35 protein-coding genes (1 of these 35 only partly in view) are annotated in these 57,671 nt (G+C 70.2%); 16 read left to right on the top strand and 19 right to left on the bottom strand.

The window, feature by feature from the left end; all coding sequences use genetic code 11:
- Positions 1-31 precede the first annotated feature (31 nt).
- The 4 genes from ACFV9H_RS00850 to ACFV9H_RS00835 all read left to right on the top strand — a co-directional run bounded on the left by ACFV9H_RS00850 (position 32) and on the right by ACFV9H_RS00835 (position 6,327).
- Positions 32-835, top strand: a complete 804-nt coding sequence (locus ACFV9H_RS00850) for a hypothetical protein (RefSeq protein WP_385391494.1) — start codon at positions 32-34, stop codon at positions 833-835.
- Between the two features lie 270 nt (positions 836-1,105).
- Positions 1,106-3,103, top strand: coding sequence for a hypothetical protein (locus ACFV9H_RS00845; RefSeq protein WP_385391493.1), 1,998 nt, complete (start codon positions 1,106-1,108; stop codon positions 3,101-3,103).
- A complete protein-coding gene (locus ACFV9H_RS00840) occupies positions 3,100-3,792 on the top strand; it encodes a hypothetical protein (RefSeq protein WP_385391492.1) in 693 nt (230 codons plus the stop codon). Before ACFV9H_RS00845 ends, ACFV9H_RS00840 begins: the two co-directional genes overlap by 4 nt.
- Before the next feature lie 1,089 nt (positions 3,793-4,881).
- Positions 4,882-6,327 carry a hypothetical protein gene (locus ACFV9H_RS00835; protein WP_385391491.1) on the top strand — a complete coding sequence of 482 codons (1,446 nt, stop codon included), beginning with the start codon at positions 4,882-4,884 and terminating at the stop codon, positions 6,325-6,327.
- 276 nt (positions 6,328-6,603) lie between these two features.
- Here the strand turns inward: ACFV9H_RS00835 and ACFV9H_RS00830 are convergent, their stop codons facing one another.
- From ACFV9H_RS00830 to ACFV9H_RS00815, 4 genes are all read right to left on the bottom strand, one after another.
- Entirely contained in the window at positions 6,604-12,612 is a 6,009-nt protein-coding gene (locus tag ACFV9H_RS00830) for a hypothetical protein (RefSeq protein WP_385391490.1), read from the bottom strand.
- A gap of 86 nt (positions 12,613-12,698) precedes the next feature.
- Positions 12,699-15,050, bottom strand: coding sequence for a hypothetical protein (locus ACFV9H_RS00825; protein WP_385391488.1), 2,352 nt, complete (start codon positions 15,048-15,050; stop codon positions 12,699-12,701).
- Positions 15,047-20,740 carry a DEAD/DEAH box helicase gene (locus ACFV9H_RS00820; RefSeq protein WP_385391487.1) on the bottom strand — a complete coding sequence of 1,898 codons (5,694 nt, stop codon included), beginning with the start codon at positions 20,738-20,740 and terminating at the stop codon, positions 15,047-15,049. The genes ACFV9H_RS00825 and ACFV9H_RS00820 overlap by 4 nt, the downstream gene beginning before the upstream one ends.
- Before the next feature lie 1,234 nt (positions 20,741-21,974).
- Positions 21,975-22,709 carry an erythromycin esterase family protein gene (locus ACFV9H_RS00815; protein WP_385391588.1) on the bottom strand — a complete coding sequence of 245 codons (735 nt, stop codon included), beginning with the start codon at positions 22,707-22,709 and terminating at the stop codon, positions 21,975-21,977.
- A gap of 136 nt (positions 22,710-22,845) precedes the next feature.
- Between ACFV9H_RS00815 and ACFV9H_RS00810 the strand changes: the two genes are divergently transcribed.
- Positions 22,846-23,637: a DUF6445 family protein gene (locus ACFV9H_RS00810; RefSeq protein WP_385391486.1), complete on the top strand. Its 792-nt coding sequence runs from the start codon at positions 22,846-22,848 to the stop codon at positions 23,635-23,637.
- Positions 23,638-23,694: 57 nt separating this feature from the next.
- On the opposite strand, the gene ACFV9H_RS00805 is transcribed toward ACFV9H_RS00810, so the two are convergent.
- The 3 genes from ACFV9H_RS00805 to ACFV9H_RS00795 form a co-directional block, all read right to left on the bottom strand.
- Positions 23,695-24,969, bottom strand: a complete 1,275-nt coding sequence (locus ACFV9H_RS00805; protein WP_385391485.1) for a glycosyltransferase — start codon at positions 24,967-24,969, stop codon at positions 23,695-23,697.
- Complete coding sequence (locus ACFV9H_RS00800; RefSeq protein WP_385391483.1) at positions 24,966-25,559, bottom strand: tetratricopeptide repeat protein; 594 nt, start codon at positions 25,557-25,559, stop codon at positions 24,966-24,968. The genes ACFV9H_RS00805 and ACFV9H_RS00800 overlap by 4 nt, the downstream gene beginning before the upstream one ends.
- Before the next feature lie 182 nt (positions 25,560-25,741).
- Positions 25,742-27,175, bottom strand: coding sequence for a hypothetical protein (locus ACFV9H_RS00795; protein WP_385391481.1), 1,434 nt, complete (start codon positions 27,173-27,175; stop codon positions 25,742-25,744).
- 567 nt (positions 27,176-27,742) lie between these two features.
- Here ACFV9H_RS00795 and ACFV9H_RS00790 point away from each other — a divergent pair.
- Positions 27,743-27,955 (top strand): hypothetical protein, encoded by a 213-nt coding sequence (locus ACFV9H_RS00790; RefSeq protein ID WP_385391480.1) that lies wholly within the window; start codon positions 27,743-27,745, stop codon positions 27,953-27,955.
- 217 nt (positions 27,956-28,172) lie between these two features.
- On the opposite strand, the gene ACFV9H_RS00785 is transcribed toward ACFV9H_RS00790, so the two are convergent.
- Positions 28,173-28,994 (bottom strand): lipase family protein, encoded by an 822-nt coding sequence (locus ACFV9H_RS00785; RefSeq protein WP_385391478.1) that lies wholly within the window; start codon positions 28,992-28,994, stop codon positions 28,173-28,175.
- A 383-nt stretch (positions 28,995-29,377) separates the two neighbouring features.
- On the opposite strand from ACFV9H_RS00785, the gene ACFV9H_RS00780 reads away from it, so the two are divergent.
- Together ACFV9H_RS00780 and ACFV9H_RS00775 are read left to right on the top strand one after the other, a co-directional pair.
- Complete coding sequence (locus ACFV9H_RS00780) at positions 29,378-29,635, top strand: hypothetical protein (protein WP_385391476.1); 258 nt, start codon at positions 29,378-29,380, stop codon at positions 29,633-29,635.
- A gap of 114 nt (positions 29,636-29,749) precedes the next feature.
- Positions 29,750-30,085 carry a hypothetical protein gene (locus tag ACFV9H_RS00775; protein WP_385391475.1) on the top strand — a complete coding sequence of 112 codons (336 nt, stop codon included), beginning with the start codon at positions 29,750-29,752 and terminating at the stop codon, positions 30,083-30,085.
- On the opposite strand, the gene ACFV9H_RS00770 is transcribed toward ACFV9H_RS00775, so the two are convergent.
- Positions 30,070-30,798, bottom strand: coding sequence for a hypothetical protein (locus tag ACFV9H_RS00770; RefSeq protein ID WP_385391473.1), 729 nt, complete (start codon positions 30,796-30,798; stop codon positions 30,070-30,072). The genes ACFV9H_RS00775 and ACFV9H_RS00770 overlap by 16 nt on opposite strands.
- A gap of 184 nt (positions 30,799-30,982) precedes the next feature.
- On the opposite strand from ACFV9H_RS00770, the gene ACFV9H_RS00765 reads away from it, so the two are divergent.
- Complete coding sequence (locus tag ACFV9H_RS00765) at positions 30,983-32,698, top strand: SWIM zinc finger domain-containing protein (RefSeq protein ID WP_385391471.1); 1,716 nt, start codon at positions 30,983-30,985, stop codon at positions 32,696-32,698.
- Here the strand turns inward: ACFV9H_RS00765 and ACFV9H_RS00760 are convergent.
- From ACFV9H_RS00760 to ACFV9H_RS00750, 3 genes are all read right to left on the bottom strand, one after another.
- Positions 32,679-32,975 carry an antibiotic biosynthesis monooxygenase gene (locus tag ACFV9H_RS00760; RefSeq protein WP_385391469.1) on the bottom strand — a complete coding sequence of 99 codons (297 nt, stop codon included), beginning with the start codon at positions 32,973-32,975 and terminating at the stop codon, positions 32,679-32,681. The two genes, ACFV9H_RS00765 and ACFV9H_RS00760, sit on opposite strands and share 20 nt — an antisense overlap.
- Before the next feature lie 56 nt (positions 32,976-33,031).
- Entirely contained in the window at positions 33,032-34,117 is a 1,086-nt protein-coding gene (locus tag ACFV9H_RS00755; RefSeq protein ID WP_385391586.1) for a serine hydrolase domain-containing protein, read from the bottom strand.
- 61 nt (positions 34,118-34,178) lie between these two features.
- Positions 34,179-35,726 carry an alpha/beta fold hydrolase gene (locus ACFV9H_RS00750; protein WP_385391467.1) on the bottom strand — a complete coding sequence of 516 codons (1,548 nt, stop codon included), beginning with the start codon at positions 35,724-35,726 and terminating at the stop codon, positions 34,179-34,181.
- 635 nt (positions 35,727-36,361) lie between these two features.
- Between ACFV9H_RS00750 and ACFV9H_RS00745 the strand changes: the two genes are divergently transcribed.
- Positions 36,362-39,028, top strand: coding sequence for a SpoIIE family protein phosphatase (locus ACFV9H_RS00745; protein WP_385391465.1), 2,667 nt, complete (start codon positions 36,362-36,364; stop codon positions 39,026-39,028).
- Positions 39,029-39,150: 122 nt separating this feature from the next.
- A complete protein-coding gene (locus tag ACFV9H_RS00740; protein WP_385391463.1) occupies positions 39,151-40,296 on the top strand; it encodes an ABC transporter substrate-binding protein in 1,146 nt (381 codons plus the stop codon).
- Positions 40,297-40,649: 353 nt separating this feature from the next.
- Here ACFV9H_RS00740 and ACFV9H_RS00735 read toward each other — a convergent pair whose 3' ends face one another.
- From ACFV9H_RS00735 to ACFV9H_RS00715, 5 genes are all read right to left on the bottom strand, one after another.
- Complete coding sequence (locus tag ACFV9H_RS00735) at positions 40,650-41,987, bottom strand: M1 family metallopeptidase (protein WP_385391461.1); 1,338 nt, start codon at positions 41,985-41,987, stop codon at positions 40,650-40,652.
- Between the two features lie 56 nt (positions 41,988-42,043).
- A complete protein-coding gene (locus tag ACFV9H_RS00730; protein ID WP_385391459.1) occupies positions 42,044-45,949 on the bottom strand; it encodes a Pls/PosA family non-ribosomal peptide synthetase in 3,906 nt (1,301 codons plus the stop codon).
- 190 nt (positions 45,950-46,139) lie between these two features.
- Positions 46,140-47,186 (bottom strand): ABC transporter ATP-binding protein, encoded by a 1,047-nt coding sequence (locus ACFV9H_RS00725; protein WP_385391458.1) that lies wholly within the window; start codon positions 47,184-47,186, stop codon positions 46,140-46,142.
- A complete protein-coding gene (locus ACFV9H_RS00720) occupies positions 47,183-48,769 on the bottom strand; it encodes an ABC transporter permease (protein WP_385391456.1) in 1,587 nt (528 codons plus the stop codon). Before ACFV9H_RS00720 ends, ACFV9H_RS00725 begins: the two co-directional genes overlap by 4 nt.
- Positions 48,770-48,774: 5 nt before the next feature.
- Positions 48,775-49,794 carry an iron ABC transporter substrate-binding protein gene (locus tag ACFV9H_RS00715; RefSeq protein ID WP_385391454.1) on the bottom strand — a complete coding sequence of 340 codons (1,020 nt, stop codon included), beginning with the start codon at positions 49,792-49,794 and terminating at the stop codon, positions 48,775-48,777.
- Between the two features lie 214 nt (positions 49,795-50,008).
- Here ACFV9H_RS00715 and ACFV9H_RS00710 point away from each other — a divergent pair, with 214 nt between their 5' ends.
- The 3 genes from ACFV9H_RS00710 to ACFV9H_RS00700 all read left to right on the top strand — a co-directional run bounded on the left by ACFV9H_RS00710 (position 50,009) and on the right by ACFV9H_RS00700 (position 54,046).
- Positions 50,009-52,675: an AMP-binding protein gene (locus tag ACFV9H_RS00710; protein WP_385391453.1), complete on the top strand. Its 2,667-nt coding sequence runs from the start codon at positions 50,009-50,011 to the stop codon at positions 52,673-52,675.
- A gap of 95 nt (positions 52,676-52,770) precedes the next feature.
- Positions 52,771-53,208, top strand: coding sequence for a hypothetical protein (locus ACFV9H_RS00705; RefSeq protein WP_385391451.1), 438 nt, complete (start codon positions 52,771-52,773; stop codon positions 53,206-53,208).
- Positions 53,209-53,281: 73 nt separating this feature from the next.
- On the top strand, positions 53,282-54,046 hold the full coding sequence (locus tag ACFV9H_RS00700) for a hypothetical protein (RefSeq protein ID WP_385391449.1): 765 nt from the start codon (positions 53,282-53,284) through the stop codon (positions 54,044-54,046).
- 4 nt (positions 54,047-54,050) lie between these two features.
- Here ACFV9H_RS00700 and ACFV9H_RS00695 read toward each other — a convergent pair whose 3' ends face one another.
- Together ACFV9H_RS00695 and ACFV9H_RS00690 are read right to left on the bottom strand one after the other, a co-directional pair.
- Complete coding sequence (locus ACFV9H_RS00695) at positions 54,051-54,989, bottom strand: 2'-5' RNA ligase family protein (RefSeq protein ID WP_385391447.1); 939 nt, start codon at positions 54,987-54,989, stop codon at positions 54,051-54,053.
- 11 nt (positions 54,990-55,000) lie between these two features.
- A complete protein-coding gene (locus ACFV9H_RS00690; protein WP_385391446.1) occupies positions 55,001-55,573 on the bottom strand; it encodes a hypothetical protein in 573 nt (190 codons plus the stop codon).
- Between the two features lie 254 nt (positions 55,574-55,827).
- On the opposite strand from ACFV9H_RS00690, the gene ACFV9H_RS00685 reads away from it, so the two are divergent.
- Positions 55,828-57,129 carry a cytochrome P450 gene (locus ACFV9H_RS00685; RefSeq protein ID WP_385391444.1) on the top strand — a complete coding sequence of 434 codons (1,302 nt, stop codon included), beginning with the start codon at positions 55,828-55,830 and terminating at the stop codon, positions 57,127-57,129.
- Positions 57,130-57,173: 44 nt separating this feature from the next.
- A protein-coding gene (locus ACFV9H_RS00680) for an amidohydrolase family protein (RefSeq protein WP_385391442.1) crosses the window boundary here: on the top strand, positions 57,174-57,671 show its beginning. It continues 519 nt past the right edge of the window; the window shows 498 of its 1,017 coding nt (coding positions 1-498); the start codon lies at positions 57,174-57,176; the stop codon falls past the right edge of the window.

Here is a 57,671-nt window from a genome sequence, read left to right as displayed (position 1 = left end):
CCTCCGTCGTGACCGAAAGGTCGGTGACAGCATGCCCCTTGCCCCGCCCACGTCCCTAGACGTCCCTCCGGAGCAGGCGCTCCTGGCCGTGGACATGCAGGGCTACACCCAGATCCCGGAAGCGAGGATGGCACCGGTCCGTTCGGACCTGGATGACGTCCTCACCAACGTGCTGGCCCACATCGGGTTGCAGGACGCACGAGACCTGCCCGGCGCATTCAAGGACACCGGTGACGGGGCCATCTTCGTCATGCCGGCCAAGGACATCGCACGGCTGGTCGACCCGCTGCTGGAACACCTGCACGCGGCGCTCGTCCGGTACGACCGCGAACGGCTCGCCAGCGCTCCAGCGATCCGGTTGCGTGCAGCCGTGCACGTCGGACCGCTGTCCCTGCCGGACCACCGTGGCGACGCCATCAACGAGGTGTGCCGACTGCTCGACAGCCAGGTCGTGCGCACGGGCTTGACCGTGGCCCGGGAACACCGGAGCGGCTTTCTGGCCGCCGTCGTCTCGGAGGCGGCCTTCCGCCGCACCGTCCGTGCGGGACGCACGCCGGACCTCGGCGAAGAACACTTCCTCCAGGCCACGGCAAGGGTGGAGGGGAAGGGGTTCGAGGAGCCGTGCTGGCTGTTCGTACCCCAGATGACACCGCGAGCCCTTGCCCCGCTCATCAATCCGGAGCCGCCCGGAGGTGAGGGCGGAACAGATGCGCCGACGCCGTCGGCCGGCCCGAGTAACCCGCCCGGCGCCGTCTTCCAGTTCAACGGCGAAATGACCGACACCACCGTGATCAACGAGGTCGGGACGATGCGCATCGACCGGCGCCGGATCTGACCCTGCCCGTGCCCTCGTACCCGTGCCGCGTGGAAAGGAACCAGAAGGCGCATGTCCGATGATCACCCCCTTCTGCCGCCCCGGTCTCCTGACGAGTCCGAATCTCTGTTGAGGGGAGCTGACAGCATGGCTCCATGGTCGCCGGGCCCAAGCGGTATCGCTGCGGAAGGTACGGAGGTCGCCGACGGCGGCCGGTCGGACCCGGCAGCGTTCGCCGTGCCCCCCGTACCGGACGCCTGGCCAGCACCGATCACGGTGAATCGTCCGGAGTTGTTCGTCCATCACGCCGACAAGATCATTAACGAAACCCGCAAACAAGGGATCCTCGACGGCCCCACTCTTGCTCGTCACCGGATCAAGCAGGAGCCGATCGTCCGCGAAGGCCAGTGGGCCGAGACGTGGCGCCAGGCGCTGGATCCGGCGGGAGTACACCCGCGGAAGCACGTACTGATCATTGTCGCCCCGCGGTCGTACGGATCGACCACCCTGGCCCTACACCTCCTCGCCCGGCACACGGACGAGGACACCGACATCGTGAAACTGGACGCGGACTGGAAGGCGCCCAAAGTGGGCTGGCTTCCCGCCGAGGAGCGCCACGCCTATCAGGTCGACCTCAAGGACCCGGACCACGACCGGGTCTCGGCCGATTTCCTCACCATGCTCGAAGAGCATGCCGGGCTCCTGGAAAACCTGGGCTCCTACCTCGTCTTGAACCTGGCTGAGGACCTCTGGGCTGATCACTACGTCCCGGTCCACTCAGGCATTCACGTCGTCCACCTCAACGAGCCGCCGCCGGCCCAGAGTGTCGTAGAGGCCCGGCTGAGGGCTCGCAAGGCCCCCGGCCTGATTGCCTACCTTCACTCCGTCGACAAGACCAAGGCCTCGCTGAGCCGTCTCGACGCCGTGGAAGCGGTCCGGACGGCGGACTCGATCGTGCTCGCGTGGCGGGAACACGAACGGCTGACCGGTTCCTCGTTCCCCATGGACGTCGCGTCATCGCAGTCCACGCTCGATGTCGGACTTGCCGAACGGATCACGTCGGCCCTGTCCGACTGGCGGGACAAGCTCGACATCCTGTTCGGAGAGACGGTCTCTGTGCATGGAGGCAAGGACACATCGCTGCCGCTGGAGGACCGCTGCCTTCTCCTGGCTCTTGCTGCGCGCCAATCCGCTCCGATGCCCGAGGTCGCCAGGGCCGCTCGGGACTTGCAGCACATCATCAGTGGCGACGCCACCAGCGGGAGCGGCTTCGCCTCGACGACAACGGCAGCATTCGCCGGCCGCGGTCTACGCCGCCGAGTCGTTGATGCCGGCGCCGAAGTTGGCAGCCACGACGAGGTCGTCTTCGACCAGCCCGGCTACAGCAGGGCAGTACTGACCTATGTCTGGGACAACTACGCGGTCATGCGCGAGCCCTTGCTGAAGTGGCTCGTGTCCGGAAACGGCAGCGAGGCGAACGCGCACGTCGTGGATGCCATGGCCGCTCTGACCTTGCGGCACGGTAACGTCGACCACCTCGTCCAACTCGGGTCCCAGAGCTACCCGGTGAAGAAGGAACTCCTCAGCGCCCTCTTGGTCCAAGCCGTCCAGGATGAGCACATCGGCCGCCAAGTGTGGAGCATTCTTTACAGTTGGGCATCGGTCAAGGAACGCGCGACCACCGTGGTGGCAGCTTGCCGACAGATCCTGGGCACCCCAGATGTCACTTCTTCTCAGGCCCGGATGGCCATGGTCCGGCTGCGACGAGCCGCCAACAGCGGGCACGAGCCGGCCTGGTCTGAGGCTCTCAAAGCTTTCGTGGAGCAGGCGCAGCACCCCGCAGGAGTGGCCCGGCTCACCACCGAGGTACGCGCGTGGCAGCAGACGGGCAAATCCCGCGGGGCCGGCACCGCGGCATTCCTGGCCCTGATGTCCGTACCAAGCACCACGACCCCGTGGCTCCTGTCCGATGAAGTCCCCACTGGGGTGGACGTAAAGCGGGCCCTGCAGGCACTTTTGGGAGAAGGTGCCACGGCGCCGGACGCCATCAACCGCCTCACCACATGGATCAGGCAGTCGGCAACCGACCCCGACACCTACGCCCGCGTCCGCGACGGGTTGCTCCCCGTCCTGCGCGGCCAGAAGATCTTCAAGGCTTCCGTGAACCTGATGCACGCGCTGGAGCACGTCGCTGTTGACGGAGAAACGAACGCGGCCAGCGACTTCTGGGAGCGCCTCGTAGACCCGCGCGTCCGCACGGTGATCCAGCTCAACAGGGATCTCTCATGAAGTGGTTCTGGCAGCGCCGGGCCCGCACGATCCACTGCACCCAACCACGGATGCTCCGCTGCTCGACCCCTGGTGTCTATTTCGAAGCCACGTTCACGATCGAGTGGCGCCCCGCGCTACGGGCCCGTCCCAATCTCGAAGACCTCGTTCTCAGCCGGACCCTAGCGCGGGCAGGCGAGGTCGCGCAGCTCTTCCCAGCCGTCGAGGTGCGCACCGCGCAGGACACGATCAACGCCGAACTCGGCGCCCCGGAACACACCCGCGTCACCGGGTACCAGTGTCTGGCTGCCCGTGTGGAACTGGCACTCACGGAGAGCGCGCGGGAGGACCTTGCTCAGCAGCAGGCGGACGAGGCACGGGTACGACGGCTGCGGTTCCTGCGCACGAACCTGTACGAGCAGCCCGACCTCTTCGTGCTCGACCGGATCGAGCGGCAGGGCGATTGGCCCGGCGCTGAACAGGTTGCCGAATGGCAGCGGCTGGCACGGTGGATGGTCGCGGCTGACGAATGGTGGCAGCCCATGCTCGACCAGTGGGAAAAGGTCGGCCAGGGCTTCAACGACATCGAGCTGCAGAACCGGGCCATGCTCGCGCTCTGCGATGCGCTCCAGAAGCTGAAGGGCGATGACGCGTCGGACGACCCATCGATCCCTTCCCTTGGAGCCGCGGAAGGGCGGCGCAAGGAATGAGCCTAACCCTGTGGCGGATCGTCCTGGACCCCGTCTCTTCCTGGCGTGCGCTTCGCCTGCGATGCGCAGCGAGCACCCACCTGTCATTCGATGCGACCTGGCGGCAGGCGCGGATGCTGGCTGCACCAGACGAAATGGTTTACCGACTGCACGGCCACCAGTTCCCCATCGAGGAAGAAGGAGGCCCTGCGCAACCGGACGGGAAGACCTGTCGCCTTCCGTGAGCGCTCGCTCCCGATAGCCACACGCGTGAGTTGAAGCGGACGGCCCCAATCCGGCCACATTGCTGCCGACGCCAGGACCCTTGAGATCAGGCTGCGGCGGAAGTGGCCCTCGCTTCCCTGAACGAAGGAGGGGAAGTTGCCTCCTCGCCGTGTGCACCCGGCGAGGCCCTCGCAGTGTGCCAACGGGCCTCTGCCGGCAGAGCTGCGGTGACCGCCAGCGGGCGTGCGCCGCGAGCAACCCAAGCGGCTGATGCTGACCGTTTGCTGACCAAAGCCCCGTCGCCACACCGCTGACCTGCGGAAACACCCAGATTTCAGATGTAGGACTTGAACATGGTACGAAGCATGTTGGACTCCTGTAAGACAGCTCCCTGCCAGCTTTCTGCAGGTCAAGGGCGTCCTGCACTCTACACCGGGAGGCGTCGGATCGGAGATCCTAAGGAAAATCGACTGCTCCTGACGAGAAGGCTCCTGGCCTGCGCTTCCGTGGGCACCAGGCTGTTGCGACGCTGCCGACCAGGCATCGCACCGGACAGCCGCTTCGGAACGGCGGGGGGCTGATGCTGAGTTTTCTGACGGTGGATCATTCAGATCAAAGGCTTCAGGCCGACCGCTTCCCCAGAGAGCACCTCAGACTTGCCCGTCGCGATCAAGCAACCGGTCACCGCAAGCCAGGCCGCACCTTCTGGATCCGGGCCGGTTGCCGTACTGCCATGCCGCAGTTCCACGAGAACTTCACTCGCCGCAGACGGTACTGACTCAGTCGCCCGGTCCCCGAACTGAACCCAGCTCAGCCCCGCGCGCGCCCGGCACCTGCCGGGACGGCGGGCGCTTGCAGCCACAGTGACATCGATAGAGTCCGCTCGTGACGTACATAGTGACCCTCACCTCGGCCCAGATGGCCAAGAACGAATCCGACTGGCTCATCACAGAGCGCTTTACGAAGGGGCTACCCACAGGGCTCGACACATCCGACAGCGGTACACGATTAGCGTTTCTGGTGTGCGACAACCGAACTTCTCCCACGAACAACAGCCGCAAGGAGTTCTCCGAACACGGCCGCTTCATCACCTGGGTCGGATCGGTTCAGCGCTTCAACACCGTGGGACCGGTAGACAGCAGCATCACCATCGAGCCCATGCGCAGGTGTCCTCGGCCGGTGCCTCTGGACGGTCCCGACGGGATCTTGGCCTCCCTTTCATTGACGCATCGATCCCACCTGGAGCAGGCTCTCGCGGGAAGTGCGGGACACTGGTGCAAGACAACCTGGCAGGCTCTTCAGGAAGCACTGCTGAGGCGTCACCCCGAGTTGGCCCCGTACATCGAGTGGCTGCTCGCGAATCTCAACCCGATCCGCTTCGATGTCGAGGACGCAGCGGACCGTGCGTGGCAGGAACAGAGAGACGCGGCTCAGTCCCTCACTCGGGTAACCGATTTCCCTCATTCTGCACTGTCGGCCTGGGGACGCCCCGCCTCACGGGACGCGCCGTACCTCGCTGGGCTCATCCCAGACCCTGTGGAGAACAGCCTCATCGACCACGACGTAAGAGCCGGCCTGGGCAGCGAGGGCCCGCTTTTCGATGACTGGCGAGGCGTCGGTGACCTGCGATGCGACATTCACGTGCTGGAAGACTCCACCGGACGTCGCCTCGAGGTCGTCAATGTCAATGCCACTCCGGTCGAGAGCCGACTGGGCACGGACATGATCTACTACCACCACCCCAGCCACAGCTTCGTCCTTGTCCAGTACAAACGGCTGAGCCCCCGAACCAAGAAATACCGGGTGAACAAGCAACTCCTCGACCAGATGGACCGCTTGGACCAGGTTGCAAAGCTCAGCTCCAAACCTGCACGCTCCCACGAGTGGCGCCTATCCCAGGACTCATGCTTTCTGAAGTTCACACACTGGCGGGAGTCAGCAGCACCTACCTCCGAGCTGGCCCACGGCATGTACATTCCCGTCTCGTACGCCCGCGTTCTCCTCAACGACGACTGCACGCTCGGAAGTAGGGGTGGGCGCATTTTCAGCTACGAAAGGGTGGGCCGCTACCTCGTGGGCTCGGAGTTCGCAGATTTGGTGAAGCTCGGCTTGGTCGGAACTGTGGGAACCAGCGTCGAGCAGCTGCGGAACTTCGGGCTGCAGCGTGCCCGCGAGGGGTACAGCGTCGTGTTGGGGTTCGAAACGAGCGAGGAGACGCCCCGTGCACGGGCGACACGCGCCCGCAGCCGCAGCACCAAGAAGAGACCGAAGGTGAACTCATACTCCCCACCTACCTCACAGCCGCCTTTGTTCGACGTTCCGGGTTCCTGATCCGCGGCGGATCAACAGCGGCCGCTCACGCTTCCGTTCCCCGAAGCGGCCGCACGGCACTCTCCTCCTGGCTATAGCGGCGGCCACGAACAACGCGGCAAGGCCCGCAACGTCACATTGCGCGGGCGGCGAGCTGCTGGCACTGAGCACCTCACGCCCGCCACCCCGCATCATGCACGATCCAAACTCTGGACATCAGCCCGACCAAAACAGAACAGCAGCACGCGTCCGCACAACCTAGGTGGGGCCAGGCACAGCCCCAGCCCCACCGGCTGATCAGACCTTGGTGTCGAGTACGCCCAGCGCTGCATGGAAGACCGGCTCGACACGCAGGCGTGATCCGTCCCGGTCCAACACCTGGAGCGCCTCCAGGCAGGTGACTGCCCAGCGCGCATCCTCGGAGGAGAGGCCTGCCATCTCGGCCGCGGTAACGAGGTAGGCGTCGTCGTGCCAGTCCGTGCCGAGCTGTTCGACGACCCCGTCGTAGACGGCCTTCAGGCGATCGCTCTCCAGCAGACCCACGGCCTCGACGAACTGTTCGGCGCCACGGATCTGCTGCAGCCACGACGTCAGGTCGCCCAGCACCCGGTCCTGGTCCGGCTCCCCCTTGCGCAACTGCAGGGACAAGTCCAGCAGGTAGGGCCAGCCACCGGTCGCCGCCGCGAGACGGGTCAGTCGCTCCTCCGTCTCGCACAGGCTGTAGCGCTGCGTCCAGTCCTTCATGCTGCGCATGTCGTGCCGCCGCAACACCACGACGCTGTCCTGGTCGGCGTCGGGGCCGGTGAGGAGGGCGGACCAGAACTCGAGTTGTGCCGCACCCGACACCAGGACCACGGACCTGGCGGCTTCGGCGGCCTCGGGCAAGACCGCCCTGGCCAGGTCGAGTGACTCCCGGCAGGACTTCTCACTGCCCAGCGACAGATCGCTGATGAGCAGTCGCCGCTCACCCACGCTGCCCGCGGCGAGTTCCCTGCGGAACGCCTTGGCGCTGCCGATCGGAGGCACCGCCCAGCCCGCCACCCTGCCGGTCACCTCTCGCAAGGTCCGCTCCACATCAGCGACACCGGTCGCCTGCGTACCGAGCACGACACGCACCTGGTTGTGGTCCTCCCGCAGCAAGTAGTCGATCTGGTTCACGGTCAGGGGGGCTGACCCACCGTCGTAGAGGTCCGGACGGCTCTCCAGGACAACCGTCTCCTCCAGCCGGGACTCCTTCTCCGCCCGTAGCAGCCGCGCCTCGATCTCCTGGGCCGTGCCGATCATGCGGAGCGCGTTGGGCCCTCGCAGATGCCAGCCCTGCCCGTCGTGGTTCGGCGCCAGGACGCCGAGCCCCACCATCTCCTGCAGGTAGGCGCGGAATCCCTCACTGTCCAGTTGCTCGAAGCCCCGGGGCCACCAGCCGGCGCATTCCTCCCGCAACTCCCGGTCGCTGAGCCGGGTTTCCAGGCCGTTGTCTCGGGCGTGCTGTGCGAGGACGTTCGCGATGACGTGGTATCGGTCGTCCAGGGCAAGGGTGTCCTTGAACGCCGCGGTGATGTCAGACCGCAACGATGCGTCCTGCTCCACCGCGTCCACATCGGTTTCGTCGATGGTGTAGGGCGGCGGACCCAGCGACGTGCGCGCCCGCCTGTCCTGCATGACCTGCACCATCCTGCTACCGAAGATCTGCAGCAGGAACGGCTGGTACGAACAGAAGCCGAGCACGCGGTTGACCAGGTCCACATCGGCGAACTCGAAGCCGAGCGCACGCATGGGATGCACGATGAGGTCGGCCGCGAATTGCGGGGCGAGCGGCCCCACGACCGTCGGGGTCTGCGCCAAGTGGCTAAACGGGCCGTTCCTGGCGAGCCGGGTGAAGCGCTGAACCGAGTGCAGGCCGGCGAAGACGACCTTGGCCCGGCCGCGCGAGTCCTCGCCCAGCCCGCGCAGTCGGCGGGTCTCCGTGCATTCGGGCACGTCCGCCTCGAAGAAGCGGTCGCACTCGTCGAGGAGGATGAGCAGCCGCCGGTCGGGGTCCTGGGTAAGCCAACGGTCGATGCCGTCGGTGACCCGCTGCCAGGACTCCTGCTGCGGGCCGCGGCGCCGCGGCTCCTCCAGGACGCCCTCCCTGATCAGCTCCTGGTCCAGCGTGGGCCAGATGGCCTCCGCGCCAAGGGCGGCACCCCGGCCGATCCCGATCTTGTCCAGGTTGAGGTAGAGCTTGCGGTACGCCCCGGGGCGCTGTTCCTCGAACCGGTCACCCGCGTCGGCGAGCAGGGCCGACTTGCCGAGGCCCCGGCCGCCGTAGAGGATCTGCGTCCCAGCCGGGTCGTGGATGCTCTTGCGCTCACGGTCCCGGCCGTAGAACATCTCCCGGCCGATCTGGCCGCGCTTCTCCTTGATGTACGGGTTCACCGCGGAGAACGGCAACAGCGTCTCGGTCGTGGCGTCCACCCGCCGGTTGCCGTGCGCGACGAGGTAGGCCAGCGCAGCGTCGTCGACGACCATGATCGGCTTGGTGTCCTGGGAGGCGGCGGCCAGTTCGATACGGGTCCTGCTGTCCAGCGTCCCGAAGTGGACGACGAGCAGACTGCTCTCGTCGGGGTCCTGGAGTGCGCGGCTGATGAGCAACTTCGCCGCGGGGCGACCCCAGATCAGCAGAGCACGCAGTTTACCGCCCCGGTCCTTGATCTGGGATCCGAAGGCCGGTGCCCAGGCGCGGCCGGTGACGTGTACGTCGGCCAGTTCGAAGAACCGGTAGTCCTTGCCGCGCGGCAGATCGTCCAGAGGCCGGGCCCGCCGCGCCTCGTATCCGAGCAGGGACAGAGCCGGCGTGAGGCTCTCTCGCGGGTTGATCTTGATGCGGTCCTTGGTCGTGGCGAGCGCGCTCCACAACTCCATTGCTGCGGCGGCACGTTCAGCCTCCTCTTCCGAAAGTCCCGTGTAGTCCAGCACCGCGTGGTCACCGTACCGGCCACGGGTCCGCACGGCAGTCATCAGCCCGGCGTCCACACCGCCGGGCAGGGCGTCCGGCACCGCAGGGAAAAATGCCTCCAGATGCGAGTCCTCGGACCTGATCTCCGGTACCGGATCGCCCAGTTCCAGGAAGTAGACGAGCTCGGCCGCGGTGGCCAGGCTGTCGGTGTCCAGATTGCGCCGGACTCGTTCGCGGTCCTCCGCGCTCACGTCCGTCAGTGCGTCCAGCCGGGCACGCAGCCGGTCGGCGGCCTCCTTGCGGTAGCGAGGAAGGAGCTCCTCGACCCGATCGAGGTTCCGACGGACAGAGGCCAGCTCATCCGGCCCGTCGTGCTCCAGGTGCTTGCTGGCGTCCGCCAGCAACTCCTGCAGGCTGACGTCCTGTTCGACCGTGAGTGCCTCATCCGCCTGGGAGCGGCGGAGCCGGGCGGCCAGTTCCCCCTGCTTTTCCGCGAGCGCCGATCGGCGCTCCCTCTCGGTCCCTGTGAGGTCTGCTCGGCGTTCCTCGGTGAGGGTCAGGGTGTGGGCCACCGGGAGCACGCCGAGGTCAGCGAGATCGGTGATCGTTCGGACCACGCCGAACTCGTCGCGAGCGAGCTGGTACGCGATGGCGTCGTCCCAGGTACGGTCCACGGCTCCCAGTAGCCGGTCCACGGTCGGCTTCTCACCGGGTTCGCCCGGCCGCGCCTTGTGGAGCTCGGCGTCCATGAACTGCTCGACGTCCGGCTCCGATCCCGTCTCGACCGGCCTGCTGTCGGCGTCGAGCCCGGCGAAGACCTCTGCGAACAGGCCCCGGGCCACGTAAGCGGTGGCTTTGGCCAGCACCGCGGAACTGCGTTCGGCCGAGGCGAGGTCGTCAGCGACCCGTTCGCGCAGGCCAAGGAGGGAGAGGCGCAGCGAGGCCACGGACTCGAACGCCCACACGTTCTCCTCCGCACGGCCGGCTTCGAGGTCGCGCTTGACCGCACGCCACTGCCGCACAGCCTCGCGCACACGTTCCAGGAAGTGGCGGACGTTGTTACGGCCCGATCCCTGGAGGCCACGGCCGCCCGGGCCGCGCAGGACGGAGTCCATCTCATCGATCGCCGCCTCGACCTGCATACGCCGGGCGAGGTTCTCCAGCAGCTCGTCCGCGCGCGTCGCGGCGTCCGGGGTCCCGGAGACGATCGCGGTCAGCACGCTGCCGAGCAGGCCCGTCGGAGTCAGCCAGCGCTGCACCATGGCACTGGCCCGTTGGAAGCGCAAGCGTGGCACTGTGAGCAGGGCCTGGCAGGCCTCCACAGCTGTGCGCAGCTCGCTCTCGGTGTGGGAGACATCGGCGACGACGGCGTGGGGCGGCGCGATGAGCAGTGCGCCCTGCAGGGCCCGCTCCGCCACCTTGGTGGCCACCTCATGCAAGGCGTCGGGCAGTTGGGGGGCGAGTGCCCGCAGCTGCGCGCCGACCACGGGCGCGCCCGTCACGAGCGCCGCGCGGACCAGGGTGGGCAGCAAGAGCAGGGACAACGCGTCGGTGTCGCTCTCCTTGCGGGCCTCCCACTCGTGCAGCGACTCCTCGATGACCTGAGCCGCGCCGCCGGTCCTGGTGCGCAGCAGTGTCGCAGCGGCGGCCAGGCGCAGGACCGCGGACTCCGCGTCCGGGCGGTCGGCGGCCTGCGACAGGTGGGCGGCGAGCCCGAAGCGCCTTTCGGCGATGAGCCGGGCGAGGACCGACTCGACGTCCTGCGTCCGGGTCCTGTCCGCGCTCCCCGTTTCGGTGTCGGGTGCCGCCGTGGTCGGGGTGAGGTCCGCGATGACCGGCCGGGGCAGTGCGGTCTGCGGTTCTCCACCGTCGGTCGTCCCGAACCCGACGGGTCCGGGCTCCTCCGTGCGGCGGACCTGCCGGTCCTGCGACGCCGACGCGCCGGTGTCGCCGTCCGTAGCGGTGGCGGCCTCCGGGAAGGCGGTGCGGTCCGGGGTCTCCTGCGCCTCGGCGGGACCGTCCGTCAGCCGGGCGGCCGTGTCGTCGTCGCCGGACCTGCCCTCCGTCACCGCAATCTGCGCGTACAGGACTGCTGCCACGGCGTACGGCGGATGAGCGACCGACAGCTGCTGCTGGAGTTCGATGACTTCCTGCTGCGCGCCTGACTGGTCCTTCATGCCGGCGAGGCGTACCAGCAGCGTGAGGAAGTGCGCGCCGGCTTCGTCCTGTTCGTCCCACTCATACTTCGCGAGCAGCGCGTCCGCACGCTGCCTGGCGTCCGCGAGCACGCCGGCCACGGCGCTGTCCGGGGAGCAACGGAGCGTCGTCACCGTGGCCACCGCGCGACGGGTCTCGGCGTTCCTCTCCTTCCGTTCGGCCCGCGCACGGAGCTCGTCGATCGCCGCGAGGATGTCGTCGAGGCGGTCGGCGACCCCGGCGACGCCGAGCGCGGAAAGCGCGGACCGCGCGCGGGCGAACGCCGGAGGGACCACCGCGAGCCGTGTCAGATCGGTGGCGGCGGGCGGGCACCCGTCCACCAGAGCGACGCGGAGTCGGTCGGCGGCTCCTCGCGCCTCCTCGACGACGCGCTGGAGCTCCTCCTCGACCGCGGCCAGCTCCTCCATGGAGTCCCGGTCGCCCGAGGGGCGCTGTCCCTGTTCCGCAGTTGGCTCAGCCGGCTTCGAAGGCTCGGTGTGGCCGGGCAGCCGGGGTCCCGGAACAGCCGTCACCAGCTGCGCTTCCTTGGTCACCGTGTCCTCGGGTGGCGCGGTGGGGTCCCCATGCAGGCCGGTCAGCTGGAAGCCGCTGGTCTCGTCGATCACCCGCTGGGCCGCCTCGAACACCGCGTCCCGGGCGGTCTCGTCCGCGTCCATGCCGAACCAGTCGTGGCCGGCGGCCCATATGAGCAGACGGGCGTCGTACGCCGATGCCTGGATGTGGGAGAACAGTGCCAGGCCGAGCAGGCGTGTCCCCCAGCGGTCAACGAGTCCGGGCGCGGTGCGGTCGGTCCCGAACTCGGCGACCACACGGTCGATGTCGTTCATGATCCGCTCGGTGAGGTGGAGCAGGGGGTACCTGCGGACGTGCGGCTCCACTCGCTGCAATCGCTTGAGCACCTGCTCGCTGAGTACTCGCCCGAAGCGCCGCGGCTCGACCTTGCGGAAGCCGAGGCCGTGCATGATGGCCTGTCGGTCCTTGGGCTCCAGGGAGTTCAGCGCGAGTTCCGTCTCGCCGACCGTGAGGCCGTCAAAGGTGGTGTCGAGCATCGCTCCGAGCCTGCCCAGCGCTGCGGCGAGTTCCCTGAGCAGGCCGACTGGTGTTCCCTGCGGGGAGAGCGGTGGTGTCGCAACCACGGTATAGCTGGCGGTCATTCAGTCCCGATCTCTTGTGTTCTCTTGGTGCGGATGCGGGGTGTGGTGTGTGGCGCGCGGTGGCGCGGGCGATCCGGCGCGGCTGCTCAGCGTCGGCGGAAGTGTGCGGTGACGAAGGTGTAGCCGCTCGGCAGTTCCCAGCCATCCGCCTTTCCGACATGGCGGCAGTGTTCGCGGTAGGCGGCGCGCTGTGCGTCGGTCGGTTCGGAGCCGGAGGGGAGCTTGCGCAGGAAGCCGTGGACGAAGTGCTCGACATGGCTGTCCTGCGGGGACGCAGCTGCACCCCAGCCCGCCGCCGCCCGTGGCACCACCACGGGGTTCGGCGCGTAGCCGATCAGGGCGATCAGCGGCTCGCCCTCGCGGGCCGGGTGGTGGGGCTCACCGTCCGTGCCACGGCTGCCGGTGGCCGGGTAGAGGTTCCGATCGGCAAGGAGGTCGTCCACTGCCTGCTCCAGCAGGGTGACCTGGTGCGGAGCCGGAGTGGTGTCGTAGACGCCCCGGGGAAGGGCGCTCCGGTCGAGCAGGGCGTGCCCGTCGAGCGTGAGCCGGCCCAGGCGTCGTACGGCACGCAGTACGAGGTGCCTCGTGTCCAGACTGCGGGAGGAGTCGCCATCCCGGCCGCTGCCCGGAGCTCCTTCCCGGATGAGGACCGCGGTGTCGTAGCGGTGTGCGACGAGCTGCCCGTCGATGTCGACGGGGTCCTCCAGCTCTACGGTGTGGAGCCTGAAGACGGTGCCACCGCGCGGCCACTGGAGGTACAGGCACAGGCCGGGGAAGAAGTCGATGGGCCATTGGACGTTCCGGAGCATGCCGGTCTCTTCGGTGAGGTCCAGTACAACCTCCTGCACCTCCTCGGACGCGTCGAGGTCTCCACCGGGATGGCTGATCTCCAGGCGTACGGGGAGGCGGTCCATCCCGAGGTACGCCAGCCCACCCCGGACCAGCCTGTTCAGCGGCAGCCTGTCCTCCATGAGGTGGGCGAGGCGCAGCGGTAGCTGCCAGCAGACCTCGCTGTCGTTGATCCGCGCGTAGTTCGGCTGACCGATCCGTTCGCCGTCCGCGAGCGGGGGGTCGGCGGGCTGCGCGTCGGTGTACCGCTCATCCTCCGGCTCCGGCTCCTCTTCCGGCTTCTCCTGCTGAACTCGCTGTGGGGGTATGGCGACGTTCCAGGGCGGCGCGGCCGGCTGCTGGGTGTCGTGCCACCCGCGTCCTGCCGGATGCAGCGGATCGCGCTCGCCAGCTTCCTCGGAGCCCGGGTGGTGGGACCGCCAGATGCCGCCGCTCTCGAAGTCGTCGTCCAGGGTGATCCGCACATCGGTCTCGGCGCGCAGGCCGTTGTCCGTATCGCCGCGGACGAAGTCCGCAACCGCCAGGTTCGCGCGACACACCGAGGCCGCGTACTCCACTCCGCTCAGCAGGGGTTCAGCACCGTCGACTCCGCGCAGCCAGGGGCCGATCGCCGTGTACACGGTGCGGGAGCCTGTCAGGCCGTGACGTCGCCGGGTGGCCGGGGCGGCGCTGCGTTCCAGGGAGCCGGCCAGGGCGCGAACATCGGCTCCGCCGAGCGGTCCGTCGTGGCGAAGCCCGGCCCCGATGCGGATACGGGTCAGCGCGTAGTGGCCCCAGCTGCGCAGGCTGTCGCTGGTTCGCAGGGCGTGCGCGATGGTGCCCCACAGCCCAATGAGGGCCTCTTCGAGCCGCTCATGTGCGCTGCTCCCAGCCAGGTGGGCGACGGACACGGGAACGAGGGGGCTCAGCAGTGCTTCACGCTGGTGCGTGAGCAGGTGGTGCACGAAGGCGGCCGAATCGTCGAGCCCGGCTTGCTGTGCTGAGTCGTACCGAGCGTCGACGACGAGGTGTCCGTCCTTGTTGAGCCACTTCTGGCGGGCCCGGAAGCGCCTCAGTTTCGCCTCACCGAGCTGGAGTGCCGGGCCGAAGGCCGTGAGGTCAGGGACCAACAGCTCCTGTCGCACGGGCCGCTGTGCGTCCGGGCGCTCCTGCGGACCCCGCACACCAGCCGGTGCCCCGGACACCCATGCTGGTACGTCGGCGCCCTCCGTGACGCCCGGGTGGCGGCCCTCCCTGTAGACGATCTCCGCGTACAGGGGGTCGGAGCCGGTTTCGATTCGGACGAGCGCTCCGACGGGCAGGGCCGGTACCTCGTCACCCAGCGTCAGGGAGGGGAAGGCGTCCAGGTCGAAGGGGCCGTTGCCGTACCCCTCGCTGCCGAGTTCGTAGCCGAAATAGGCCGCGTTGAAGGCGACCGCGGTGTGCACTGGGCACGCCCGGTCGGCGACCACCGCCTCCAGGTAGCGGCGCAGCCGCTCCAACTCTCCGACGGGCGTGCTCCGGTGTCCCTTGGCCATGGCGGGGGTAAGCACGGGCTCGCCGACGTACGGCTGCCATGGGTCCGCTCCGATGGTGATCACCGTGGTCATCGCCCGCCATCCTTCCGTTCCAGTCCGGCTGTCGGCCGGCGGGATTGCTGGTGCCGTGTCGCGCGGACGGCGCGCCAGAGGCCGTCCGGGGTCTCGACAGCGGCGCCGGCGTCGGCCAGCCGTGCGAGGCTCGCACCGACTGCCACATAGGGGAGGTCGGCCCTGCCGCCGAAGTGACGGCTCTCCCGTATCGCTTTCGGCAGGGGGATCATCTTTCGGCTCTTGGGGTTGTACGAGGATTCGTCGCCGCGCAGCGCGTGCCAGAGGCGGCGTGGGTGCGAGCCTTGCGACTGGAGCTGCAGCAGCCGGTGGACCTGAAGGTCTACCCGCTGGTTCCGTAGCGAGGTGTCGGTGTCGCCGCCCTCACGGGGACGCGGGCTGCAGAAGGCCTGGGCGATGGCGGGGCGCCGTTCCTCCACCGGCCACTGGCCTGTGTCCCAGCAGGCGGAGCAGCGGCAGCGGTCCGTGGTACAGCAGCCGTCGGGCAGATCGGCGACGCCGAAGTAGTCGGCGAAGACGCGTTGGGCGCAGACCGTGCTCGCGTTGAAGAAGTCCCGCAGCCTGGCCAGTTCCTCGGCGGCCCGGCGGCAGCGCCGGCCGAGCAGCGCGAGGAAGTTGTCCGGCAGGCAGCTGGTGCGGACGATCAATCCGGTGACGAGGCGGCGGCTGGGGGCAGCGGAGACGTCCAGGAGCCCCCTGTCGTGGAGGTCGGCCAGCAGCTCCCAGGTTGCAGCGGGTCCGTGGGCAACCGAACGGTAGCCGGTGCACCGGGCGGCTAGTTCCCGGTCGAGGAGCTGGACATCAACGTGGCCCGGGCTGTCCGAGGACAGAGCGATGTCGATGACGGTCTGCTCCAGCCGCGCGAGCCCGGCCGCCTCCTCCCCGTACTCTTCCGCGGTCGTGCACGGGCGTCCCGTACCGTGGCCCGCCGGCCTGAGGTCGCCGGGTCGTATCGCGCAGTACGGCGGGTGGTCGCCGAGGTCCTCGACGGCCCCGAGATCGGCAAGCGCGGTGAACGCCCGCATGATGCCGCCCTGGTAGCGCTCCTGCGTATGCCTGTCCTCGAGCTCCGCCTCGCTCAGCGCGCCGCTCGCGGCGTCCTCGGCCATGAGCACGTCGGCCAACCGCACCGGATCGAGTGTGCCGTCCCGCTGGGCGAGGACGAGGCCACCCATGCGCCGCAGGAGCGAGGGGGCCAGTTCCTGGCCCGTCATGAAGCGGACCATGCGCAGACCGCGGCTCGTCGCGAGGGCGAGACCGCTGTTGACGGGGCCGTCACCGGTCGTCCCGCTCCCCGCGCTATCGCGCCCGGCCCGTCCCAGCTGCTGGTAGAGCGCGGCCAGGTCGGTGGGTGGCGACGCGCACATCACGGTCCGTACGTCGGGCCTGTTGACCCCGAGTCCGAACGCCGACGTGGCGATCACGACGACCGGCACGAAGCCGTCGTCGCCCTCCCGGGGCGCCTCCCGGAACTCGGTCATGACGGCCGCCTTCTCCGCTTCCGTCAGCCGGCCGTGGTACCGCAGCACGCGTACGCCGGCGTCACCGACGTACTCGCGCAGGTGTGTGTAGAGGGTGTTGACCTCTTTGACGGTGAGGCAGTACAGGATGGCGTGACCCTCGAGCGCGTCGACGACGCGCTCGACCAGTCCGGCGATACCCCCCTGGCCAAGCCGGTCGAGGGAGCGGCGGAAAACGGCGAGTTCGGGCCGGATCGGGTTCTCGCGAACGGTCACGAGTCCGTCCACTACACCGGCGTGCTCCGCTTCGGCGGTCGCCCGGGGCGAGCCGGGCTCCGGCACACCGGCGGGCAGCCCGAACACTCCCTCGCGCAGCGCCTCGTGGACGGCGCTGTTGGCCGTGGCGGTCACCCCGGTGTCCGCCACCCCGTGATCCCGGCGCAGCTCGTCCAGGAACCGGCTGACCCGGCGCATGCTCGGCCGGAAGTCCTCCCACTGCGCCAGTGTGTGTGCCTCGTCGACGGCGATCCGGGTCAGCCGTCCTGCCGCCGCGGCCGCGCGCACGGTCTCCCTGAAGCGCCGCTGGCACAAGCGTTCCGGGCTGACATAGACGAGGCGGATGCCGTGGTCGGCGCGGCCGAGGAGCTGGTCCGACACCTCCGTCTTTCCGGCCCTGCTGCTGGACTCACGCAGTGGGGAGATCAGGGCGCGGACCGCGCCGCCGATGGATCGGTTGAGTTCAAGGGCCTGGTCGTGCATGAGGGCGACGAGCGGGCTGACGACCACCGTGACGCCGGGCAGGACTAGCGCGGGCAACTGGAAGGTGAAGCTCTTGCCGAAGCCGGTTGGCAGCAGTCCGAGGACGTTGCGGCCCTCGGCGACGGCGGTGATGACGGACTCCTGGGCCAGTTTCAGGTCCACGGGTTCGTCGGCGAGCCGCAGCAGGCCGCCGATGTGGGCGCAGCGGACCCTGACCTCCTCGGCGAGCGAGTTCTGTTCCCGCAGCTTCCGTGTCTCCTCGGTGGTCAGAGCGAGCTCGCGGATCCGGCGGGTGTGAGGCAGGAGGGTGTGCCGTTCGAGGGCTTCGTCCGTGCACAGTGCGGCGGCCCGATCGGCGTCCAGCAGTCGATGTGCCGCCATGAACCGCCAGATGCGGCGCCACCCTTCGGCCATGGTGGTGACGTTGCCGCCGCCCACGTCGCCGGTGTCCGGGTCGGGGCGCTCCAGTCCGCCGTCGAGACTGCCGAGGAAGGCACGCCGGTAGCCACGGCGCAGACTGCTCGCTCCGGCGAGTTTGCGGTCGCTGATGACGACGACGCCCCGGTGCCGATCGGAGCGGATGAGCCGGCCGACCGCCTGGCGGAGCTGGAGCGCGGCGAGCGGCAGGTAGTAGTGCTCGGTGGCGGCGCCCTCCGGATCTGGGTGGCCGGCGTGCTCGGCGCGTTCGGCGACCGCTGCTCGCCGGGCTTCCACGATCGGCGCGGCGAACGGCGCGAAAGGCAGTTTGTTGATCCAGACCAGGCGCAGCCGTTCGGCGTCGGAGACATCGACCCCCTGCCAGAGTCCCTTGGTGCCGACGAGGAAACCTCCCCCGTCCCTCCGATCGGTGAACGCCTGATAGGCCCGGCCGTTGCCAAGGGTGAGGGCCTCGACGACCGGAGTGCCCAGGGCACGGGAGCGCAGCTCTTCGGTGAGGTGGAAGCCGATGCCCGCGGCGGTCGAACGGGCGGTCGTGAGGATCAAGCCGCCGCCGTCGAACCCCCTCCCGTCGGCGCGTTCGCGTGTCATCTCAGCCGCGAAGCCGGCGACCTGGTGCGCGACGGTCCGCAGCGCACCCTCCTCCTGCTCCGCCCAGGAGGGGAAGTCTGAGAAGCTCACAACCTCGGCCTGGCCGCGCAGGTCGAACGGGGAAGGCAGGGCCAGTGCCGGAAGATCGTCCGGCAGTCCCAGCCGGGCTCGGATGAAGTCCCACTGTCCTGAGACCCGGAGGGTCGCCGAGACGTAGTGGACGCGGTCGAAGGACTCCAGGTAGCGCTGCCACTCCGGATCGGCGGGCAGGTCAATGGGGCTGGTGGCGACACGGAAGCGGTAGGAACGCAAGTCGACCCTGGGTTCCGCCAGTTCTTCAAGGTGGATCACGCGTGACGGGAGCGCCTCGTCCAGGGTGACGGCAGGGTCGAGGAAGTCGCGGATGTCGCTCGTGATCCGGTCGAGGGCCTCGGTCAGAGAGCCAATGTGTTCCGCGAGCGCGGTCAGGCGCTCATGGACCAGCGGATCGATCCCGACTGCATGCTGAGCAACGTACCGCTCCAGCGTGATGCGGCAGTTCGCGAGTGCCTTGGCGATGCTCTCGACTACCAGCGCGAGCCGCCGCGTGTTCCGGGTGCCGGAGGTGCCGGTGTACGGGCTGGCGAGCGTGGTCGCCCGGCTGCCGATCCGTACGCCCACACCCTTGGCCTGGGCATCGAAGGCCTGGGCGGCGAGCCGAGGAAGCCGTTCATCGTCAAGCAGGCGTTCGAGGTCGGCGATCGCCGCGCCGGCCTGGTCCCGCGCGGTGCCCGGCTGCGCGGCCGCGAGCCACGCGTAGTACTCCGGCAGCAACGCTTCCAGGTCTTGGTAGTCGGCGGTGACGGTCAGCGCGGAGGTGGCGGCGTTCTCCAGCTCGTGCGCCTCGTCGATCACCAGGAGCACGTCAGACCCAAGGGCGCGCAGGTCGTCCAGGTGGGAGAGGACGAGCGCATGGTTGGCGAGGATGAGGCGATGGCCGCCGATAGCCTCTCGGACGGTATCGGTGTGCACGTGCAGCGGGTTGCTCGTGGAGGGTCCGTAATCACCGTCGCGCTGGGACAACAACTCCAGCCACTGTGCCAGGCCCCGGCCCACGTACTCGATGAAGAAGGGCGGTAGGTCGACCGGGTCGACCGATCTCGCCGTCCATGTCTGCGGGGGCTCTTTCGCGGCGAGCAGGCGGAGTACGAGAAAGACGGCGAGTTCGCGGAAGCGACGCTGCCTGGAGAAATGAGCGCGGGGCTCGCTCCCGGAGGGGCGGGGGTGAGTGGCTTCGGCGAGGGTCTTCGTAAGAGCGGCCAGGGAGAGCCGGTTGGATTTTCCTTTGACCAGGTCAGCGGCGCCAAGGATGCCAGGCAGGGCCCGCTCCAAGTCCTTGATGTCCCTCGCCAGCTGGCTCTGCAGCTGTTTGGTGTACGTGGCGATAACAGCGGTACGGTTGTCGCCTCCGGCGAGCCAGTCCAGCGCAGAGGCGAGCACCGCATAGCTCTTGCCGGTGCCCGTGGGTGCTTCCAGCAGGCCGCTGACGCCGCGGTCGGTCCAGTCATGCAGTTTCATCGTCATGGTTTGCTGGGCGGGGCGAGGCTCGACGTGTGCGCCGTGCACGACCCGCGCGAGAGCGGTCGGATCGACCCGTCCGTCGATGCTCCGCAGGACGGCCGGTACGTTCACGACGCCCTTGCCCGGGACCACTCCGTCAGCGGTGCGGCGTGGCGCGTGCTGCGTGAACTCAGCACTCAGCAGGCGGGCCACGTGCGCATGCGCCCACACGAGCGGCTCGCGCTTGGTGGTGGACTCACCCTCAGCCAGTTCCCGCAACAACCGCCACGCGTCGGAGTCGGGGCAAACATCGGAGACTAGAGCACGCAGTTCGGCTGTGCGGAAGGCGAATTCGGAGGCCGCGCGTTCAAGGAGACGGACCAGCAGGACCGCATCACCGTCCGCGGTGTGGGCGCGCAACCCCGAGCGGGGCACACCGAGCTGGACCGCCATGTCCTGAAGTCGGTGGGACGCGGCCGTCGGCCAGATGGCGTGGGTGAGGTACAGGGCGTCGACAGTGCGTACGTCGGAGAGCGGATCCTTCACACCGGCCTGTTTCGCCGCTTCACTGACGACGGGAAAGTCCAGCGCCTCGCCGTTATAGGCGATTACGACGTCGGCACCCGACAGAAACTCGCCCAACTCCGTCCACGCCTGTTGTCGGGGCACTCCCTGGCCCAGTACAGCGTTGTGCACGCTGCTGTCACGCAACTCCTCACTGTCTCCAGGAAACCTGAGGAAGCGCTGCCAGCGGGGTGCCGCCGCGACCCATTCCCGGTCGGCGCCGAACCTGACGGCCGCCACCTCGTATACGTGTCGTTCCAGGTAGGGCGCGGTGGCCTTGGTCCGTACGACACTCTCAACGTCGAGCGCGACGGTCCGCAGCAGGGAAGTCTCGTCCAACGGCGAAGCGACAGCGGATTGTGTGCCTACCTCGGCCTGCTCCGGCGCAACCGGAGCCGGGAGTACCGGTTCCTGCGGAGCAGCGAGAAGGAGACGATCCCCCGAAGTGATCAGCAGACCTCCGCGGACCGCCTCGGCGATCAGCTTGACCACCCGCTGCTCTGGCAGCCTGCCGAACTGCCTCTTGGCCTCTACAACCAGGTCCCGCTCAGAAATTCCGGACGAGAATGCGCGGACCAGCTCTGCAACATTCCGCGATGCCGCAGAAACCGTCTGCCCGTCGGGCATACACACCCCCCTTGCACACGGCCCTGGCCCAGGCTCGACCGCGCCGTTCCCTGGACTCTCCCTCCTCTGGAGATCCAGGCCGTGACCTGCATCATAGGTCGACTCGGAAGGTTTTGGACCTTCAGGGAGGTATTCGAGAGCGACTGACGGCTACGGGACGGTGTTCAGCTTCCACGCGCCGTGCTGGGAGCAACGCGTGCATGCTGATGGAACGTCGGCACGCACGCCCATGGCGCAGGCCGCCTCCACGTGTCCGGCCCGAGGCCGAAGGTGGCCAACGTAGGACATCCCGCCGGCGTCGGCTCTCGCTGGGAGGGATGAGGTCGCCCCGTGACAGCAGCTCCTTGAGGCAAGCTCGATCCAGCTGGACCCGCCATCGGTAGTACCGGTCCGGGTCCAGCCGGCCGCAGCACCGGAGGAATCCCCCTGCGGCGATCGGAATTGAGATTCCTCGTACTCGCGCACGGCTTCAACGACGTCGAGCTCCACGTGACAGAAGCCGTCAAGACGCGCCGCCAAGCCCCGAACACCAGCAACATGCGCGACCGCCAGCTGGTGTGCTTTCGCGAGCAACCCCAGGGGCCGATGCTGACCGATTGCTGACCAAAGCTCCGCCACCACGCCGCTGACCTGCGGAAACGTCCGGATGTCAGATGTGGGACTTGAACATGGTACGAAGCATCGGAAAACTCCCGGATTGTCTGCTCCCTGCCTGCTTCCCACAGGTCAAGGGCGGTCCCCGCAGATTACAACCCTTCGCACGTTCGGTCAGCTTTCCCCAGGTCTTCCATGACTCACGCTGACCGATTGCCGACTTTCTGACGCATTTGAGCGGGTGGCCGATCCCATACGGTCGGCGGGCGGCCGTCCCGCATGCTGGAACTGGAAAAGAGGGCTGTCCGGGTTGTCCTTGAGCAGGGAGTCCCGTGTCCGCTCACGTCTTCGACTACGTGCCCGTCGACGATCCCCGGTTCGGAAGAGTCGACGTCCGGCTGAACGGCAAGGCGGGCGAGCTGATCGTCGAGGGGGAGGCCATTCCCAGAGCCGTGGTGCGCAGGGCCGAGGGGGCGCCGCTGGAGTCCCACGTGCCCATCGGGACACGGGACGGGAGCAGGTCGACTTTCGCCACGAACGCGAGTCCGTCGTACTCCTCGGCCGGCACGCGCGGTGCGAGGTGGAAGCGGTAGGTGAACCGGGGGGACGTTGGCACCGAAGCTGCGTTGGAGGCCGGGGCCTCGCAGCCATTCCTGTACGGCGGGTGCCGCCTTCGCCGCCCGCCCCGCAGATCGACCAGATAGTCGCCCGGCAAGGCGGCCGCGAGCCGGGATTCGACCGACCGGCCCGCGCCGCCGATCCGGTACCGGTCCGCCGGGCCGGTGGTGTCGTTCCCCCGGCGGGCCCGGAACTGCCCCTTGCCGAAGAGCAGGCCCAGGGCGTAATAGGCGTCGCCGTGGCGGCGGCGCAGCAGGCTGCCGAGTGCGGGCACCCCGGCCGCGTAAGCGCCTTTCGCGATGTGCCCGTCGTGCGCCCATACGGCAACACGGCCCGCTGCACCGTCCACCAGCGCGGTGACGGCCTCGGCCACATAGCGGTCCCCGACGACGAAGAGGCGTAGCGCGGGCTCTCGTATGGCTCCCCATGCAGAGCGGTGACGAAGTCGGGCGTGGCAGAGCCCAACCACACGGAGCAAGTTCTGAATGCTCTGATAGGCGATGGATGCTCCGATATGGGTATTCATGCCCGGGAACATGGGAATCGTGGGGAGTCGGCCGGTAGCCTTCGCGCGTCAGCCAATACGCGGCGAAGGAAGTCCGGACATGTCGTTCAGCCCGGGGGAGCAGGTCAACTTCGGCGGTGAGGTGGCCTTCGTACTGGAGGACCGCGGTGACGGTGGCTACCTGATCTCGAGCGGCCCGGCGCAGCTGCCTATGGTGGTTCCCACCGACGTCCTCAAGGACGCGCAGCGCAAGCCCGCCGCCAAGCGGCTGTTCACTCCCACCGCACCGCACCTGCTCTCCGTGGACGACTTCCTCGACGACCCGGACGAGGTCCGCCGGATCGCGCTCGGCGCCAGCTACCACACGGATCCGCGGTACTTCAAAGGGCTGCGCAGCGACCACCGGTTCCTCTGGCCGCGTCTGCGTGAGGAGTTCTCGCGGCTGCTCGGCACTCCGGTCACGGAGTGGCTCGGCCACAACGCCAACGGCGTCTTCCAGCAGACCGCGTACGACGACCCGCTGGTCTGGCACCACGACTCGCAGAGCCACGCCGCCGCGATCTACCTGAACCCGAACCCTCCTGCCGGTGCCGGCACCAGCTTCTGGCGCGACAGGACCCACGGCTGTCGACGTGCACCCAACCACCCGAAGGAAGTGGCACGCCTCGGCAGCCCCGGGGCCGTCGATGCCGCGCGCTCGGTCGTCTACGACCCGTACAACATCGAGCACGAGGACAACTGGGAGCTGATCGAGTCGGTCTCCGGCCAGTACAACCGGCTGGTGATCTGGGACGCGAAGCTGATGCACTCGGCCACGTCGTACGAGCACTTCTCCGGCGAACACGGCAGTCACCGCCTGGTGCAGCTCTTCTTCTTCGACATCAGCACCTGAGGGCTCTTCCGAAGTCCTGGCGGACTTCGGAAGAGCCGGTGCGGCCCGACTTGAATGTCACACCAACAGTGGACCGCCGCACCGTTCGGCGCCGGCCTTCACCGCGATCAGATTGGCCTGCACGTAGGAAATGCGGTTCTTCGAGTGCCAATCGGTTGGGTAGTAGGTGACCAAACGCGAACTTTGGAACCGGGCCTGGATGTCCGGTACGAATGCGCGGTATTGGTTGTCGGTGTAATACCAGAACGAGTTCTCGTTGTAGTAGGCGACATGTGTCGGGTCCTGGTACGCGCCACGGCCGTCGGAGCTGGGCGTCAGAGAAAGAAGCATGCCGCCCGGCGCCAGCAGGCGGTACAGCTCGTTGATCAGCGGAATCTTCGCGGGCACGTGCTCCAGGAAGTCCACCGCGCGCAGCAGACCGACCGAGTTGTCAGGGAGGTCCAGCGGCTCGGGCAGCGTTGCCACGATGTCGACGCCGTCCCGCGGGTGTTGGTCCACTCCCAGGTAGCCGGGCGGCTTGCGGTGCGCGGCGCCGAGGTCCAGCGCGAGCAAGCCGCGCCGCTTGGCCCAGGCGAGCGCGGTGGGCTCAATGTATTTGTCGTACAGGGCGACGGTCTCGCGCTGGATGTGCGCGTTGATCTCGGCGTCGCGCTGGGTGTTGTGGGGGTGCATCCGCTGCAGGTAGAGGCATCGGGGGATGTGGTGGAAGTCGCCGGCCTGGAAGAGGCGGCACATCAGGTCCTGGTCATCCAGCACCGTGCGCGTGGCGTCATACCCGCCGACCTGCTCGTAGGCGTTCTTGCGGAACGCCCGCACATGGTTGGGGGCGTACCAGATGTACGACACGTTGTGCGGAGTCGGCGCCATGGCGTTGACCTGCAGAAACCTGCGACCGTCCACATGCACCTCCTCGTACTGCCAGCCGTGCGACTCGTTGAACCGCGTTTCGTCACGGCCTCCGTCTTCGGTGACATGAGCGCAATTGCTGTAGACGAGGACGGCGTCGGGGTTCTCGTCGAATGCCTTCGCCAGTTCCGCCAGGCAGTCCTTCGCCAGCAGGTCGTCATGGTCGAGCTCGACGAGGATTTCGCCGCGCGCCAGTTCGCAGGCGCGGCGCTTGGCCGCTCCGACCCCGTGGAGTTCGTCGGAAACCACCACTCGGACACGGTCGTCAGGGTGTTCCGGCCGCCATCGCGCACCGCTGTTGAGCAGCACGATCCACTCCCAGTCGGAGCAGGTCTGCGCTTGTAGCGTCGTGAGGCATTCGTCCAGGAAACGCGGTCGGTGGCTGGGGGTGAAGACGGAAAACTTCGGGGTCGGGGATGAGGTCATCTTCTGGTACCTGCCTGAGTGGCTGTCGGTGTTGCGCTCGTGGAATCCCGGAACTGCTCCGGGACGAGCTGTCGGAGGGACGGGTCGGCGTGGACGGCGAAGCTGAACGCGTCCTCGGCCTCGCCGTCACGGCCCTTCTTCGCCAGGGCCTGCCCAAGGCGCAGATAGGCCGTGGCAGCCTTGGGGTCGGCGCTCACGATGCGCCGGTAGATTGCGATCGCCTGATCGGGGTCGCTGGACTCGAGCAGGATCGCCTTGTTGTATAGGGCCGATCCGAAATCCGGATCGACCTTCAGGGCGTGGTCGTAAGCCGCGCGTGCGTCGGCCGTCCTGTGGTCGTGCTGGGCGATGACGCCGAGGTTGTACCAGGCGTGTTTGTTGGCGGGATCCAGGTCCAAGACCTGCCTGAAACTGCTTGTTGCCCCGGAGAAATCCTTGTTCTCGCCTTGATCGATGCCTCGTTGGAGCAGTTCCTGTGCTTTCGACGCGGGCTTGACCGCTGGTGCTTCGGGCCTGGATCCAGCCGTGGGCGTGGCCTGGGAGCCACCGTTGAGGAGGTGAGCCCAGCCGGTCGCCAGGTTGGCGACCACGACGGCTGCGGCGAGTCCGGTCCACAGTCCCGTCCGCTTTCTCACAGGGTCTACCTCACCGATCTGGTAACACGACCGAGTTGGCCGAGAGACAAACGCGGGTATCTGTGGGCATCGCCCCCCTGGGTGCTGTCACTCGATGTGGCCGCGAGCTCCGACCGACCGAGGCTCGCGGCAGGGGGTCACGGCGCGCATACGACCCAGACGGTGATGCTGTCAGTACCGTCCAGGGCGGCCTGCCAACCATTAGCCGGAGTCATCGCAGTGCCCCCGTTAGGACGGCTGCGGATGGTCTCTTGGTTGTTGCTTGCTGTCTGGAAGCCGCCGCCGAGGGCGAAGCGGCCGGCGGGGCACGTGATGCTGGCACTTCCCATGCCGACAGCCGTGTGGACCGTGCTCTGCGCCCCGACGCTCGGGCCCTGCGTGCCCTGGAAGCCCTGGTTGCCCTGCCCGCCTTGGAAGCCTTGGTTGCCCTGGTTGCCCTGTACGCCCTGGTTGCCCTGCAGGCCTTGGGCGCCTTGGGTGCCTTGGGTGCCCTGCACGCCTTGGAAGCCCTGCTCCCCCTGCTCCCCCTGGTTGCCCTGCTCCCCCTGCTCGCCTTGCTCACCCTGGTTCCCCTGCTGCCCCTGGTTGCCCTGGAAGCCTTGGTTGCCCTGGTTGCCCTGTACGCCCTGGTTGCCCTGCAGGCCTTGGGCGCCTTGGGCGCCTTGGGTGCCTTGGGTGCCCTGCACGCCTTGGAAGCCCTGGAACCCCTGCTCCCCCTGGTTGCCCTGCTCCCCCTGCTCGCCTTGCTCACCCTGGTTCCCCTGCTGCCCCTGGTTGCCCTGGAAGCCCTGGTTGCCCTGGTTGCCCTGTACGCCCTGGTTGCCCTGCAGGCCTTGGGCGCCTTGGGCGCCTTGGGTGCCCTGCACCCCTTGGAAGCCCTGGAACCCCTGCTCCCCCTGGTTGCCCTGGAACCCCTGCTCGCCTTGCTCACCCTGCTCTCCCTGGAACCCCTGGTTGCCTTGGAAGCCCGGGTTGCCCTGGTTGCCTTGGTTGCCCTGCACGCCTTGGAAGCCCTGCTCCCCCTGCTCCCCCTGGAACCCCTGCGAGCCGGAACCCTGCAAACCCTGGAAGCCCTGGAACCCCTGGTTCCCTTGGAACCCCTGCTCACCCTGGGCACCCGAACCCGTCGAACCCTGCTCACCCTGGAACCCCTGGTTCCCCTGCTCACCCTGGGAACCCGAACCCTGCGAACCCTGGAAGCCCTGGTTCCCCTGGAACCCCTGCTCACCCTGCGAACCCGAACCCGTCGAACCCTGCTCACCCTGGAACCCCTGGTTCCCCTGCACGCCCTGGGAACCCGAACCCTGCAAACCCTGGAACCCCTGGAACCCCTGGAACCCCTGCACGCCCTGGGAACCCGAACCCTGCAAACCCTGGAACCCCTGGTTCCCCTGCACGCCCTGGGAACCCGAACCCTGCGAACCCTGGAACCCCTGGAACCCCTGGAACCCCTGCGCACCCTGGAAACCCTGCTCACCCTGCTCGCCCTTTGGCGGCTTGGGCTTGCCCTCCCCGTGCTGCCCACCTCCTCCTCCGTTCTCCTGCCCGCGGACGATTTCTTCTGTGATCATTCCAAGCTGGGCACCGAGCCGGCCGAGGCGTACGCCCCTGCTGGAACGAGCCGCGAACTCGGCGCATCGGGATCCGGCCGGGGCTCACGCCCATCAGTTGCTCCGAGACCGTTCGTACCCGCCGCTTCCGCTCAGCCCGGCGGGAGGGGGCAGCAGTGGCAACGGTGGCACGTCGCCGACCCCAGCTGCACCCCTTCGCGCGCGTCTCTGCCGGGCACTCCGCGGGTCGGTTACGCCGCCTGCCCGGGCAGAGGGCATTGACCATGACGGTGTCCGGCGAGGGGGAGAGGACGTTGAGGTCGATGAACGGGCTGGTCAGGACGAGGCCGTCGGCCGCGTAGCCAGGGAACGAGTTCAAGTCCGGCTTCGGCGGGAAAATGATCCTCCACCGGCGCAGCGGCTCCGGCAGCCGGGGGACGAACGAGGGGTCCCGCACCAGCAGGACACCGGGCCGCAGGGCCAGCACGGTGCTGTCGAGGTGGTGGTCGGCGAGCCGGTACGCGGTGCAGCCGGAAGCGGCCGACCGGGTGCCGCCGCAGCCACTCGAAGCCCAGTTGGTGGTTCCGCGTGGAGACGTTGACCAGGCCGTCCCGTCCGAAGCGCACGCACTGCGCGGCATCGGTCATCATCTCCGTGCCGACGTCCAGCTGCGAGGGGTGCGGGTCGGCGATGTACTGCATGGACGCGGTGGTCGAGCCGCTGACGTACGAGGTGTCGAAGGAACAGTCCGTCATGACCGGGCGCGGCATCACCGTCCATCTCGCGCCGCGCTGGAAGTAATCGTAGAACAGCGGCTTGAGATGGTGCGATTCGAAGTAGCGGGCACGGCCCTGGGGCGGGGTCTCGATGATCTCCTCGCCCAGGACGAGCGTCTGGTCACGGACGTTCAGCGCAGGCATCACTCCGGCCTCCCAGGCGGGCGTCCGCACCGACCCGGTCGCCGTCAGCGCCTGAGCTTCATCGGCGACCAGGCCCGGCCGCCCGGAGCCGGACGGCGTCAGGCGAGGTTCTTCTCCAGCGCTGCCACGTACTGCTTGACGGGGTGGTCGCGTACGGCATCGGCGGCCGGTGCGAGGAGGTCCGCGGTCATGCCCTTGGCCCGGTCGGTGAGGGCACCCAGCAATGGCATGGAGGTGCGGATGCGGCCGTTGGAGTCGATGTAGCGCAGGGTGTTGACGTGGGTGTACGCGGGCTCGGGCGGGAGCTGGGGGACGATGTCGTTGTTGTTGACAAAGCGGTGCAGCCGGTCCTTGAAGCCCTTGTTGCAGGCGGACGCCAGGAGCCGGTCGCAGGTTCGGGGCTGGCCGAAGGTGTAGATGCCGTCCACCTGCAGGCGCGGCTCCTCCAGGTAGAGCCTGCATCCGGCGAGCATCGCCAGGGCGCCGCCGAGGCTGTGCCCGGTGAACCACACGCTCTGGTCGTGGTCGCGGAGCTCCGCGAGGGTGTCGCGGACGGAGGGGAAGACGGAGTACAGGGCCTCGCCGATGCCGTAGTGGATGTAGCCGGTCTTGGCGGGGCCCGGCCAGGGCGGGGTCGTGGCGTCAGAGAGCCAGTCGCGGATCTGGGCCGGTTCCGTGCCCCGGAAGCCTGTGGTGATCATCCGATCGCTGGCGATGGTGTACGCCTGGGTGTCTTGGAGCGGGAAGGGCGGCGTGAAGCGGGTGTGGTGGTGGCGCACCTGGTCGAAACCCCATTCCCGGGCCTTCTGCTCGATGGCGTCCTCGTCCTTGTAGGCCAGCTCGGCGGCCTGGACCACCCAATAGGCAAGCTCAACGCTGTATCCACGGGCGTTGTGGTCGACCGTCGACGGTGCGGACATGAGCGGCGTCCCTTTCCAGCAGGCAGATGTGCCACCACTTCCGGGCTTCGGGCTTCGGGCTTCGGGCTTCGGAAGGGCGACTCTCGACAGGTCTGTCGTATCGGTCCTGGCCGCTGTGCGATCGACCCCCCGAACTGCACCCGGTGTGCGCGGACGAGGGCGTCGAGGCGGACCAGCGTCCCGGGTGGCAGGGTGGTGCGGTCGACCGGCTCGCCACTCGCGGTCAGGACGACGGCCCCGGTCATCGGGTGGACCGAGTAGGAGGAGTCCGGGTCCACGACGAACCTGGGGTCGCGGTAACCCGCGGTCCGGAAGCCGAGCCGGGCTCGTAGGTCAGGGTCCAGAGACACCGGGTCGATCACGCGGCGTTCGGTGGGCCGGCCTTGGGGATCGAGCAGGAACGGCTCGTACAGCCTCTTCGGTGTGCCCTCGACGTTCTGCACGCCGAGCAGCCGGCCGGCGCTCTCGGGCAACTGCCCGTTGTACGGCTCGCCCTGGGGATCGAGGATCCGCGGGTCACCGGCAGGGCCGAATGTCACTTGGTAGCCCGTACCCGGATCGGCGAAGGTCCGACCGGCCAACTGGTCGCCGACCGCCTGCGGGATCCTGGGCGGGCCGAGACCGGTGGCCAGGTCCAGTGAGCGGGCGTACAGGGGCCGCCGGTCGCCGGTCGCCGGTCGCCGGTCATCAGGCGGTACCGGGCTTCGGCAGGCCAGTCCGCCGCGGCCGACCCGGCCGGCCGGGCTTCGATCCCGGTGACGTTCGCCTGGTACGTGGGCATGCCGGCCAGGGCTGCGGAACTCCCCGAGATCGTTGACCACTCCGTAGCCCGCGGACACCGTCAGGACGGGCGGCACATCGACGCCGGCGCTCGCGACCGGGGGCAGCGTGAGGTAGTCGACCGTGGCCGCCCATCCGCCGCCGACGATCACGTGGGGGATGACCGGGAGTTGCGGCCGGCGCGCGTTCAGGGATTTCGTCAGCTCGGCGTCCGCGGCCGTCCGCTGGGCGATCACGCCGTCGGCTTGTTCACGCAGCACGCGGCGCTCGCAGTCCCGTTCGACGCGGATGTCCTTCAGGCTCGACTGTGAGCCGGCCTGGCGGGCCAGTCGAGCACCTTGTCGAGAGCGGCGGCGGACCCGGGCGCGAGCGCGCGGACGGAGGCGGCTCGCGCCGCCGCGGCCGCCCTGCCGGCCAGCGACGTGTGGCCTTCCATACGGTGCACGGGGCGGGTCGGTTCCTCGTCGAGCAGTCCCATCGCGACGGCGGAACCCAGCGCGGTGGCCTTCACCCGGGCCGACGCGGTGGGCAGTTGGTCGCCGAGGGTCTTCAGGGCCGCGACCCGGCCGATGTCCCTGGGGCTGAGCGGGATGCGGCCCGCGCTGTCGGCGGTGGTGAGCAGACCCTCGGTCAGTCCGCTGGTGACATCGAGCCGCCGGTTCTCCGACCGGTCCGAGACGATCACCGCCACCTCGGCGAGCCGGGCGGCGACCGCCTGCCGGATCAGATCGGCCGCCGCCTGGTCGGAGACCCGCACCACAGCCGCGCTCGACCCGAGAAGCGGTCCGGCGGTCAGCGCGGCCGTGATGGAGGCCGCCGTGCGGCCCGCACTTGCCGTACTGAGCTCCTTGCCGCCGAAGTCGAGGCCGGCGGAGGCATGTGCGATCGGCCCTGGGGCCGCACATGCCGCAGCGCGTTCTTGGAATTCCGCCGTGCGCGCGTGTGCGCCCTGAGCGGCCGGGCCGAGCGAACCACCGAGCACGGCTCCGATGCCGCACCACAGGGAAGCGTCCGCCTGAGCCATGGGAAGTCACCGTGCGAGGAATCACCCGCCTGATCGTTTCGCCGTCGCCCGAATGCCGACCCTGAGTGCACCGGAGTGTGCGGGAGGCCGCTCACGGGGTGGGCGGCCTCCGGCCGGTTCGCGGGTGGCGGCAGGGCCTGGAACATCCGCGAAGAGCGGTGGTGAGGGGTTTCCATCCGATTCAATGAATGACGTGGCACAGGCTCCGGGTTTCACCGAGAAAGACCTTCGTCGGCTGGCGGGGCCGCGCTCGTTCGAGCGGGGGCTCGGCTATCTGTCCGCGGTCTCGCGGCTGGAGATCGGGTACGAAGCGATCACCGCCACCGTCGACGGAACCGACGCCTACGAGGTGGAGCTGACCGAAGACGAGGACAGCGGGCTCAGCGGCTGGTGCGACTGCCCGTACGGGCAGGAGGGCAACTTCTGCAAGCACTGTGTGGCGGTCGGCCTGGCCGTCCTGAGGCAGGCCGAATCCGTGCCGCGGCAGCGGTCGGCCGCCGCCTCGCGCACCCGACTGCTGGACACATGGCTGGAGTCCCGCACCCGGGAAGAGCTGCTTGCCCTGGTAAGGGAGCAGCTCGCCGATGACCGTGCCTTGCGGCGCCGCCTGGAATTGCGCGCGGCCACCGCCGGCGAGGACACCGGCATCGTCCGCGAACGCATTCTGAGCCTCCTCGACACCCGCCCTTTCGCCCGCTACGGCTACGTCGAGTACGCCGACGCCCGCGCCTACGGTCGGCAAGCGGCCGAGGCGGTCACAGCGCTGCGCGCGCTGACGGCGAGCGGCCGGGCCTCGGACGCGGTGGAGGTGGCCCGCGAGGCCCTGCGGGCTCTGGGCCGCACGTACGGGGAGATCGACGACTCGGACGGGCTGATCGGGGCCGTGGCCGCCGGGCTGGCCGAAGCCCATCTCGAAGCCTGCCGGGCTGCCCGGCCCGATCAGGTGGAGACCGCCGAGTGGCTGGTGCCGTATCTGCTGGACGAGGTGAACGGCGCCGCCGACATCGACCTCTTCGACTACCGGGAGGTACTCGGTAGCCCGGGCCTGGCCCGGGCGCGCGCATTGGTGGTGGCCGCCTGGCGGGCCAACCCGAAGGGGTGGGCGGAGAAATACCTCATGGAGCGCCTCCTGAAGGTCGACGGCGACAGCGTGGACACACTGGTCGCGGTCCACTCGGCGGACCTCGTCCCGAACGGCCACACTCACCTGGTGATCGCCAGAGAGCTGGAGAGAGCGGGCCGCGCGGACGAAGCCCTGGAGTGGGCGGAACGCGGACTGCGGGAGTCCGTCTCGGAGTGGGGACCGGACGACGATCTGGTCGCGTTCGTCTGCGCGCGCTACGAGCGGGCCGACCGCCTGGCAGACGCAGTCGAGGTCCGAAGGGAGCTGTTGCGCGCCCGTCCCTCACCGGCCGCCTATCGACACCTGCGTACGACGGCCCGTGCGGCCGGAATCTGGGAGGTCGCCGAACGCGCGGGCGCCCTGGAGGTACTGAAGGCCGCCCGGCCCAGGGAGGTTTGCCGGCGGGACGGCTCTCTGCTGATCGACGCGCTCATCGACGACAACGACTTCCAGCCCGCCTGGCAGGCCGCCACCGACGGATACGCCAACGAGCGGCAGTGGCTCGCCCTCGCCGGCCGTATCCGCGAGCAGCAGCCGGCCGATGCGCTGGGCGTCTATCTCCGCTGCATCGAGCCGCTGCTCGAGCAGACCGGTGACAGTACGTACGAACGCCTCGCGCAGCTACTGCTCGGCGCCCGAGCCTGTCATCGCACGCTGGGCACAGAAGCCGAGTTCGTCACCTTCCTGGCCGCCCTGCGCGGCGACCAGAAGCGCAAGCGGAAGCTCATGGCCGTTCTCGACCGACACGGGCTCCGAGTTACCGTGCGGGGAGGGTGAGTTCACCTCCGCGGTAGAAGCTTTCCCGCTCCTCGACGACGTACGGGGCCATGACCTCACGCCGCCGATTCTCCGCGTCCGAGGACCGCCACGCGTCACACGCTTGCCTGGAGTCCCAGAGGGACACGCCGGTGATCTCCTGCCCGTCCTCGGACCAGTACGCGTACGCGCGGCGCATGCCGTCCGGGAGGGAACCCGGGCGCCACGCCCGCTCGAACTCCTCCAGGGTGCCCGGCTTGATGCGGCGCGTTGTCACCCAGACGAAGTGCTCCTCCATACCGGCCTCCTCACGAGCGGAATCGGCCCCACCGAACAGCGGCGCGGACCGAGGGGTCATTTGGCCCATATGTCCAGCAGTTGATTGGCCGCACGGAAATTGTCGGCCGAGTCCTCGTTGCACGCGACGGTGACGGCGGTGTTGCGGTCCGGGCTCACCTTGAAGGTGCTGTGGAATCCTTCCCAGTCGCCTCGATGCACCAGGCCCTTGTCGGGGAGAAGGAGGATTCCGGCCCCGTAGCGCCCTTCTTCGATGCCTCGCTGACGCAGGACGTCACCCACGCTCACCGCTCCCTCCGTGACTCCGTTGAGCAGTTCCGTTCCACCGATGCGACCGGTGCGGTAATTGTCGGCCCAGCGGACGAATTCCCCGGGGGTGGTTTGGACGGATCCGTCTCCGTACTGTTTCCAGGGGGAGGAATTGGGGGTGAACTTTCCGTCCTTCTCGTCGTATGACTTCGCCTTGCCGGGAACGTCTACTGCCGGGGACAAAGTCATGCGCAGGTTCAGTGGGGTGAAGAATTCCTGTTGGAGGAAGGTCGGGAACGGCTTGCCGGTGACCTTCTCGACGACGTGTGCCAGGAGGACGTAGTTGGAGTTGGAGTAGGAGAAGCGCTTACCTGGCGGGTCTTCCGGCTGTGAGGCGAGGATGGCCGCGATCGCTTCCTTCTGGCCGGCCGGATCCGTCAGCTCGATGCCCTTGGCCTCCAGCAGATCCTGGTAGTCGGCGATGCCGCTGGTGTGACGCATCAGGTCGCCCAGCGTGACGTCCCGCGTCCAGGCGGGCGGATTGTCGAGGAAGTCGGACAGGGGGTCGCTCAGCGCGAGTTGGTGGCGCCCGGCCAGCAAGAGGACGGCGTCCGCGGTGAATTGCTTGGAGTTGGATGCCATGTCGAAGACCGTCTTCGAGGTGATGGCGCGCCCGGTCGTCAGATCGGCCTTCCCTCTCCCCGCCTCCCAGACAACGCTGCCCCGTACGCCCACAGCTGCCGCACAGCCCGGCCCATCAGCGGAAGGCACCAGCTCCTGGAGAACTTCTGCGCTGCGCTTCTCACGGTCGTCGCCGGTCGCGTGTGTCTGCGGTGCGGAACCGGCCAGTACAGCCGCGACCATGGCGCCCCCGGCGGTGCACAACGACACCATCCGTTTCACGGACACCACCCACTTTCTCGAAGTCCCCGAAGCCACGACGTGCCGCTCCCGGTCACTTCGGCGTGATCGTGAACGGTTCCCACTTGAGGCCCGCCACGCAGCTGGTGTCGGGCGCGGTCGGACGGGCGAGGAACGAAGCCAGCACCTTCTGGGCGCAGGGCGACTGCGGGACCACCCAGTGCCCGATGCCGGGGACCTGAACGGTGGTCGACTGGGACAGCTGACGGGCCGTCTTCTGCGCCCAGCTCGCCCCGGTCTTCATGTCACCCGTCCCGTTGATGAAGAGCGTCGGCACCGAGCTGACGGGGGCCACCCGCATCGTGCCGGTGCGGTCCGGGACGTTCCAGACACGGCACACCTCTTCCTGGAAGGCCAGTTGGGGCGCCTGCGCCAGGACCGGGTCCGGCCAGTCGGGGAACGCCTCGCGGCCCGCGTTCAGCAGGTCGGACGCCGAGCGGTCCGGCACCCACTCGCTGCACACCACCGAATTCGTCAGACCGTGGGCGGACTGGCCGACGACCTGGACCGAGCCGGCGGCGCGGGCCCGGGCGAAGCGCTCCGGACGTCCGCGGCCGAGTTCTTCGATCGCCGCCGGGACCTCGGCGAACGGGATCGCCTTGGCGACCAGCAGGTTCACCAGCGCGCCGCCGTCGAGGACGACCTTCACCGGGTCTCCGCCCTGCGGTGGCCGGACGTTGAGCGTCAGCGGCTGGGCGTCCAGCTTGCGCACCTGCTCGTTCAGGGTGCGCTCGATGTCCGGGTAGCGGCTCTTGCAGCTGGGCTCCGCCGCGCAGGCCTTGTAGAGGTTCTCGAGGCCCTCTTGGGCGCCGGACCAGGCGAAGGGCAGGGAGACGTACTGCGAAGGGGCGATGGAGTCGAGCGCCACCGCGCGGATCCCCTGGGGGTGCAGGCGCAGGTAGGTCATGGCCAGGTTGCTGCCGTAGGAGTGTCCGTAGACGTTCCACTGCTTGATGCCGAGCGCTGTGCGCAGGTCGGCGAAGTCGGCGGCGTTCTCGGTGCTGTTGTAGGCACTCAGGTCGGTTCCGTCGGCCGCCAGGCGGTCCCGGCACTGCTTCGCCGCGTCGACCATGAGCCGCTGCGTCTGCGGCGCGTAGGAGGGGAGCCCCACGGACGTGGCGTAGAAGCGGTCCAACTCCGGGCAGGCCAGGTTGGGCTTGTCGTACAGATTGCCGCGCTGGGCCATGACGATCAGTTCGCGGTCGCGGTTGAGGCCGGAGGAGACCAGGAACGGTATGTCGTCGAAGACCTCGCCACCGGGACCGCCCGCCATGAACACCACGGGGTCCTGGGCGGGCTTCGCCGAGGTGGCCGGTATGACCGCCACGGCCAGCCGGATGGTCCGGCTGTCGGGACGGGCACGGTTCTCCGGGACCTCCAGGAATCCGCACCGGGCGGTGGCCAGCGCTTCGATCGGCTCAGGGGGCTTGGGACAGGGACCCGGCACGAAGCGTGACGTCACGGCCTTGCCGGTACCGATGTGTGGTGGTACGGCGCCGGCCGCGCTCGGGGCTGGTGCTGTCAGGAGGCCCAGAGCGACCCCGGCCGCTGCTGCCCCGATGCGGAAGCTGTGCGGTGCCATGTGATCCCGTTCCTCTGCCGATCAACGGCAGCCCCGCAGGGCGACGCCGCGGCGGTATGGGTGGAACCTACGTAATCGACGCTACCAGGCGGTCCGGCGACCGGCACACGGACGGGCGGCGGCCACGGGTACCTCTCGGCGGCGGCAGGACGACGGAGGCCACGCCGGCCGACGTTCGCCCGCAACGGCCATGGACGCGGCGCGCGTTGACCGCCGCCTGCGTGTTCGCGCGCATCTGCTGACAGGGCTTCACGACTGCTGACCGCTCTGCCCACCCACCCCCGCGCACGGTGATCATCGGCGAGAACGAGGTCGGCGGTCCGGCATCGGATCGCCACCCCGATCTCGCCCGCGCCCCCGCCCCCTCGCCTCACAAGCTCGCTCCGTGGAGGGGCGCCCGGATCACGCTTGGCCCGGCGACCGTCCCTCCCCGCTGCCGACGGCCCGCAGAGGTTAGAAAATGGAGTATGAGCGACCTCCTTGGACGTGTCCGGCGTTGGCTGCCCGGCTCGACCACGGGCTCTTCCTCCCGCTCTCGGCGTCCCCGCTCAGCCCACCACGAGGAGCGTCAGGAACACGCCCAGCCCCTTGAGGGAAGGGCGCGGCGGCCGCAGCGTCTGTCCGCTCTGCTGAGCGTGCGCAGCGTGGCCGGCGAGGTGTTCCTGCTGCAGCTGGCCGTCGTGGTGCTTCTCGTCGCCGCCGCGGTGGCGGCGCTCGTGGTGCAGGCCCGGAGCGCCGCCATGCTGGAGGCCCGGCACCGTACGCTCGCCGCCGCCGGAACGTTCGCGGAATCTCCGGGCATCGTCGCGGCCCTGCACAGCCCCCGTCCGAGCGCGGTGCTGCAGCCGAGCGCCGAGGCGGCCCGGAAGATCGCCGGGGTCGACGGCATCAACGTGTACACGCTCGATGGGGTCACCCTCACCCACAGCGACCCGCGACAGATCGGGAAGCACGTCGTCGGCCCCTTCTCCAAGGCAGCGGCCGGCAAGTCCTTCACCGAGACGTTCAAAGGGTCCCTGGGCCAGTCCGTGGTCTCGGTGGTTCCCGTCAAGGATTCCGACGGCCGCGTGATCGCCGTCGTCTCCTCCCCCGTCACGGTCCAGAACGTCCAGGGCATGGTGAACCGGCAGCTGCCGGTCGTCCTCGGCAGCGCAGCCGCGGTGCTCGCCCTGTCCGCGGGCGGGACGGCTCTGGTGAGCCGTCGGCTGCTGCGCCGGACCCATGGCCTGGGACCGGCCGAGATGACGAGCATGTACGAGCACCACGACGCGGTGCTGCACGCGGTGCGAGAGGGCGTGCTGATCGTCGGCGGCGGCGGACGGCTGCTGCTGGCCAATGACGAGGCGCGGCGGCTGCTGGATCTTCCGGTGGACGCCGAAGGGCTCCCGGTCACGGAGCTGGGCCTGGAGGAGGGGATCGCCGATCCGATCGTTTCGGGACGTTCCGCGACCGATGAGCTGCACATGGCAGCCGATCGGCTGCTGGCGGTGAACATACGGCCGACCGCCCCCTACGGGCAGGCCGGGACCGTCGTCACGCTGCGGGACACCACCGAGCTGCGGGCACTGTCCGGCAGGGCCGAGGTGGCCCGCGAGCGGCTGAACCTGCTCTACGACGCGGGGGTGCGGGTCGGAACGACGCTGAACGTGGAGCGCACCGCGGAGGAACTGGCGGAGGTGGCGGTCCCGCGGTTCGCCGACGTGGTCACGGTCGACCTGCTGGACCCGGTGCTGCGCGGCGAGGAGCCGCCCGAAGCGATCACCGAGATGCGCCGCACCGCGGTCGTCGGCCTTCGGGGCGACCACCCGCTCTCCCCCGTCGGCGAGCTGATCCGCTTCGCGCCCACCGGACCCATGGCCGCCGCCCTGGCCGGCGGCCACGCGGTCATGGAGGCGGACCTGCGCGCCACCCACCGCTGGCGGGCGCAGGACCAGACGAACGCCCTGCAGATCCTGGACCGCGGTATCCACTCCCTGATCGTCGTGCCCCTGCGGGCCCGGGGCGTGGTGCTGGGAATGGCCGGCTACTGGCGGGGCCAGGACTCCCCGCCGTTCGACGAGGAGCACGTGTCCTTCGCCGAGGAGCTGACCGCCCGCGCGGCAGTGTCCGTCGACAATGCCCGTCGCTACACCCACGAGCACAACATGGCCGTCACCCTGCAGCGCAGCCTGCTGCCCCGGGGCGTGCCGGAGCAGTCCGCCGTCGAGGTCGCGCACCGCTACCTGGCCGCCCAGGCCGGGGTGGGCGGCGACTGGTTCGATGTCCTCCCGCTGCCCGGCGCCCGAGTGGCCCTGGTGGTCGGCGACGTCGTCGGCCACGGTCTCCACGCCGCCGCCACCATGGGCCGCCTGCGCACCGCCGTGTACAACTTCTCCACCCTCGACCTGCCGCCGGACGAACTCCTGAGCCACCTGGACGAGCTGGTCGCCCACATCGACACCGACGAGCAGGAGTGGCAGGGGATCACGGGAGCCACCTGCCTGTGCGCCATCTACGATCCCGTCTCCGGGCAGGTGACCGCCGCCACCGCCGGGCATCCGGGCCCCGCTCTGGTCCGCCCCGACGGAACCGTGTCCTTCCCCGAGGTGCCGGTCTCCCCGCCGCTGGGCCTGGGGGCGGGCATGCCCATGGAGACCATGTCGGCCGTCCTGCCCGAAGGCTCCCGGCTGGCGCTCTTCACCGACGGCCTGATCGAGAGCCGCGACCGCGACACGGACGCGGGTCTGGCGGCCCTGCGCGCCGCCCTTGCCGGGCCCGCCCGCACCCCGGAGGAAACCTGCACCGCGGTGATCGACGCGATGCTGCCCACCAGGCCCAGCGACGACGTCGCGCTGTTGGTGGCCCGCACCCGCCGGCTGGACCCCGCGCGGATCGCCGAGTGGGACGTGTCTCCCGACCCGGCGGCGGTGTCCCCGGTGCGCAACGCCTGCGCCCGCCGGCTGGTGGACTGGGGCCTGGAGGACATCGCCTTCACCACGGAACTCATCCTCAGCGAGCTGATCACCAACGCCATCCGCTACGGCAGCGAGCCCATCCGGGTGAGGCTGCTGTACGACCGCTGCCTGGTCTGCGAGGTCTCCGACGGCTCCAGCACCTCCCCGCACCTGCGCCGTGCCGAGGACACCGACGAGGGCGGCCGCGGCTTGTTCCTCGTCGCGCAGTTCGCCGAGCGCTGGGGTACCCGCTACACCGCCCGCGGCAAGATCATCTGGAGCGAGCAGGCCCTCCACGACGGGGCCGCACCGCCGGCGATGGATCTCGGGGAGGCGCTCCTGGCCGGGTGGGACGACGAGGGGTTCTGAGAACGCACCGGTCCGGCGGCCGCGGGGAAGACGGTGGACACCACCGTGTGGGACTGCGCTGCCGAGGCCGCCGAACGTACGCTGGCCTCGATCAGTACGCGACCGTCCGTCATGGAGCCTTCGTGCCCGTACCCCGTCTCCGGACAGCTTCCGTCGCCGCCTGCCTGGCCCTCTCGGCGGCGCCCCTCGGCGCCTGCGGAGACAAGCCCACCGCCGTGCCCAGAGCACCCGCGGTGGCCACCTCCGCCGCGGACGCCGGCGGCATGGCGGCACTGACCACGGCGGCGAAGAAGGAAGGCTCGCTCAACACGATCGCGCTCCCGAGCGACTGGGCCAACTACGGCGCACTGATCGACGGCTTCGAGAAGAAGTACGGGATCAAGGTCGTGGTGGAGAACCCGGAAGGAACCAGCCAGGACGAGATCAACGCCTTGAAGGAGCACAGGGGCGAAGGCCGCGCCCCCGACGTGATCGACGTGGGGGGCTCGTTCGCGCAGTCCGCGGCGCGGCAGGGCCTACTCGCTCCGTACGAGGTCGCCGCGTACGACCAGATCCCCGAGGACCAGAAGGACGAGCGGGCCCGCTGGTACAACAACTACGGCGGTTACATCTCGATCGGCTGTGACGCCAAGCGCGTCAAGACCTGCCCCGCGACCTTCGCCGACCTGCGCAAGCCCGAGTACAAGGGCAAGGTCGCGCTCAACGGCGACCCCGTCAAGTCCGGCTCCGCCTTCGCCGGGGTGTACGCCGCGGCCCTGGCGAACGGGGGTTCCTTCGACGACATCCAGCCCGGCATCGACTTCTTCGCCGAGCTCGACAAGAACGGAAACTTCATCCCGGTCGAATCCACCCCGGCCACGATCGCGAAAGGCCAGACGCCGATCAGCATCGACTGGGACTTCCTCAACCTCGGATACGCCGACGACTTCCGCAAGAAGGGCGGGGACGTCGACTGGCGGACCGCCATCCCCTTCGACGGCAGCTTCGCCCAGTACTACGCGAACGCGGTGAACAAAGACGCCCCGCACCCCGCGGCGGCACGTCTGTGGCAGGAGTACGTCTTCAGCCCGGAGGGCCAGAACCTCCGGCTCGGCGCCTACGCACGCCCCGTCCTCATGGACGCGATGGAGAAGGACGGCACCCTCGACGAGGCCGCCGCGCAGAAGCTGCCGACGGTCGAGGGCACGCCGACGTTTCCGACGGAGGCGCAGAGGGAGAAGGCGAGGGAGACCGTCAACCGCGGCTGGTCCGAGGCCGTCTCGGGCTGAGGCAGGAGGTGGTCCAGGCCAGGCGTGCGCCCGCCCGCGGCGGCTCTGGCGGTGCCTGTGCTCGCCCGCGTCCGGGCACTTCGGCAGGTGGGGCTCGGACGGCAGACTCATGGCTGCGGGACGTCTTCGGTCTCTCCACCGACGGCGCCTGGCACGGTCTGGCCGTCACCTCGATGATCGGCGACAACGACATCGCCGACGAGACGTTCACGCTGTCCGACGCGGCCACGAACTGCAGTGGCGTGTCGCGGAACGCCGGGGCGTTCGGGGCGGCCTTCTCCGGCTGACCGCTCCGCCGGCGGGCGCGGGAAGTCGCGGGTCCGGCCGGATCGAGGAGAACGGCGGTCGCGGCGTCACACTCCGGGTCGGCTGACTCCCAGCGGAGGGAGAGCCGGCTCGTACAGCCAGGCCCTGAGCAGGTCGTCCACCGGCTCGGTCGCGTAGCGCGCCACGTGGGTGGTGAAGGCGGCCGTGGTGACCACCCCGTGGCGGTGCACGGCCGCCCAGTCGCGCAGCATGCGGAAGAAGGCGTCGTCCCCGAGGGCGAGGCGGATCGAGTGCACGGCGAGACCCCCGCGCTCGTACAGCCTGTCGTCGAACATGAGCTTGCGGCCCGGATCGGCCAGCCGCAGGTCCTGCGGCTGCGAGGCCAGCAGCCGGTGCGCGGTGGCCGCCAGCTGGTGCGCGGTGCGGCTGCCGGAGCGTTCCGACCAGAGCCATTCGGCGTACTTCGCGAAGCCCTCGTTCAGCCAGATGTGCCGCCAGTCGGCGATGGTCACGCTGTTGCCGAACCACTGGTGCGCGAGCTCGTGGGCGACGAGGCGCTCGGAACCGCGTGCGCCGTCGACGTGGTTGGTGCCGAACAGGGAGAGCCCCTGGGCCTCCACCGGGACGTCCAGTTCCTCGTCGGCGACGACCACCGTGTACTCGCCGAAGGGATAGGGCCCGAAGAGCTCCTCGAAGAGCCGCATCATGGCGGGCTGCCGGGCGAAGTCGCGGGAGAACTCCGCCAGCAGGTGCGCCGGCACGTGGGCGCTCTGTGGCACGCCGCCGAGCCCGGGGTCGCCGAGCAGCACCGTCTGGTACATGCCGATGGCCAGGCCGACCAGGTAGCTGGGGGTCGGCGCGGACTGCTCGTACACCCAGGTGGTCGTGCTGGCCTTGGTCGTACGGGTGAGCAGCCTGCCTCCCGCCACCACCGTGTAGGCGGACGGGGTGTTGACCGAGATGTGGTACGAGGCCTTGTCGGCGGGGCGGTCGTTGCACGGGTACCAGGAGGGCGCGCCGATCGGCTGGCTGGCCACCAGCGCGCCGTCGGTGAGTTCCTCCCAGCCGAGGCCGCCCCAGGGGCTGCGCACCGGCTTGGGGTTGCCCGCCCAGTGCACCTCCACGGTGAAGGCGGCGCCGGCGGGCAGCGGCTTGGACGGGCGGATGCGGAGCTTGCCGCCCCGGTGGGCGTAGTGCGGCGCCCGGCCGTTCACCAGGACCCGGCCTATTTTGAACTCCGCCAGGTTCAGGTGGAACTCGGTGAGCGGCGCCCGCCCGGCGATCGCGCTGAGCCGGGCCGTCCCGGCCAGCCGGTTGGGGCCGGGACGGTATTCCAGAGCGAGTTCGTACCGGTGCACGCGGTAACGGGCGTCGCCGTTGGCCGGGAAGTACGGGTCCGCTACCGCTGTCTGCTGGCCGCCCACTGTCGGTTCCGCTCCCTGCGCTGTGCTCGTACGACGTGCTGGTGCGGGCCGCCCGTTCAGGAGCGCCACGCCTCGATCGGATTGCCCAGCCAGCGGGTGTCGGCGGGGACCGATTCCCCGGCCATCACGAGGGATGCGGGCCCCAGCGTGCTGCGGGCCCCGACCGTGCTCCCGGGCAGGACGATGCCGCCCGGGCCCAGGGTGGCGCCCTCGCGGAGGACCACAGTATCCGTCCTCAAGATCCGGTCGTGGAAGAGGTGCGTCTGCAACACACAGCCGCGGTTCACGCTGACCGCGTCGCCCAGCACGACCAGGTCCGTCTCGGGCAGCCAGTAGCTCTCGCACCACACGCCCCGGCCGATCCGTGCCCCGAGCCCGCGCAGCCACAGGGCCAGCAGCGGGGTCCCGGGGACCGAGCCGACGAGCCACGGCACGGCCAGTACCTCGACGAAGGTGTCGGCCAGCTCGTTGCGCCAGACGAAGCCGCTCCACAGCGGGTGCTCCCCCGTCCGGTGCCGGCCCACCAGCAGCCATTTCGCGGCCACCGACACCAGGCAGGCGGCGAGGCCGGCCGCGAGCAGGGTGGCGCCGGACAGCAGTGCGGTTCCCCAGATCCCCAGGTCGGTCAGGGTGATCAGGGCGCAGAGCGCCGCCACGGTGAGCACGGCCAGCGCGGACGAGCAGAAGACGGGCACGAGCCGGCACAGCTCGACCAGGCTGCGCGCCCACAGCAGGCGCGCGGGCGGATCGTACGTACGGCTCTGGTCGGAGTCGGCCGCGGACCGCGGCAGCCTGACCGGCGGCAGGCCCAGGTACGAGCTGCCCTTCTTGGCCTTCTTGGGGGTGGCGGACAGTACGCCGACCAGCCCGTCGTCCGGCACGCTGCGGCCGGGGGCGGTCATTCCGGAGTTGCCGAGGAAGGCCCGGCGGCCGATCTCGGAGTGGCCGATCCGCATCCAGCCGCCGCCCAGTTCGTAGGGCGCGGTCAGGGTGTCGTCGGCGAGGAACGCGCCCTCGCCCACGGTGGTCAGGCTCGGCAGGGCGAGCACGGTGGACACCTCCGCGCCGCGGCCGATCTTCATGCCGAGGAGGCGCAGCCACACCGGGGTGATCAGCCCGGCGTACAGCGGGAAGAGCGTTTCCCGGGACAGGTCCATCAGCTGGGTGACGGTCCAGGCCTGCCAGCCGATCCTGCTGTGCGTGGGATGGCTTCCGGTGCGCAGCCCGAGGCTGAGCAGGCGTACGGAGACCAGCAGGAGCAGCGCGTACGCGAACCCGAAGGCGAGCGCGCCGGGCACCACCGCGAGCAGCGCTCCGCTCAGAGCCTCCGCGAGGCCGGCGTCGGCGGGTACGAACCGGCTGACCACGAGCAGGGCGGGCAGGGTGGCGAGCAGGGGCAGGGCCGTGAGGCAGAAACCGGTCGCTCCGTATATGGCCCGCCAGGTGAGGCCGCGCGGCGGGCGTTCCTTGGGCCAGTTGTGCTTGGCCCTGCCCAGTTTGACTGCGGGGGCTCCGGCCCAGCGCTGCCCGGTCGGGATCAGTCCGACCACGGCGGAGCCGGGCGCCACCTCGGCCCGCTTGCCCACCCGCGCGCCGGGGAAGAGCATGCTGCGGGTGCCGACGACGGTGCCCGCGCCGACCTTGACCGGGCCGATGACGAGGCGGTCCCCGTCCAGCCAGTGCCCGGAGAGGTCCACCTCGGACTCCACGGCGCAGCCGCGGCCGAGCTTGAGCATGCCGGTGACCGGGGGCAGTGAGTGCAGGTCCACCTCGGGTCCGACCTTGGCGCCCAGCGCCCGCGCGTAGCGCTCCAGCCAGGAGCCGGTGAGCGAGGTCGCGCCGACGTACTCGGCCAGCCGCTCGGCCGTCCACAGCCTCAGGTGCACGCTGCCGCCGCGCGGGTGGCGGCCCGCCTTCACTCCGCGCAGCAGCAGCCGTGCGCCGCCGGCCGCGATGGCGAGGCGGCCCGGCGGGCTGTAGAGGAGCGCCGCGCCGGCGGCGACGAGCCACCAGGAGGCGGTCGGCGCCCACGGGTAGGGCCCGACCCGGTGCAGTACGTTGCCCAGCGCCAGCAGCGCCACCGTCCAGCGCAGCCCGACCAGGGTGGACAGCGGGAGCAGCAGGAGCGACTGCACCACCTGGGCCCGGAGCGGGACGGGGGCGACGGTGCGGGCCGCGCCGTCGTCCTGCGCGGACTTCTCCAGCCGCCGGGCCAGCTTGCGCAGGACGGGCTGCTGGTAGATGTCGAGGACGGCCGCGCTCGGGTAGCGGGTGCGCAGCCGGGTGGTGAGTTGGGCGGCGGCGAGGCTGCTGCCGCCGATGGCGAAGAAGTCGTCGGCGGCGCTGGTGACGGCCACGCCGAGGGTCTCGCTCCACTGCTCGGCGAGCCAGGCCTCGGTGCCGTACAGCTGCTCGGCGGGGCCGGTGGTCTCCAGTTCGGGCAGGGGCCAGGGCAGCGCGTCGCGGTCGACCTTGCCGGAGGTGCGGGTCGGCAGCTCGTCGACGGGGGCGAGGAGGGGTACGAGGGCCGCGGGCAGCTCGGCGCGCAGCCGCTCCACGGCCGCCGCGTGGTCCCAGCCCTCCTGGGTGACCAGGTAGCCGACGAGCAGTTGGTTGCCGCTGCGGGCGGTGCGTACGGCCGCGGCCGCGCCGGCGACGCCGGGCAGGGCCTGGAGCGCCGCGTCCACCTCGCCGAGTTCGATCCGGCGGCCACCGAGCTTGATCTGCTCGTCGCCGCGGCCGAGGAAGACCAGCCCTTCCGGTTCCGCGCGGACGAGGTCGCCGCTGCGGTAGGCGCGCTCCCAGCCGACGGATTCCAGCGGGGCGTACTTCTCGGCGTCCTTCTCGGGGTCGAGGTAGCGGGCCAGGCCGACGCCGCCGATCACGAGCTGGCCGCTGCCGCCCATGGGCACCGGCTCGCCGGACTCGTCGACCACGGCCAGTTCCCAGCCGTTCAGCGGGAGCCCGATGCGGATGGGTTCCTCGCCGGTCAGCAGCGAGGCGCAGGCCACGACGGTGGCCTCGGTCGGGCCGTACGTGTTCCAGACCTCGCGGCCCTCGGTGACCAGTCGCTGGGTGAGCTCGGGCGGGCAGGCCTCGCCGCCGAAGATCAGCAGCCGGACCTCGCCCAGGTCCTCGGGGTCCCAGAGGGCGGCCAGGGTGGGCACGGTGGAGACGACGGTGATCTCCTGCTCCACCAGCCAGGGGCCGAGGTCGGCGCCGCTGCGCACCTGGGAGCGGGGGACGGGGACGAGGCAGGCGCCGTAGCGCCAGGCCAGCCACATCTCCTCGCAGGAGGCGTCGAAGGCGACGGACAGTCCGGCCATGATCCGGTCGCCGGGGCCGATCGGTTCCTCGACGAGGAACAGCGCGGCCTCCGCGTCCACGAAGGCGGCGGCATTGCGATGGGTGACGGCGACGCCCTTGGGCTTGCCGGTGGAGCCGGAGGTGAAGATGATCCACGCGTCGTGCTCGGGTCCGGGCCGCGCGGCGGTCGCTCCGGCGCCGGCGGGACCGGTGACGTCCATGCGCTGTCCGCCGCCCAGCACGGCCCGCACCCCGGCTTCTCCGAAGACCAGTTCGGCCCGCTCGTCCGGGTCCTCGGCATCGACGGGCACGTAGGCGGCGCCCGCGGCGAGTACGGCGAGGATGGCCACGTAGAGCTCGTTGGTTCCGGACGGCACGCGCACGCCGACGCGGTCGCCGACGCCCACCCCGGCGGCCGCGAGGGCGCTGCGGCGGCGCTCGACCTCGACGGCCAGCGCGCGGTAGGTCAGGCGGGCGGTGCCGTCGTCCAGGGCGAGTTCGTCGGGGTGGGCCCGTACGGAGGCCTCGAAGATGTCGACGAGGGTGCGGGCGGGGGCCGCGGGCCCGGCCGAGAACCGGGCCGATTTGCCGGGCTCCTCGTGGTTCTCCCCGTCGCCGAGCAGAGTGAGTTCACCGCTCTGAGGTGTGGCTGCCATCGGCCCTCGCGTCTCGTTCCCGGAAACGTCCGGGTCGCCGGGGGAGCCCAGGTGTGCCCGGGTTGTTCCGATCCAGCGCCAAACAGCCCGCCAGTTTAGTGCGCGCTCGCGGAATTCCCGGCGAACGCCTTGCGCGTGGCCGGGAATCAACGGTAATGAGGCGCTACCCAGCCGGGACCGTCGCCGGGAATCACATGGCCGTTGAGTGCAGCGTGGCCTTCCCGGTCACCTCGATGCCCGTGCGCTCTCCGGGGCGGGCGGCGGCCGGGCCCGGGACGCGGACGTCGATCGGATCGTCGACGCCGTCGACGGCGACCGTGACCATGGCGTCGTGGCCGTAGAAGCGCACGTCGGTCACCGTGCCCCTGGCCGAGGCCGCGTCCGGGTCGGTCAGCCGGAGCTGCTCGGGCCGGAGCAGCACCACGCCCTCGCGGATCCGGCCGGGCGGGTCCGTGAGCGGGATGCGGCCGAGCGCGGTGGCCGCCACGCCCTGATCCGCGGTGCCGGTGACGAGTACCGCGTCTCCGACGAAGGCGGCGACCCAGGGGTCGGCGGGGCGGCGGTACACCTCGTGGGGCGTGTCGCACTGGGTGACCTTGCCGCTGCGTACGACGGCGACGAGGTCGGCGGTGGAGAGGGCTTCCTGCTGGTCGTGGGTGACCAGCAGGGCGGTGGCGCCGGTGGCCCGCAGGGCTGCGCGCACGTCGGCCCGTACCCCTGTGCGCAGGGCGCTGTCGAGGGCGTTGAACGGCTCGTCGAGCAGGACCAGGGCCGGCTGCGGTGCCAGCGCCCTGGCGAGGGCGATGCGTTGCTGCTGGCCTCCGGAGAGCTCGTGCGGCATGCGGTCTCCGTAGCCGGCGAGACCGACGAGTTCGAGCATCTCTTCCGTGCGCCGCCGACGGGCGGAGCGGTCCTGACCGGTGAGCCCGAAGGCGATGTTGCGGGCCACGCTCAGGTGCGGAAAGAGCGCGCCTTCCTGGGGGACGATGCCGATGCGGCGCTGCTCGGGCGGGAGATGCACGCCGGGGCCGCTGAGCACGCGTCCGCCGATGGTGACGGTGCCCGCGTCGGAGCGCAGGAAGCCGGCGATGACGCGCAGCAGGGTGGTCTTGCCGCAGCCGGACGGTCCGAGCACCGCTGCGAGGGCGCCGCCCGGCACGGTGAGGTCGAGGCCGTCGAGGACCGGTGCGCCGGGGCCGTACGCCTTGGCCAGGCCGGTGATCTGCAGGTCGGTCATGCGCGGTGCCTTCCGAGGAGGTAGGACGGGACGGCGGCCAGCAGGATCAGGGCGGCGGCGTAGGGTGCGGCGGCGGCGAAGGATCCGGTGCCGGTCTCGGTCCAGAGGCGGGTGGCCAGGGTGTCCATGCCGGTGGGGCGCAGCAGGAGGGTCGCGGGGAGCTCCTTCATGCATACGACGAAGGTGAGGGCGGCTCCCGCGGCCACCCCGGGGGCGGCCAGCGGCACGGTCACCTCGCGCAGCACCTTCAGGGGACTGCGCCCGAGCGAGCGGGCCACGTCCTCCAGCACCGGCGGCGATTGGAGGACGGCGGCCCGGGTGCCGGCCACGGCGACGGGCAGGAAGAGCACCGCGTACGCGCAGACGAGCAGCGGCAGTTCCTGGTAGAGCGGTTCGGCGTAGCGCACGGCGAAGAAGACGAGGGACAGCGCCACGGTGATGCCCGGGAGGGCGTGCCCCGCGTAGGCGGACTGCTCCAGCAGGTCGGCGGTGCGGCCCCGGTGGCGGGCGGCGATCACTCCCACCGGCAGCGCGAGGAGCGTGGTGAGCGCGGCTCCCGCGGCGGCGACGCCGAGGGTCGTGGCGGCGGTGTCGAGCAGGGTGCCGGGATCCCAGGTGGCGGAGTTTCCGACGGCGAGCCAGTAGCCGAGGGTGGTCAGCGGCATGAGCACGGCGACGGCGGTCACGGCGGCGCACCAGGCGAGCGCGGGCGTCCGCCACCGGCCCAGCTGCGCGGGTACGGCGGGGCGTGCGGTGCCGGTACCCGTCCGGGCGTGGCCGGCCTTGCCACGGGTCCGCGTCTCGGCGGCGACCAGCACGACGGTCATCACGACGAGGACGACGCTGAGCGCGGCGGCCGGGGTGCGGTCGAAACTCGCCCGGTACGAGGTGTAGATGCCGCGGGTGAAGGTGTCGTAGCGCATCAGCGACACGGCGCCGAAGTCGGAGAACACGTACAGCGCGACGAGCACGGCTCCGCCGGCGGCCGCGGGGCGCAGCTGCGGCAGGGTGACGCGCAGGAAGGTGCGCAGCGGCCCGTGACCGAGCGAGCGGGAGACCTCCTCCTGCGCCGGATCGGTGCCGCGCAGGGCGGCGGTGACGGGTAGGTACACGTACGGGAAGCTCACCAGGGTCAGTGCGAGCGCCGCCCCCGTGAAGCCGGCGAGCTCCGGGAAGGCGGACAGCCAGGTGAACGCGGCGACGTAACTGGGCACGGCCAGCGGCAGGGTCACCAGCACCGACCACGCGCGGGCGCCGGGCAGGTCGGTGCGTACGGTCAGCCAGGCCAGCGAGACGCCCAGGACCAGGCAGGCCGACACGACCACGGCGGCCAGTCCGAGGCTGCGGCCGAGCAGCTGGGCGGTGCGTTCGTTGGCGATGACCTCCCAGGCGAAGGCGGGGCCGCGTTCCAGGGAGCGGATCGCGAGGTAGCCGAGCGGCAGCACCGCGAAGACGGCGGCGACGGCCGCCGGGACGAGGAGGACGGCCGGCGGACGCCCGGCGCGCGACCGCCCGACCGGCGGGGCGACACCGGTCGGGCGGGCGGCCGGATCCGTCTGCGCGACGGGATCCGTGGGATGCATGCGGGTCAGACCATCCCGGCTTCCTGGAGCATCTTCAGGGTCTCCTGAAGCGAACTCAGCCTGCCGAGGTCGATCTTGGGCGCGTCGAGGGAGGACAGCGGCGGCAGGCCCTTGACCGTGCTGGTCACGCCCGCGGCGAGCGGGTACTCCTTGGTGTCCTCGGCGAAGTACTTCTGTGCCTTCTCCGACAGCAGGAAGTCGACGGCCTTCTGCGCGGCCTGGGCCTGGTCGCTGCCCTTGATCATGCCGACACCGGCGACGTTGACGAGGGCGCCGGGGTCTCCGCCGGGCAGGAAGTGGATCTTCGCCTTGACCTTGTCCTCGCCCTTCTCGGCGACCCGTTCGTACCAGTAGTAGTGGTTGATCAGGCCGAGCGAGACCTCGCCCTTGCCGACGGCGTCGAGGACCTTGAGGTTGTTGTCGTACACCTTGGGCTCGTTGGCCTTGAGCCCCTTGAGCCAGGTGCGGGTGGCGTCGTCGCCCTCCAGGACGCGCATGCCGGTGACGAAGGCCTGGAAGGAGGCGTTGGTCGGCACGTAACCGATCTTCCCCTTCCACTCCGGCTTGACCAGGTCGTGGACGCTGTCCGGGACCTTGGCGACCTGGCCCGGGTTGTAGGCGAGGACGCGGACGCGTCCGGAGGTGCCCACCCAGTCCTCCGCGCTACCGCGGAAGGCGGGGTCCACCTTGTCGAGCGACTCCTTGGGCAGCTTCTCCAGGAGCCCCTTGCCGGACAGGGCTCCGAGCGCCCCGGCGTCCTGCGAGAAGAACAGGCCGGCCTTGGTCTTGCCGCCCTCCTCCTGGATCTGGGCGGCGAGTTCGGCGCTCTCGCCGTAGCGGACCGCGACCGTCGTGCCGACGGCCTTCTCCAGCTCGTCGAGGAGCGGCTTGACCAGCTTCTCGTTGCGTCCCGAGTAGATCACGAGCCCCGCGTCGTCCTCGTCGACGCCGCAGCCGGCGACGGCGGGGAGGAGGAGTGCCGCCGCGAAGAGCGCGGTCAAGCGTCGGACCAAGGGGCGTCGCATGGGAAGCCTTCCTGCGGGTGCGGCAGAGAACGTGAACGCCCCATAAGTAAGGTAAAGCTAACCTAAAGGTCAAGGGTGACGCACACAACAATTCGGCTGCACCCACACATCGGCGGAGCCGACCCTACCGTTTGTTTTCCTGTGGATCTTCAATGAACCACCTGTGACGTTCCTGTGACTATCCGGCGAGGTAAGGCTTTCCTAAGATGCGCCCGTGACAGTCCTTCCCGACCTGCGTTCCGGCAGCAAGTCCGTCCCGTTCGCCCTCGGCCTCGCCGCCCACGGCGACCGGACCGCGGTCATCACGGCCGACGGTCGGGTCAGCTACACCCGACTCGCCGGCCTGGTGGACGCGATGGCAGGGCGCCTCGGCAGCGAACGCCGACTGGTCATGCTCGTCGGCGCGAACACGCTCGACGCCCTCGTCGTCCACCTCGCCGCCCTCGCCGCCGGGCACCCCGTCCTCCTGGTGCCGGGCGACCACGACGAAGCCGTCCAGTCCCTGATCGACGCCTACGACCCCGACGTCGTGGCCCGCCCCGACGGCGGCGGCGCATGGGTGCTCGACGAGCGTCGCCCGGTATCGGCCCACGACCTGCACCCGGACCTCGCCCTGCTGCTGAGCACCTCCGGATCGACGGGCTCCCCGAAGCTCGTTCGGCTGTCCCACGAGAACCTCCAGGCCAACGCCGAGTCCATCGCCGACTACCTCGCGATCCGCGACACCGACCGCGCCGCCACCACCCTGCCCCTGCACTACTGCTACGGCCTGTCCGTCGTGCACAGCCACCTCCTGCGCGGCGCCGGGCTGATCCTGACCGACCTGTCGGTCGCCGACACCTGCTTCTGGGAGCTGTTCCGGGCCGGCCGCGGGACGACCTTCGCCGGGGTCCCGTACACCTTCGACCTCCTCGACCGCGTCGGCTTCCCCGCGATGCAACTCCCCCACCTGCGCTACATCACCCAGGCCGGCGGCCGACTCGCCCCGGAACAGGTCAGGCGGTACGCCGCGATGGGCCGTACCCGCGGCTGGGAGCTGTTCGTGATGTACGGCCAGACCGAGGCCACCGCCCGCATGGCCTACCTGCCGCCGCACCTCGCCGAAACCCATCCTTCGGCGGCCGGAATCCCCGTCCCCGGCGGCTCCTTCCGCCTCCACCCGATTCCGGGCCATCCCGAGCCGACACAGCCCGATGAGCCCCAGCCCGATGCGACGCGACCCGATGAAGGCGTCGGCGAGTTGGTCTACTCCGGCCCGAACGTCATGCTCGGCTACGCCCATTCGCCGGACGACCTCCGGCTCGGGCGGACCGTGCACGAGCTCCACACCGGCGACACCGCGCGCCGCACCCCCGACGGGCTCTACGAGATCACCGGCAGGCTCAGCCGGTTCACCAAGATCCTCGGCCTGCGCATCGACCCCCAGCAGATCGAGGCGATGCTCGCCCGCCACGACGTCACCGCCCTGTGCACCGGGGACGACGAGGCGCTGTCCATCGCCGCCGTCGGGGCCCCCGGCCCCGAGGCCCGCCGGATACGCGCGCTCGTCACCGGCGAGTGCGGCCTCCCGGCCCGCGCCGTCCGCGTGCACCTCCTGCCGGAGCTCCCCCGCCTGCCCACGGGCAAGCCCGACTACCGGGCGGTGCGCGCACTGGGCCACCAGGCACCCGCGCCGTCGGCCGGACGCGCCCTCCCTCCGGGCAGCGGCACCGACGACCTGTGCCTGCTCTACGCCGAGGTGCTCGACCGGACGGACGTGACGGAGGACGGATCGTTCGTCAGCCTGGGCGGAGATTCGCTGTCGTACGTCGAGATGTCGCTCCACCTCGAACAACGGCTCGGCCACCTGCCGGACAACTGGCACACGACGAGGATCAGGGACCTCTCGGCGGCCGAGCAGCCGACCCGCCCCTCCCGCACGCGAAGGCTGGAGACCAGCGTCGCACTCCGCGCCCTGGCGATCTTCTGCATCGTCGGCTCGCACGTCCACGTGTTCGGCATCAAGGGCGGGGCGCACATCCTGCTCGCGGTCGCCGGGTACAACTTCGCCCGCTTCCACCTCACCACCGCCGACCGGCGCACCCGCGTGCGACGGGTCCGGACCGCCATCGCCCGCGTCGCGCTGCCGAGCATGACGTGGATCGGTTTCATCCTCCTCCTCAACGACGACTACACGCTCGCCAACCTCTTCCTGCTCGACAGTGTCATCGGGCCGGAGGACCTCAAGACGGGCATGCACTTCTGGTTCATCGAGGCCCTCGTCTACATCCTGATCGCGGCCCTCGCCCTCCTCTGCCTCCCCTTCGCGGACCGGCTGGAACGCCGCTTCCCCTACGCCCTGCCGCTGGGCCTCGCCGCCCTGGGGCTGCTCACCCGCTACGACCTCGTCGGCCTGCCCGGTCGCACCGAAATGCCCGATGCGGTCACCGTGTTCTGGCTGTTCGCCCTCGGCTGGGCGGCGGCGAAGGCGGCCGGCATCCGGCAGCGCGTCCTGGTCACGGTCGCGGCACTGGCCACCGTGCCCGGCTTCTTCCCCGGCGACCCCGGCCGGGAAGTGATCGTCATGGCCGGCTTCGCGCTCCTGGTGTGGGTGCCGACCCTGCCCAGCAGGGAGCGCGTCAACCGGCTGGCGGGCCTCCTGGCCGGCAGCTCGCTGTACATCTACCTGACCCACTGGCAGATCTTTCCCCTCATCGACGGCTTCTCCCGGCACGCCGCCTTCCTCGCCGCGCTGCTCTTCGGCATCGCGTACGCCGCCGGCGTGAGCCGCCTGATGAAGGTGCTGCCCGCCCTGGCCGAGGGCGGGACCGGACAGGTCAGGGATCCGGTACGGGTCCGAAGGTCCGCACCGCGAGCTCTTCGGCGTGCCGTCGGTCGGTGACCCGGCCGCCGAGCTCCGCTCCGCGCGGTGCCCGCCGGGGGCTCGACGCCGGGGCTGCCCGCCGGCGGTTCCCCGGGGCCGGATAGGGTGCCCGCATGGTCACGGTCCGAGCTGCATCCAGCGCGCCCCGGACCCGCCGTTCGGCGGGCCCGCTGCGGCTGCTGTGGCTGGCCGCCCTGTTGTTCGCCTTCCTCTACACCCACGCCGCCGGCGCCGACAGCGCCTCCGCCCACGTCACGGGCGGCGCCGTCCCGCCGGCCTACGCCGCGTCCGCCGAGGGGGCCGACCCCGGTCACCACGGCGAACGCGAGGCCGGCGGGGGCGAGGACGGCGGCGGGCACTCCCACCCCGCCGAGGCCTGCGCCTCCGGCCACCCGCAGCAGGGCGTGGACCTCCCCGCCCCGCCGCCGGCACCCCTCGGCGAACCGTCTCCCGGCTCCGCCGCGATGACGACGGGGCGTTGGACCCGGACCCCCGCGTCCGCCCTGCCCCCTTTGCGAAGTTCCCTCGGTTCCGTGGTGCAGCGCATATAGGTCCGGGTGTTTCACCCCGATCTGTCCTGACTCTCATCGCCGACCCCGGCCGCTCCTCGACGAGCGTCGGGTGATGAGCCACGCCTGCATCACCGAAGGAAACGCGTACGTGACCTCGAACCAGCTCCTCGACTCCCGGACTTCGCAAGCGGCGGCCGCCGCTCCCCCCACGGGCCGGACCGCCCGGCGCCGCATACAGCAGTCCCGCAAGCGCTCCCTGGCCGCCCGCTACCTGGGCTACGTCGGCTACTTCGTCGGCGCCGGCCTGATCAGCGGCGCCGTCGTCCACCACCCCCTCGACCCCGACCGCTACACCCGCATAGCCGCCTACGGCGCGCTCGTCTTCCTCGCCGCGACCGTCCTCAACGAGTTCCTGCTCACCAAGGAACGGCCCGGACTCCCCCGCATGCTGGTGGTCATCGGCTCCTCGCTGCTGTTGTCCTTCGGCATCGGCATGCTCAGCGGCGGTCTCCAGCACTTCGACGACTTCCCCGCCCGCGGCGCCGTCCTCGTACCCACCGGCCTCGTCGTCTCCTTCGTCGCCTACGTCATCAAGGACGCCGACACCCCCTGGCACCGCATGTTCGGCCTCGTCGGTCTGACGGTCCTCATCGTCGCCGCGCTCGCGTTCTTCGGCCTGCGCCAGATCGCCGCTTCCATGGAGACCGCTCCGGGCGGCGGCGGCCACAGCCACGGCACCGCCGAAACCGGGGAGCCTGCCGCGGACGACCACGCGCCGGCCTCGCCTGCGGCCCCGGCGGCGCCCGCGTCCGGTGGTTCCCCGTCGGCGAAGCCCGCGCCGACGACCGCCCCCGACGGCCACGGACACGGGCACTGAGGGATCAGCGGAGGGTGGGGACGGCGCCGCCCTCCGCCCGGTCGAGGTCCACACCGGGCAGCCGCCCCACCCAGTCGGCGGCGGCTTCGGCGAGCCGTGCCCCGTCCGGCGGGGTGCGGCCGAGGCCGATCGCCAGGCACGCCCGGTCGGGGCCGGTGTCGAACGGCCGGGGCCACGCGGCGGCGTCCGCCGTTCCCGCCTGCCCCAGAGCGGCGAGCAGCGCGGGAAGCCGTTCGCGTACGAGGTCCAGGCGCGCCCCGAGTTCCTCGCCGGGCCCCGCACGCACGGTCAGTACCGCCCATGCGGCGTGGTGCCGGTGCGAGGGCGGGCCGCCCTGAGCGTCGCCGCCCGTCGGGCCGTCGAACTCGGGCTGCCACCGCACCTCGCCCGTCCCGAGGGCGACGGTGGCGCGTGGCAGCATCGGCTCCTGGCCGCGCCGCGAGAGCACGACGAGCTCCTCGACCCGGGTCGCCGTGCTGCCCAGCCGGGCGGCGCACTCCGCGGCCAGTCGGCGCGGGTCCCGGGTCCGTCCGAGGGAGAGGTGCGGCGTGAAGCGCGCGGCCCGGCCGCCGCAGAGCGGGAAGCGCTCGACCAGCGCGCGTTCGAGCCCGGCCCAGGGGGCCGGGCCGGCCGCGGCGGGATCGAGCCACACGGTCGCGTAGGCGCGGTGCCGGAAGCTGTGCACCCCGCCGAGTCGGGCGTCGAACGGGGCGCACTCGGCCGCCGCGGCCCCCAGCGGCCCGGCGGCCGCCTCGAAGTCCGACTCCGGGACGAAGCCGAACAGCAGGTTCACGTGCGGGGGCCAGCGCCGGATCTGCGGATCGTGCTCCTCGCGGATGCGTTGGATCGGGGGCCAGAGCTCTGCCGGCGGAACCCAGGCCACGGCGGTCCGCGGCGTGCTCCCGACCTCGAAGACCTCCGGCGCACCCGCTCCGAACGCCACGCCGACCGGGCCTAGGCGGGCGGTGCGGGGCGGGTGGTTCCGGGAAGGCAGGTCACCGCCGTGTTGTAGGTCTCGTGCGCCCCCAGGGGATTCTTCTTCCAGAGCCACAGGTGCAGGGCGTAGTGGACGGGCTGGCCGGGGAAGTTGCCGCGCAGCGGGCCCTTGAAGGCGGTGCCGAGCATCGTGGGGCGGTCGTCGTCCGTCGCGAGGTTCTGGTCGCGGTCGTAGACCAGCCACTGGACCCCGACGAGGCGTTTGCCTCCGCTTCGGTCGTCCTCGTAGTACAGGGCGGCGGGCTTGGCCGGGTCGACGGAGTTGTCGTAGGCGTGGTTGAAGTGCGGGTAGCCGAGCGCGCCCGGCCCTTGGCGGTTGGCCACGCAGTACTTGTCCGGCACGTAGCCCGCCGCCACCGCCTCGGAGTGCCGGTGGTACCGGGCGGTCGCCTGATAGACGAGAGCACGGGCGGCGACGGCCCGGCCGAGATCGGTGTCGCCGCCGGCGGCGGAAACGGCGGCGGGAGCGGCGAGGGCCGACAGGGCGAGTGAGGCGCCGGTCGTGAGCGCCAGGGCGAGGCTTCGGAGCATGTGCGGACTCCTTGGGGCGAACTGGCTGGACGAGCAGCATGTCCCCGGTCCGCCGGGCCCGCCACACCGTCGGATCGGACGGCTGACGGCTGATCGGCTGACCGCCGACCGCGCACCCTTCCGGGCGGGCGCGCGCGTGGCGCTCGTACCGGCGGGAAACAGCACCACTCCAACGGGACGGCGGACGTTTCGCGGGCCGCCCGGGCAGGGAACCGGTGTGTCGCCCAAACGCGAGTGTCACGGAGGTGCGGAGCATGGCGCAGGAGAAGACGGCACCGGCGGGTGGCGAGAGCCTCGACGAGATCGTGGCGGCCGTGTCCGGTGGGGCGCCGGCGTACCGGGTGTGTCCCCATCCCGCCTACGCCGCCCTGCGCGAGCGGGCGCCGGTGTGCAGGCTGACGCCTCCGCACGGCATCGACACCTACCTCGTCACGCGCTACGACGATGCCCGGGACGCCCTGGCGGACCCGCGCTTCAGCAAGGACATGCACGGCGCCCTCGACACCTACCACGCGGTGTACGGCAGCGTCTTCGACGCCCTCGACGACAACGTGCTGTTCTCCGACCCGCCCCGGCACACCCGGTTGCGGCGCAGTCTCCGCACCGCCTTCACCCCGCGCCGGGTGGAGGAGATGCGGCCGAGGATCACCGCGATCACCGAACGGCTCCTCGACGAATGCGCGGGGAGCGACCCGGTCGACCTGATGTCGTCGTTCGCTTTCCCGCTGCCCATCGCGGTGCTGTGCGAACTGATCGGCATCCCCGACGGCGACCGCGCCGAGATCACGGAGCAGTTCTCGATCGTGGCGCGTTCCAGGTTCGATCCCCGGCTGAAGCCCGAGCTGCTGGCGGCCGAAGAGTGGCTCCGCGGCCGCTTCACGCGGCTCATCTCGTACACGCGCGAGCACCCGTCGGACTGCTTCCTCAGCGACCTCATCCAGGCGGAGGAGGGTCTCGACGAAACGGAGCTCCTGTCCTCCCTGTGGGTCATCTTCTTCGCCGGTCACAAGACCACCGCGTTCCAGATCGGCAACACCGTCCTCAACCTGCTGCTCCGGCCCGATCAGATGGAGAAGCTCCGGGGGGACCCGCGGCTGATCCCGCGGGCGGTCGAGGAGAGCGTCCGCTTCGAGGGATCGGTGGAGTCGTCGACGTTCCGGTACGCGGCCGAGGACGCCGAGATCCGGGGAACGCGCATCCCCAAGGGATCCCTCGTCCAGATCGCCCTTTCCTCCGCGAACCGGGACCCGGAGAAGTTCGACCGCCCCGACGTGCTGGACGTGACGCGTGACGGACTCCAGGGTGCGCACCTCGGCTTCGGCTACGGGACGCACTACTGCCTGGGTGCGCCGCTGGCGCGGCTCGAACTCGAAGTCGCGCTCGCCGCTCTCCTGCGGCGTTTCCCCGGGATGGAGCTGTGCGACGCGGAGCAGAGCAAGGGTGCGTGGCTCAAGGGCCCCATGGCCGCGTTCCGGGGTCTTCAGGAACTTCGGATCGTCCTGGATCCGTCCCAAGTCGCCCGGGAACTCGCGTCGGTGCCCACGGCAGGAAATTAGCCCAGCCCCCAACGGACGGACGGTGGATCGGTATGCCCGACTCTGTGAGCACCTCTGAACTGCACCTGCCGGGAACGCCCTTGGTCGAGGCCGGGGCCGGGCACGCGGTGCAGTCGAAGATCGACATGCACCATCACTTCTGCGCGCCGGAGTGGCGCGAGTGGGCCGAGCGGCACGAACTGGTCAAGCCCCAGCAGCTGCCGCCGTGGGCCCGGTTCGACGCGGAGGACTCCGTCCGCTTCATGGACCGCGTGGGGATCGCGACGGCCGTGCTCAAGCCGATGCTGCCGGCGCGGTACCACTCGTCCGCGCAGCTGCGCGAGGCGATCAACATCACGCTCCTGTCCCTGCTCGACGTGGCGAACTCGCATCCCGGCCGGTTCTCGTTCTACGTTCCCCTGTTCCTCGACGACCCCGAGGCCTCGTCCTGGGCCGTGCGCCGCGGACTCGGCCAGTTCGGGGCGGTCGGCGTGAACGTGACGGCCAACTACGGGGGCGTGTACCTCGGGGATCCCGCATACGACCGGGTCTTCCACGAGTTG

Origin of the sequence: Streptomyces sp. NPDC059874 (genome assembly GCF_042731135.1) — a bacterium.
In the GTDB taxonomy this organism is placed as follows: Bacteria; Actinomycetota; Actinomycetes; order Streptomycetales; family Streptomycetaceae; genus Streptomyces.
The sequence above is the reverse complement of the archived record's forward strand: the minus strand, read 5'-3'. Positions and strand labels throughout refer to the sequence as shown.

Excerpts from the sequence above, each read along its gene's own strand:
- ACFV9H_RS00850 (WP_385391494.1), top strand. The coding sequence starts at position 32 with ATGCCCCTTGCCCCGCCCACGTCCCTAGACGTCCCTCCGGAGCAGGCG.
- ACFV9H_RS00795 (WP_385391481.1), bottom strand. The coding sequence starts at position 27,175 with ATGATCACAGAAGAAATCGTCCGCGGGCAGGAGAACGGAGGAGGAGGT.
- ACFV9H_RS00750 (WP_385391467.1), bottom strand. The coding sequence starts at position 35,726 with ATGGCACCGCACAGCTTCCGCATCGGGGCAGCAGCGGCCGGGGTCGCT.
- ACFV9H_RS00840 (WP_385391492.1), top strand. The coding sequence starts at position 3,100 with ATGAAGTGGTTCTGGCAGCGCCGGGCCCGCACGATCCACTGCACCCAA.
- ACFV9H_RS00785 (WP_385391478.1), bottom strand. The coding sequence starts at position 28,994 with ATGTCCGCACCGTCGACGGTCGACCACAACGCCCGTGGATACAGCGTT.
- ACFV9H_RS00760 (WP_385391469.1), bottom strand. The coding sequence starts at position 32,975 with ATGGAGGAGCACTTCGTCTGGGTGACAACGCGCCGCATCAAGCCGGGC.
- ACFV9H_RS00825 (WP_385391488.1), bottom strand. The coding sequence starts at position 15,050 with ATGACCACGGTGATCACCATCGGAGCGGACCCATGGCAGCCGTACGTC.
- ACFV9H_RS00725 (WP_385391458.1), bottom strand. The coding sequence starts at position 47,186 with ATGACCGACCTGCAGATCACCGGCCTGGCCAAGGCGTACGGCCCCGGC.
- ACFV9H_RS00715 (WP_385391454.1), bottom strand. The coding sequence starts at position 49,794 with ATGCGACGCCCCTTGGTCCGACGCTTGACCGCGCTCTTCGCGGCGGCA.
- ACFV9H_RS00810 (WP_385391486.1), top strand. The coding sequence starts at position 22,846 with ATGTCGTTCAGCCCGGGGGAGCAGGTCAACTTCGGCGGTGAGGTGGCC.
- ACFV9H_RS00755 (WP_385391586.1), bottom strand. The coding sequence starts at position 34,117 with ATGGTGTCGTTGTGCACCGCCGGGGGCGCCATGGTCGCGGCTGTACTG.
- ACFV9H_RS00700 (WP_385391449.1), top strand. The coding sequence starts at position 53,282 with ATGAGCCACGCCTGCATCACCGAAGGAAACGCGTACGTGACCTCGAAC.
- ACFV9H_RS00685 (WP_385391444.1), top strand. The coding sequence starts at position 55,828 with ATGGCGCAGGAGAAGACGGCACCGGCGGGTGGCGAGAGCCTCGACGAG.
- ACFV9H_RS00690 (WP_385391446.1), bottom strand. The coding sequence starts at position 55,573 with ATGCTCCGAAGCCTCGCCCTGGCGCTCACGACCGGCGCCTCACTCGCC.
- ACFV9H_RS00830 (WP_385391490.1), bottom strand. The coding sequence starts at position 12,612 with ATGACCGCCAGCTATACCGTGGTTGCGACACCACCGCTCTCCCCGCAG.
- ACFV9H_RS00770 (WP_385391473.1), bottom strand. The coding sequence starts at position 30,798 with ATGGCTCAGGCGGACGCTTCCCTGTGGTGCGGCATCGGAGCCGTGCTC.
- ACFV9H_RS00805 (WP_385391485.1), bottom strand. The coding sequence starts at position 24,969 with ATGACCTCATCCCCGACCCCGAAGTTTTCCGTCTTCACCCCCAGCCAC.
- ACFV9H_RS00705 (WP_385391451.1), top strand. The coding sequence starts at position 52,771 with ATGGTCACGGTCCGAGCTGCATCCAGCGCGCCCCGGACCCGCCGTTCG.
- ACFV9H_RS00730 (WP_385391459.1), bottom strand. The coding sequence starts at position 45,949 with ATGGCAGCCACACCTCAGAGCGGTGAACTCACTCTGCTCGGCGACGGG.
- ACFV9H_RS00765 (WP_385391471.1), top strand. The coding sequence starts at position 30,983 with ATGAATGACGTGGCACAGGCTCCGGGTTTCACCGAGAAAGACCTTCGT.
- ACFV9H_RS00720 (WP_385391456.1), bottom strand. The coding sequence starts at position 48,769 with ATGCATCCCACGGATCCCGTCGCGCAGACGGATCCGGCCGCCCGCCCG.